Here is a 57,671-nt window from a genome sequence, read left to right on the forward strand (position 1 = left end):
AGACCAAGAAGGTGGCGCCCGAGGAGGCGTACCGCTGCTGCCAGGACAAGCGGCAGTTCGAGCAGTACCTCACCTCCCCGCCGCAGGAGCACTGAACCGAGCCGACCATTGACCACGCTCGCTACAGCGCGTAGGTACGGAGCAGATCTGAGAACATCCGAGACAGGCAGACCGGACACGGGCTTTTTGGGTTAAACCAAAAGGCATTGTCTTGCAGCCTCTCTCGGATTTCCCCGGATTTTCTCCGTGGCCAATGGTTTTTTCGGTATTGCCTTTCCCGCTAGAGCCGGAACTGGCGCACCAACTGCTGCAACTCCTCGGCGTTGCGGTTCAACAGCGCCGCCGCGGTCACCGAGTCCTGCGCCCCCTGCGAGGTTTCCTGCACCACCAGGGTGATCTGCTGCATCCTGTCGGCGATTTCCTCGTTGGTCGCGCTCTGCTCTTCGGCGGCAACGGCGATCTGCTGCACCTGCAGCGCCACCGAGCTCACCTGTTGCAGGATCTCGCGCAGGGCGCCCCCCGATCCCGAAGCCTCCGAGGTCCCCGCCTCCACCTGCCGCACCCCCTGCTCCATGGCGTCAACCGCTTCCCTGGTCTCCCGCTGGATCGCCTTGATCATCTCGCCGGTCTCGTGGGTCGCCTTGGTGGTCCGCTCGGCCAGCGCCCGCACCTCGTCCGCCACGACGGCGAAGCCCCGCCCCTGTTCACCGGCGCGCGCCGCCTCGATGGCGGCGTTGAGCGCCAGGAGGTTGGTCTGGTCCGCGATGTCCTCGATGGTGCCTATGATGGCTTCGATCTGGTCCGAGCGCTGCCCGAGGCTCTCTACGGTGCGGGCGCTCTCCTGCACCTTCGCCGCGATCTGCGCCATCACCGTCACCGTGTTCTCGACCACGGCGGCGCCGGCCTGGGCCGCCTCGGCGGCGTTATGAGCCCCCTGCGCCGCCAGTTGCGAGTTGGAGGCGATCTCGCTCGAGGTGGCCGACATCTCCTCGCCGGCGCTTGCGACCGCCCCCGTCTGCACGGCCACGCGCTCGGCCCCGCCCGCGATGCGCTCCGCGGTGCCGTGCATCTGTGCGGCCGCGGCGGCCACCTGCGCCGCGTGGTCGGCAACCTCTCCGATGATGCGGCGCAGGTTTTGCGCCATGGTCTGCACCGCTGCGGTCAGCTCGCCGGTCTCGTCGCGGGAGGTCACCGCGACCTCGCATCCGAGATCGCCGCGGGCGATGCTTTGGGCCACCAAGACCAGCTTCGCGAGCGGCACGGTGATGGAGCGTGCCGCCAGGTAACCGAGCAACCAGGCAATGAAGGCGGCTGCGCCGGAGAAGAGGAGGATGCTCACCTTCAGGCGATGGCTGGTCGAGACCGCCTGCTGCGTGGTCGCGTCCATCTCCTTTTCCATGTTGTCGGCGAACCGGATGCTCAACGCTTCGGAATCGTGCGTCGCCGTTTTGTACTCCTCAATCGCCTTGTTGGCGTCCTGCGGAGTGATGATCTCCCCGGCCGCGACGCGGCCGGCCACCTTGCGGAATCCTGTCGCGTAGGCGTCTATGTCCCGGCGCATGGCGGCGAGGCACTCCTGGTCGCGTGCGGCGCTTGGGTAGCCGGGCGCGGAGACAAGCTTCTGCGAGGAATCCACCAACCGGTTCAGTTTGCCCAGCGTATCGTTCCATTTCTTCTGGTACCCCGCCATCTTGGCGGGATCGCCCATGTTCAGGAAGAGGTCCTTCTCGTAACGCCTCATCATATTGATGTGGGCCAGGGCGAGCTGCGAGTTGTCCTGCAGGGCGCCGCGGTTGCTGGTCAGGTCGCTCACGTGGGACTGCATCCTGCTCATGCTCCAGTAGCTCGCTGCCCCGATCAGCACGATGAAGAGAAGTACTGTGTTGAATAGGATGAAAAGGCGTGTGCCTATCCTCAGGTTGGCTAGCATCAATTACCTCCGTAGGGGCTTTTCCCCGGTAACACGGTAGGTTACCGGTGTGGAATGGCTTATCGCCAGCTCGACGGGGCAACTTTACCTTTCTGATCGGGTTTTAACATTATTTGCCGTTTACATGTTTACCAGCCTGGGGATAAACCCTTGGCCACCGAGCGGTCTCCCTCAGATTCCCTCGTATTGTCTCCGTGACCAATGGTTTTAAGTTTTGCTTGCCGCAGGCACTGCAACAGTTGTATTAAGGGGCGTGCGGCCAAGCCGCCGTTGCTCGTGAAGGGGGGGAGTATGAAGTTTCCCGTTTCGGAACTGATTGAGAGGGTCCACCCGCCGCCGATCTCGGAGGTGAAGGGGTGGCTCGCGGCCGCCAACCCGAAGCTTGCACTGATCGATCTCTGCCAGGCGATACCCGACTATCCGCCGCCGCCCGAGCTGATCGATCACCTGGCACAGGTGATGCGCGACCCGCTCACCTCGCGCTACAGCATCGACGAGGGGCTCCCCGAGGTGCGCGAGGCGATCTGCCGCGGCTACCGGCGGCTCTACGACGCCTGCATCGATCCCTCCCAGATCTGCCTCACCATCGGGGCAAGTCAGGCGCTCTGGCTCGCCATGGTGACCCTGTGCCGTGCCGGTGACGAGGTCATCGTGCAGCTGCCCGCCTACTTCGACCACCCCATGGCGCTTGCCGTACTTGGGATCCGCTGCGTTTTCGCCCCCTTCGACGAGTCGACCGGCGGCCTCCCCGACACCGCCGCCATCGCAGGCCTCATCACCGACAAGACCCGGGCCATCCTCCTCGTCACCCCCAGTAACCCCACCGGAGCGGTGACCCCGCCGGAAACCATAAGGGAGCTCCATCAACTGGCACGTCGGCGCAACGTGGCGCTGGTGCTGGACGAGACCTACAACAGTTTCATCACCGGCGGCGTCCGTCCCCACGACCTGTTCCGGGATCCCTCCTGGGGGGACCATTTCGTGCAGATCGCCTCCTTCGGCAAGACCTTCGCGCTCACGGGGTATCGGGCCGGAATGCTGGCCGCCTCGGCGCGGTTCATCGAAAACGCCTTGAAGGCCCAGGACACCATGGCGGTCTGCCAGCCCCGGGTCACCCAGCATGCGGTGCGCTACGGTTTCGAGCATCTCTCCGATTGGGTGGCGCAAAACCGGGTCATGATGGAGCGGCGCCACGAGGTGTTTCGGGCCGAGATGGCGCAGCCGGGGAACCCCTTCCGGCTGGTCGCCAGCGGCCCTTTCTTCGGCTGGGTGGGGCACCCCTGCGCGGGAAAGAGCGGGCGGGAGGTGGCGAAGCGGTTGGTCGAGGAATCGGGGATGCTTCTTTTGCCCGGCGAGGTGTTCGGTCCGGGGCTGGAGGGGTATCTGAGGCTCGCGTTCGGGAACATCACCGAGGAGACCATCCCCGAGGCGGTGGAGAGGTTCAGGAAATTCCAAACCTGAAACTCAAGACATACCCGGCTCCGCCCAGCTTGGTGAGAAAGGCGGAGCCGGGGAGGGGGATCAGCTCTTGGAGACGTCCAGCAACGCCGCGATGAAGGCGGGGTCGGCGAAGAGTTTCTGCATTCCCTGGGCGAGGGCCTGCTCCAGGGCGAGCCGCGCATTGTCTCCGCCGGCGATCATGCCGTTGCGCTCCGCTCCCTCGGTCATGTACTGGCGGGAGAAGAGCAGGTTCCCTTTCTTGCCTTTAACGGTGACGCCGAGGCTGCACTCGGCGAGGGCGTCGACGGAGACGAAGCCCATCTTGAAGTCGCTGTAGAACTTGTTCAGCTCGGCGTCCACGGTGACCAGGGCCTCAGGGCCGATGGCGAAGCCGCGGGCCTTCAGCTCCTGCTCCAGAGCCTTCTTGAAGGTAACATTCACGTCCTCGGCAGTTATGATGCGCGCCATTTCCATGCCGAAACCGTTCTTCTTGCAACTGACCTTGTCCTGGATGAGCCGGTTGTCCTTTACCTTCACGTCCACCACCACCGACTGGGCGCCCGGCAGGGCGGTCACCCCGGACTGGGGCTGGTAGTTCACCGCTATGGTGTCTGTCGTAATGGCGCACCCGCTAATGCCCATCACAGCGATAGCCGTCAACCCCAGTGCTACTAACTTCTTCTTCATGCTCCCTCCTCTGTATTGAATGTAGCTGCCTGCTTAGTTGGTCACCGGGAGCATAAGCGCCGGCCGCCACCAACTGGAAATGATCACGGGCACTTACCGCGCTCATAGTAATCTCCTCCGGCCTCAAAGTGAAGAAAAAACAATTACAATTCGAAAACTCTGACGACAGCCACCTCTCTCCCCGGGACATGCCTGGGTGAGAAGCACATCCCCATCTTGAAAATAACTTCACGAAGGGGTGCAAAAAAACATTCACTTGTCGTTGAACGTATACGGGGGGCGCGGATCCACGACTGGAGCGGATTTTCCCACACCGTGCCTCCGGTCGCACTTTCAAGTCGCGACAGCCTTCGCCGTCCCGCACGACTCCTTTCCTGGCCGTAACTATTCGACAAATAACATGAAAATTATTTTTACCGATGTGGCACGGTCCCTGTAAATACATGGGCATTGGTTCAGCCAAAAACGGGACGGACCTGTGATTGAAACGGCGACATGACAATGACTGGGGGTAAAGGAGGAAACGGTTATGAGGCGATTAATGACGATGACAGCGGGATTGATACTGTCCCTTTCCTTGGCGGTAACCGCGAATGCTGCTTCGGCCGGAAAGGGAACGGCTCCCAAGACAGGGCAGGGCGTCCAGAACGCCAAGAAGGTAGCGCAGTCCAAGATGGAACGGAGCAAGAAGATGCAGGAAGTGGAGAAAAAAGGACACGCAAAGAGACAACAGGGGATGAAGAAGTAAACCAGCAAGCAATGAACCACCTTGATATGTAAAAAGGAGGAAGTTATGGACAGGCTGAGAACAACATTGGTGGCGTGCCTGGCGACGCTGGTGATCACGCTTTGGGGACTCGCTCCCCCGCCGGCACAGGCGATCGATGAAACGAAAGTACCCCATTATTTCGGACCGGCTCCCAACTGGGCGCTGAGCCCGCTGCCGACGGTCGACCCGGTTACCGGTGCGGCCTCCGGCGGCATCAAAAAATTCGTAAACCGTCTGCCCGGTCTGGGCGAGAGCAACTCCAACGACCTGGGCCAGTATCTCCCGGTGGCGGTTGCCGACACCACCACCTATCCCGGCTCGGACTACTATGAGATCGGCCTGGTGCAGTACCGCCAGAAGATGCACTCCGACCTGCCGCCGACCCTGCTGCGCGGCTACGTGCAGCTTTCCACCACCGTGGTCCCCGGCAAGCAAATTCCCCTCACCAACGCGATGGTTGATGGCAGCACGGTATCGATCGCCGGCTACACCGGCGTGACTCCCCCCAACTACCTCGGACCCGTCATCGTGGCCCAGAAGGATCGTCCGGTCAGGATCCTGTTCCGCAACCTGCTCCCCAACGGCGCGGGTGGCGACATGTTCCTCCCCGTCGACTCCACCATGATGGGCTCGGGCATGGGACCGATGTCCATGGTGACCCCGATGGACGCCGGCACGGTAACCGACGACGTGCGCAACCCGATGTGCACCGCCAACCCCAAATCCGACATGTGCTTCAAGGACAACAGGGCCACCCTGCACCTCCACGGCGGCGTGACCCCCTGGATCAGCGACGGTACGCCGCACCAGTGGACCACCCCGAAAGACGAGATGACCCCCTGGCCTGCCGGCGTGAGCGTGAAGAACGTTCCCGACATGCCCGATCCGGGCCCCGGCGCCATCACCTTCTTCTACACGAACCAGCAGAGCGCGCGTCTCATGTTCTACCACGACCACGCCTGGGGCATCACCCGCCTGAACGTGTATGCTGGCGAGGCTGCCGGTTACCTGATCGAGGACCAGACCGAGCAGGCGCTGATCAGCAAGGGGCTCATCCCCGGCCCGGACAGCACCATCCCGCTCATCGTCCAGGACCGCACCTTCGTGCCGCAGGGCGACAAGGTCGCCCGCACCGGCCAGCTCTACGACCAGGACCCGACCTGGGACGCCGACCGCTGGGGCGGCTTCGGCAACCTCTGGTACCACCACGTCTACATGCCCGCGCAAAACCCGAGCGACCCGAGCGGCATGAGCGCCTTCGGCCGCTGGATGTACGGCCCCTGGTTCTGGCCCCCGGCAAAACCGATGTACCCGCCGATCAAGAACCCGCGCTACAACATGGACCCGGCGACCGCCTTCACCACGCCGCTGCCGGTTGCCTGCAACCTGGACGACCCGGCCACCTGGCAGTACCAGACCGACCCGTTCTGCGAGCCTGAAATGATCCCGGGCACCCCGAACATCTCGGTGGGCATGGAGCAGTTCAACGACACCCCGGTGGTCAACGGCACCGTCTATCCGTACACCACGGTCGATCCCAAGGCGTACCGCCTGCGCATCCTGAACGCCGCCAACGACCGCTTCTTCAACCTGCACATGTACGTCGCCGACGCCGCCACCGCCAGCACCGCTCCCAACGCGGACGGCAACCCGATCGGCGGCACCGAGGTGGCCTTCAAGGCAGCCGAGCTGGCAGCGGCACAACTCGACCCGAACGTGTTCCCGACTCCGGACACCACCCTCTCCCCGAAAGGGCCGGACTGGATCCAGATCGGCAGCGAAGGCGGTTTCCTCCCGGCACCGGCCGTGATCCCGCCGCAGCCCATCACCTGGATCACCGACCCGACCCGCTTCGACGTGGGCAACGTGGACCAGCACTCCCTGGCACTGGCACCGGCAGAGAGGGCCGACGTGATCGTCGACTTCTCCAAGTACGCCGGCCAGACGCTGATCCTGTACAACGACGCCCCGGCCGCCTACCCGGCCCGCGTGGCGAGCTACGACTACTACACCGGCGCTCCCGACCTCTCCCCGGTCGGCGCCCCCGGCGTAATCCCGGGCTACGGCCCCAACACCAGGACCGTGATGCAGATCAGGGTCAACCCGCTCCCGGACCCGACCGTTACCCCGGCGTCCTTCGACCTCGCCTCGCTGCAGGCAGCGTTCGCGCACCAGGCCGACGGCTCCGGCGTCTTCGAATCCGGTCAGCACCCGATCATCGTCGGCCAGGCCGCCTACAACTCGGCCTACGGCACCAAGTTCCCGGCGGCCAGCTGGTGCAACGCCCCGGGGAGCACCAACCAGTCTTGCGACGGCTTCGCCCGCATCTCTGACCAGGGGGGTGACCTGTTCGGCTTCAACACGCTGCTCGCGCCGACCACGAAGTTCCAGATCCCGCTGGCGCCGAAAGCCCTGCATGACGAGATGAATGCAGTTTCCTTCGACGAGTTCGGCAGGATGACCGCAAACATCGGCGTCGAGGCGGTTCCGGCCGCCCCGGGCGCACAGAATGTAGTTCTCTACCCGTACGTCAACCCGGCAACCGAGCTGATCGACGGCACCAACCTGCCCAAGGGGGACCTGAACATCACCCCGATCTCCACCCAGGACGGCACCCAGATCTGGAAGATCACCCATAACGGCGTGGACACCCACCCGATCCACTTCCACCTCTACGACGTGCAGGTGCTCAACCGGGTGACCTGGGACAACATCATCATCCCGCCGGATGCCAACGAGCTCGGCTGGAAAGACACCGTGCGCATCAGCCCACTCGAGGACACCATAGTCGCCCTGAGGCCGATCGTCCCGACCCTGCCGTTCGAAATTCCGAACAGCATCAGGATGCTCAACCCGATGATGCCGGCCGGCTCCACCGCGATGTTCGAGCCCACCGACGTCTCCGGCAACCCGACCGACCCGATCGTCAACCAGCTGGTCAACTTCGGTTGGGAATACGTATGGCATTGCCACATCCTGAGCCACGAGGAGATGGACATGATGCGTCCGGTCTCCCTGGCCCTGCCGCCGAAACAGGCTGACGGCCTCGCCTTCACCACCGCCGGCTCCGGTAACAAGGCACGGCTCACCCTGGCCTGGAACGACAACTCGATCAGCGAGACCTCGTACGTGGTGAGGAAAACCACCAACGGCACCACCTGGACCACCGTGGGCAGCATCGCCTCCCCGCTGGACCAGGCCAACACCACCGGCGTGAAGACGCTGCAGGACCCGGCCATCTACAACCCGAGCGTGGTGACCGAGTACCAGGTGCTGGCGCTGAACACCGTCGGCTACGGCGGGCAGATGCCGAGCCTGACCGTGCAGTCGGCCTCCGCGCCACTCTTCACCGGTAGCGCACCGGTTGACCCGACCAACATGACCGCGGCCCTGGTTGCCGGTCCGAAGGTGACCATCACCTTCACCGACAACGCGACCACCGAGACCGGCTTCGTACTCGAGCGCTCGGTGAACGGCGGTGCCTTCGTGCAGATCGCGAAACTTCCGGCCCGCAGCAACACCGGCAACGTGAGCTACACCGATAACCTGACCCTCTCGGCAGCCGACACCACCTACGTCTACCGCGTCGCCGCGGTGAACGTGGCCGGGCTCTCCGGTTACGCGGTTTCCCCGACCATCCTGCTCCCGGCACAGCCGGCCGCCCCGGGGAACTTCACCGCTGCCAACGGCGCGAACAACGGCAACAGCAGGAGCGTGGTCCTTAATTGGCAGGATCTCTCCAGCAACGAAACCGGCTTCACCATCCAGAGAGCCACCGATTCGGCCTTCACCAAGAACCTGAACAGCGTCACCGTCAATGCCGGGGTGACCACCCTGACCCAGACCGGGCTTTCCCGCAACACCAAGTACTGGTACCGGATCAGGTCCAACAACGGCACCATCGTTTCCTCCGGATGGGTGAACGCTACGACGTTCCCCATCACCACCAACCCGTAGCATCAGCCGTCCTGCCTGGGGAGGAGGTGCTGGTCCTCCTCCCCGGGGATTTTTTTCCCGACCAGCAGCAATGCAAAAGGCCCCCTGGCAAGAGCAAGGGGGCCTTCGCTGTGTCCGCTCACGGAGGGGTAGGGTCAGACCCTGAACCACCCCACCATCCCCTTCAGATCGCCGGCCAGGCTCGAAAGCCCGTCGGACGATTCCCGGATGCCGCTGCAGGCCGTCCGCAGTTCGCGGGTGAGCCCGGCGATCTCGTCCACGTTGCCGGCGACCTCGCTGCTCGTTGCCGACTGTTCCTCGGTTGCGACCGCGATGCGCCGCACCATCTCGTTTACCTGGTCTACGTAGCTCGCGATACGGTCTATGGCCTGCTCCGTCTCCTGGACGCTGCCCAAGATGGCGCCGACCGCGGCCCGTTCCTCACCCATCTTGGCAACTGAGCGGTTCACGCTTTCCTGCATCACCCGCACCGTCTGGTTGATATCGGCGGTGGCGACGGCGGTGCGCTCTGCCAGTTCCCTCACGCTGTCGGCCACCACTGCAAACCCTCTCCCCTGCTCGCCGGCACGGGCGGCCTCGATGGCGGCATTCAGCGCGAGCAGGTTGGTCTGGTCGGCGATGTCCCTGATGAGTATCCCGATCTCGCTGATCTGGGCGGACTGGCCGCTTAGCTGCTCCACCATGCCGGCTGTCTCGGAGAAGGTATGCGCGAAGCGCTGCAACTCTTGCGCGGTGAGCTGCATGGCGCGCTTTCCCTCCCGGGCGATCTCCTTCATGGTGTCGGCGGCGCCGGCAGTCTGCGCGGTGCTCTGGGCCATGTTCGCGGTGGTGGCGTTCATCTGCGCCATGGCCGTGGCGGAATCGTGGACCCGGTGCTCCTGGCGGGTCGCGCCCTGCTCGAGGATCTCCGCCGTAGCGGCCATCTGATCGGAACTGGCGGCGAGCGTGCTTGTTGCCGCCCCGATCCTTACCATCACCTCCCTGAGGCTCGAGAGCATGCGCGCCATGGCCCCCTGCACCCGGCCCACCTCGTCGCTGCCGGTCGCCGAGAGGGTTACGGCAAGGTTCCCCTCGGCGGCCTGCTCGGCCGTCGCGACCAGTTGTGCAATCGGACGCGAGATGCTGCGGAAGATCCACATGCCGACCAGGTTCCCGATCAGGGCGGTGGTGACGGCTATCACCAGGATCAGCGTCATGCTGAAGCGGATGGTGCGGTTCACCGTGCCGATGGCCTGCTCCTGTCCCTCCTGCGCCGCTGATACGGTCTTTTTCCCCTGTTCCGCCTGCCTGGCAACCACGTCGCGCAGCCTGGCCCCCCCTTGCTCCGCTTTTTCCTGGAGCTGCATCTTCTGGCGCAGTTTGGCGACGATGCCGTCGGAGGCGAATACGGTCTCCCGCACGCCTGCCAGGGAGGCGGAGACGCCGTTCAGGATGCGCATCTCGCGCTCCGCCCCGGCGGTCTGCAGCAGGGAGGCGACCGATTTCTCCACCGTGGCAAGCCGGGCGTACTGCTGGTTGAACTCCGCCGCGACGGCATCGAGTTCCTTCTGCGTGTTGGCGAAGAACAGTCGGCCCGAAAGCCCCTCGAGCGACTTGCCCAGGGAAACGAGCTCGGTGTTGCCGGACAGGACGTTTACCGCCGCGTTGGCGCGGGAGAGGTAGCCGGGAAGCTTTCCGGAGATCCTGCCGACCTGCAACTGGGACTTGTCGACCTCATCCTCGATCTCGTCCTCCACCTCGGAGAGCGCGTCCAGCGCCTCTTTGAGCTGCGCCTCGGTCCGGCGCGGGTCACCCTCCGCCATGATCTTCATGAACTGTTCGGTCTTGGAGCTGAAGAGGGCGAACTGGCCGCCGATCTTCCTGTTGTTGCGGATGTTGCCGTTTTGCTGGATTTTCTTCTGGGTGGCCAGGTACTGGTTCTGGATCTGCTTTTTCTCGGGCGCCCGCTGCATGTCGTAGAGGAGGTAGCGAAGCTCCTTCAGGGAGACCTTGAGCGTCTCTATGCTGGCGATGTTCTTGGAGGTCTTGTCCGCCTCGTCGTTGGCTTTGGCGTAGGCCGATGAGCTTGACTGCTGCAGGCTCCTGACTTTCCCCTCCAGGTCCTGGAGCCGGGCACTCGCCTCCCGGCTTTTCTCCACGATCATGGCGTGTGCCCGGGCGGATTCCTGCTCCGAGGCGAGCCGGGCGGTCATGGTGGCGAAGAGCTCTTCGGCGATGCTGTTGAATTCCGCGGACGCCTCCAGTTTCTCGCCGGAAACCGCCTCGAGTTTTGCCTGGGTGCCTGACACTTCCGCGAGCGACTTCAGCGCCTCCCCCTTGGCGGCGGCGAACTCGGCCTGGCTGCGGGCCGCTCCCACCTTGACCAGGTCGGCAGTCGCTCCCTGTAACGCCCTTTGGAACTCCATGGTGCGGACCTGGTAGGGGGTGCTTTTCTCGGTGAGGTACGAGAGTTTGCCCTTGATCGAGTTCATGCTGAGGAAACTGGCGACGGAAACGGCAGCCACGGCGATGAGCACGATGGTGGCATTCAGGATCAGCTTGGCTTTGATGGTCACGGTAAGGCTCCTGTGCGGCGGGGGATGCAACGGTCGACGCGCGGCAAGATTCCCGCACGACCTGTGAGGCTATTCGACGCAATATCGCTTTTCTAAAGGAGAAAGCGTCGCGAACCTCATGAGGAAAAGTGGAGATGGCACCTTCGCATTATCCCATCAGGGTGAGAGAAACCGCTTCCCGGCTCGATCGAGCCGGGAGAGAGGGGAGATGAGGAAAGTCCGGGAGGAGAGGCGGGTAGCGGGGCTAGCCGGTTGTGCCCAGTCCGGCGGCGATGGCGTTCACGGTCTCCAGGAGCCGGAACAGCAGTTGGGAAGACATCTCCTTGTTCTGGTGGGCGCCTAGGTGGCGCCATTGGCGCAGCAGGGCGATCTGTCGCTCGTGCAGCACCTTGAGGGCGTCCTCGCGCCGGGCAAGCGAGCTGTGCACGGCGGCGCGCCGCTCGGCCAGCGACCCGCCGTAGATCTCCTCGAGCATCCTGACGGTGCGTTGGTACTCGCCGCCGATGGCGGAAAAGATCTGCTCCCGTATCGCCTGGTCGTGGACCAGTGCGGCGTAGCGCCGCATGATCTCGAGATTGGCGCTGGCGACGCTGGTGGCGGCGTTGCTGATGATGTAGTGCAAGACGGTCCAGCTCTGGCAGTTGCGGACCAGCTCGCCGAACAGGGACGGCTCCTGGTTCATGAGCTCCTCGAGCGCGCAGCCGATGCCGTACCAGCCGGAGAGGAAGTAGCGGGCCTGGCTCCAGCTGAAGACCCACGGGATGGCCCGGAGGTCGGCGAGGCTCGCCTGGGCGGTGCGGCGCGCCGGGCGGGAGCCTATGCTGCTCGATTCGATGACGTCGATGGGGGTGGCCTGGCGGAAGAAGGTGACGAACCCGTCGCTCTCCAGCAACTGCCGGTACGCCGACCGGCTCCGCTCGGCAAGGCGGTCCATGACCGGCTCCAGCGGGTGCCCCGGTCCGGGGGCGCCGCGCCGCGGGATGCTGACGCCGGCCGTTCCGGCCAGCAGAAGTTCCAGGTGGTAGGCGGCGTTCAGCGGGTTGGAGTACTTCTGGGAGATGACCTCGCCCTGCTCGGTCAGGCGCAGGTCCCCCGCGGCCGACCCCTCCGGCAGCCCGCGCAGGAAGCGGCTCGTGGGGCCGGCCCCGCGGCTGATGGTGCCCCCCCTGCCGTGGAAGAAGCGCAGCCGCACCCCCTGGCGCCGCCCCGCTGCCAGCATGGCCTCCTGGGCGCGGTACAGCCCCCACAGGCTCGCCATGATCCCGCCATCCTTGTTGCTGTCGCTGTACCCGACCATGACCTGCTGCACCGGCTCCCCGCCGCAGAGAAGGGCCAGGGTGCGGCGGGTCATGGGATGCTCCAGAAACTGTTCCAGGATGACGGCGCTGCCGGCGAGGTCGTTGATGGTCTCGAAGAGGGGGACCACGGGGAGGAGGCAGGCCAGTCCCTGTCCCGTGCGCACCGCGAGGCCCGCCTCGCGCGCCAGGAGGTAGACCACCAGGAGGTCGGTGAGGGAGCGGGTCATGCTGACGATGAGGGCCCCCAGCGACTCGGAGCCGTAGTTTCGGATCTGGGCCGCCAGCACGCGATAGCAGCTGATCACGCTCTCTGCTTCATTGCCGGGGCTTGCGTCCGGGAGGAGGAAGGGACGGGGCGAGGCGAGCTCCCGGTCCAGAAAGGCGAGACGCTCCGGCTCCTGCCACTGCGAAAAGCCTCGTTCAGTCATCCCGGCCGCAGCCATGAGCTGTTCCACCGCCTTGTCGTGGAAGGCGCTGTTCTGCCTGATGTCCAGCGAGGCCAGGTGGAAGCCGAACACCTCCACGCTGCGCAGCACCGGCACCACGTCGGCAAGGGCGAGCCGGGTGGCCCCCGTCGCCACCAGGGTGTCCCTGAGCAGGCGCAGGTCCTCCTCGAGTTCGCCGGAGCGGCAGTAGCGGGCGCCGGAGTCGCCGCAAAGGGTCTCCTCTTTCCCGGTGACGTCGACCGGGAGCCTGGCCTTCATAAGGTTCACCAGCTGGCGCCAGGGCTCCTCCGGGTTGCGCTTGAGCGCCTCGACGCCCAGTGCCCCGGTCGTCGCGGCAAGCATCTCCAGGCGCCCGGAGAGCTCGGGGGGAGGGGGAAGCAGCAGCCGGGAGATGCTGAGCCTGCTCCCGAGGGTGGTGAGCTGCCCGTGGATCAGCAGTAACGCGTTCAGCCTCAGTTCCCTCAGGGTGGCGGCGGTGACCTCGGCGGTCACCAGGGGGTGCCCGTCCCGGTCCCCCCCCACCCAGGTGCTGAAGGAGACTCGGGGGAGGCGGTCGGTGAGCGGAGAGAGGGGCCTGGTCAGCCCCGTCTCGCGCCAGGCGCGGCAGATCCTCTTGTCCAGGATCGAGATCGCCTGGGGAAAGATCTCGCGCAGGTGGTAGATGATGGTCGCCAGTTCGTTCAAGACCTTCGGCTTTTCCAGGTGGATCTCGCCGGTATGCCAGAGCCGCTCCAGCATGGCCACGATCTCTTTGCGGATCTCGTCCCGCTCCAGGGGGGTCCAGACCGTGTTCTCCCGCTTGACCAGCAAGAGGTAGAGTTCGCGCAGGTGTCTCAGTACCGAGGCCCGCTTGGCCTCGGTGGGGTGGGCGGTCAGTACCGGCTCCACCCTGATCTGTCCCAAAAGGTCCGCAACCTGTTCCTGCGGCACCCCGCTGCGGTTGAGCTTTTCCAGCACCCGTCCCCAAAGGCCCGGTTCGGCCACCAGACCCTGGCCGGCCTCCACCGTCCGCCGTGTCTGCACCGCGAAGTTCTCCTCCGCCATGCTGAGCAGCTGAAACGCTATGGACCAGGCCCTGACGAACTTGCAGTCCTCGGAAGGAGCAACCGAGCCGGTCTTCGGCAGGCAGGCCGCGAGCTGCGACTCGCCCAGCCCGTTGAACATCTCGGCCAGGCACTCCATCAGGTAGTCCAGGTCATCCTGCAGTCTTTCCGGTATGGCTGCGCCGGTTTCAGACATAACGGCCCCTCCTTGACGCGCCCCTTGCGAAGGGGCGCGCAGCACGGCTGGTATCGGGCGGAGAACCAGAGATGAATGATACCGTAGAATCCCGCCCTGTGAATGCGGGGGGCGGGGAGGGCAGCTTGTTCATGTGAAGAGCCTTGTGGTAAGGTCTTATTAAGGGAGGCAAAGGCGGCTTATAATGAAAACGATACTGCTTGTGCTCCTGATCATCATAGCGGTCGTCCTGACCATTTGGCTCCTGGTGATTCCCGCCGAAGTGCTGATAGGTTCCTTCAAGGCACTGCGCCGCGGCGAGTGGCGCGGCTGGAGACGAGACAAACCCCGGTAGAGGGGCAGCTTGAGGCGATGCGGGTCTGCGGGTATGGGTGCGGGAAAAAGGCCCTTGGCTGTGCCAAGGGCCTTCGTTTTGGGGAGGGTGGCGTCGAGCGCTACGGGACGCTGTTGAAATCGTCGCGGTGGAAATCCTCGGTCGTTCCGTAGGAGTAGGAGAAATTCACCCGCTTCACGCTTTCCGGCCGGGGGAGGGGGATATCCATGGTGAAAGCTTCACTCCCCGTGAAGCGACCCTCGAAGTTCTTGGTTCCCTTGCCGAGTTCCTTGCCGCTGTCATCGAGCAGCTTGGCGGTCAACTGCAAAGAGGTGTAGGGGAGATCCGGTCGCACGTTCTTGAGGGTACCGTCGATGCGCATCCCCTTGTCGGTGTTTTCCGCTTTCCAGGAGATGTCGAGTTCGTGATTGCTGAAGTGATGGGAACTGTAAGCGGGGTTGGAGTCGAGCTTTGCGCGTGGTACCGCACAGGCGCAGATGAGGGAAAGGATCGCCATTGCCAGCATGAGCTTCTTCACCATAAGTCACCTCCGCAATTTGATGGAAACCTAGTGAGTGTAGCGCCGTTATCCACCCATGCAATGTGACTTTTTCCGTTGCTGGTTTCGAAATTGCCGACCGGTTGTTGCGTCAACTCGGCGGCGACGCGACTGGCGCGCCGGGCGCAAAAACAGCGGGGCGTCCGGGACGCCCCGCTGCAGTGACAGCTTTGCCGTCTGTCGTGGTGCTACTTCTTGTGGCCGGACTCGCGGATCATCGCGGCGGCGTCCGCCTTGATATCCACCAGGTCCTTCTGCAGTTCGGCCAGGCCGTACCAGGTGACGTAGTCGGGGTTCATGTGGAACGCCCCCTGGAAGGCACGCATGCGGTGCTCCAGGAACATCACGTACAGGGTCTGCTCGATCGGGGTCCTGGTGTCGTAGAAGGTGAGCAGGTCCGGATACGCCGGCTGCCCTTTCTGCGGCTTGATGATCCCCTTCTCGTACAGGTCGGCCACGATGGTGATCGCCTCGGCCATCAGCTTGTCCGCCTCTTTGATCATCTGGTCGGCGTTGCCGAGCTGGGTCTTCGCGTAGGTCGCGCTGTGGCACTTGCTGCAGATCCCGATCATCTTGTCGCGGGACGCCTGCCACTCTTCCTTGCTGAGGCGCGCCACCTTGCCCGCCTTGACCAGTTCCAGGCGGCCGGTCGGCTTTCCTGCCGGGTCGAGTACCCCGAGACCTTTCAGTATGGTGACGCGGTATCCCATCCACTCGGCGTCCTCTTCGGGGAGGCGCAGCGCCAGGAAGCCCCAGGAGGTCATCACGTTGTGGTCGCCGTCGCTCATGTGGCAGGTCTGGCAGGTGGGTGCGCGGCCGGTGTCACCTTCCATCTGGTAGATGGAGCCGTGCTTGGAGTTGGACCACATCTCCCACTGCGGGTGATCGAAGCCCATGTGGCAGGTGCGGCAGGCTTCCGGCTTCTTCGCCTCGGCCTTGCTGAACTTGTGGCGGGTGTGGCAGGAGTTGCAGGGGGAGCCGTACTGCCCGTCGGCGCGGGACTTCTCGTCGCGGATACCGACCTTGTGGCAGCCGCCGCAGCCCTTCATCCCCTGGATGTAGGCGTGGGGCTGGATCTTGTTGGTCGGCATGGCGTCCATCGCCACCCAGGCGGCGGCGTGCTTGCCGGAGGCGTACTGGTCGTGCTGCTTGGTGTGGCACTCCTTGCAGGTCTTCTCGGTCGGCATGGTCACCTTGGCGACGTCTTTGGCGCTCTGGTGGGCGGTGCCGTGGCAGCTGGAGCAGTCGACGCTGCCGCTTTTGCCCATCTCGCCGGACAGGAAGTCCTTGACGATGTTCGGCGTCACCTTCTCGTGACAGGTGATACAGTTGCTCTTCCCTGCGAAGGCGGCCCCGGCCAGCATCAGCACCAGCGCCAGCGCCCCTCCCAGCTTCCTCAAACCATGAATCATGTAATTTCCTCCCCATTAATAAGTAAAAAAGCAGGGCACATGTAAACCACATGCCGGGAAGGAATTCCTTGATCTAGATCAAAAAACCGGAAACGACCGGGGTTCCGGCCAGGGGCTCCCAGACGACAAGCTACTGCTCCACGGCCAGTGCCACCATGAACCAATCGTCCTCCGAATCGAAGAGCAGGGTCATTACCTCCGGTTTCTTCGACACGTGAATCGCGTATTGTTTCCCGGAGACGATGGACGGGGTGGAGAGCCGGATGGCCAGGGACTCGGGGGAGAGGTGGCGCTTGAAGTCGCCGGCCAGGACGTTGGCGAGCTCTCCCAGGGCGTCCTCGACCTCTTCCTCGCTCGGCTCCTCGGTGTCGAGGAGCTGTCCCGCCAGGCGCTGGGCCAACTGGGTCGACACGTGCAGCCCGACCAGCCCGTTGTATTCGCCGGCCAACCCAACGAGAGCGCTTATGCAATCCGTGAAGTTGGATGCCGGGTTGACTGCCAGCGGCAGATGCAGCAGGTGGTCCATCCCCATCATGGTTGAGAAGATCTTTCTCACCTCCTGGATCAGCGTCTTTTCCAGGACCGGTCCGCTGGTGCCGATGGTTGCCAGTAAGTTGTCCGAGAACATGTTGGTTCCTCCTCAAGCTCCGATGTGGGCCGCTGTCCCCAGAAGGTGCAGCCGGCCGGCCTGCCATAGCGGAGTAGCAGGGGGTGTACCATCATGCTCTATCGCGAATTTTCAAGGAGTTGCAAAGAAGAGGTGCGGCGCCGGTGTCCGCAAAAAGGACAGAGTGGGTGCCGATGGGACAAAGCGTTGTGCCGGCGAGAGGGGTCGCTATACTGTCAGGCGTCGAATTCCAATCTTGACCGGTGTTGAGAGGGGGAGGGAGGTTCAGCTATGAAGAAGAAGGCGCGTCCCGGTTCCGTTCCGAGTATCACCTTCCAGAAAGAGACCCACTGCGGCAGGATCTACGTCACCGTCACCACGGATCCCAGGGGAAAGCCCTTCGAGATCTTCGTCCGGTTCGGCAAGGCAGGCCACTGTGGGGCTGCCGTCTTCGACGGCCTGACCAGGATACTCTCCTATGGCCTGAGGTCGGGCCTGGACCCCCGGGAGGCGGTGAAGGCCCTGGGGGGGATTGGCTGCTACTACGGGAAGGACACCTGCATGAATGCGGTCTCCGAGGCCCTGCGCGAGGTCGTGGAGTCCCCCGATGCCGCAGCCGCCGGTCACCGGGGCTTGCGGGGACCCGGTGCGAAATAGCGGCCCACCTTGGCATCCATCTCGTCTATCCAACCCGCCTTGGAATCGGGGAAGGCGTCGGCATACGGGACGTACGGTTTGATGTCCAGAATGGGCGTACCGTCCAGCAGGTCCACCCCGCGCAGGTGCAGCGTTTTCCCTTCCACCCTCACCAGTTCCACGGCCGACAGCCCGATGGAGTTGGGGCGGTGCGGCGATCTTGTTGCCAGGACGCCGCGTTTGGGCCCCCCGCGGGGTGGCTTCACGTTGCTTTTCCACCCTTCGCTGCGGTGGAAGGCGAAAATCAGCCAAAGTCTCTGGAAGCCCCCCAGGTCCTGGATCGCCTTTTCCTCCAGCCAGTCCCGGAGTTCCAGGGTGGCAGTGGCGAAGTCGCCGGTTTCGGTGCCGGCTATCACGGTGCCCTGGTGCGGCGCCTCGATGCGGCGGGAATAGGGGGATCGCAAGAGGCCGATGGGGCGGTAGGTAAAGCTTTGCTCTTGAATCATGCAGCCTGACACTTCCTTTGGTTCTAGTGGAGCCGGAGCGAAAACGAAAGCCCTCGGCGTTGGCCTGAGGGCTTTTTCTGTTGCAACGGAATGGAGGTGTTGGGAGGTCCGGCCCGGCAACCTCGGCCCACGGTTGCCTGCGACGGTACCCTAATGAAAATCGTTCCTCTTGTCAAGGACGGTGCCCACCCCGGTCCGGCCTGCCGGAAAGGAAGACGTCAAGGTGTAACCGGGGAGGGTGCGGCTACGGAGTTGATAATCTGTTTCTGTGCGGTATTCAGCCTCTGCACAGTTGGCCCGGAACCGTTGTTCAGGTTCTGATGCGTGCGGGGGGGGCAGAACACCACCGCCGGCGAAGTAATGAAAGAAAAAGAAGAGCCCTCGGCTGTTGCCGAGGGCTCTTCCTGCGTGGCGAACGTGGTGCCGGAAGCCGGTTGCAGCGTTACGGCAGAACCGTGAAGTTGGAACTGGAGGTGCCGGTCCCCCCTGCGGTGGTCACGGAGATCCTGCCGCTCTTGGCTCCGGTCGGCACCGTCAGCAGCACCTTCCCGGCGGAAACCACGGCGAACGGCGCACCGACCCCGCCGATCCTCGCGGACGTCATGCCGCCCAGGTTGGTGCCGGTCACGGTGATGGTGCTGCCAACCTTGCCGGAACTGGGGGAGAAGCTCTTGATCCTGGGAGCGACGCTCTTGCCGGAGACGGAGAAGCTCGAGCTGCTGGTCGCGGTGCCGCCGGTTGCGGTGACGGTGAGCTTGCCGCTGGTGGCCCCGGCGGGGACGCCGGTGACCAGGGTCGTGCCCGAAGTGACGGTGAAGGGGGCGCTCACGCCGTTGAATTTGACGGCGGTCACGCCGGTGAAGTTGGAGCCGGTGACGGTGACGGCAGTCCCGACGCCGCCGTAGCCCGGAGTGAACCCGGTGATGGTCGGGGAGACCAAAACGGTGAAGGAGGTCGAGCTCGTGGCCGTACCGTTGGCCGTGGTGACGCTGACCGGGCCGGTGGTGGCGCCTTGCGGGACGGTGGCGCTGAGCTGGGTCGCGGAGACCTGGGTGAAGCTGGCGCTCGTGCCGTTGAACTTCACCGAGTTGACCCCGACGAAGTTGGTGCCGTTCACGGTGACCGTGCTCCCGGCGCTCCCGGAGGCGGGGGTGAAGCCGGTGATGGCAGGTGCCGGGTAGGTCACGGTGAGGACGGCGGCGCTGCTGGTGGCGGAGCCCGCATAGTTGCTCACCACGGCATAGTAGGAACCGGCGTCGACGGAGCCGGCGGCGGGAATGGAGAGAACCGGTGTCGTTGCTCCGGCGACGGCGCTGCCGTTCTTGAACCACTGGTAACTCAGGGGAGCGCTGCCGGATGCCGCGACGGTGAAGCTGGCTGCACTGCCTGCCGCCACCGTGACGCTGGCGGGATTCTGGGTTATGACGGGGGCGCCGGGGGCGATGGTTACCGTGCCGGTGCCGAGGTTGGAGTTCTTGGCGCCGTCGTAGGCTGCGAAGGTGAACGTGTCGGTCCCGGTGAACCCTTCACCGGGGTAGTAGGTGGCGACGCCGTTGACAAGACCTACGGTGCCGTTGGCGGGTTGGCTCACGATGCGCAGGACGGCGTTCACCCCGGTAACCGGTATGGTCATGACTACCGAAGCTCCGGCCACTCCGGCGCCGGTCACGTTGCCGACGGTGGGGGCGGCTGCACTGTTGAACCCGGAGTTGGACGGCCCCTGGTGGCAGGTGTAGCACCCAATGGTCGCCCCGCGGAAAAAGGACTGGGTGCCGAAGTCGCCCAGACTCATGGTGCGGTCTGCCTGCATCCTGGAGAGGACGGTGCCCCGGTAATCGGTGCCGTGGCAGGCCTTGCACGAGGCAACGCCCACGGAACTGATCAGGTCATGGTGACCGCTGACCCAGCTCTGGCCGACCGGGTGCATCCCGTGGGGGCCGCCGTTGGCGGTGGTGGGCGTGCTGGCATGGCACGCGGTGCATTCGACCGTCACCCCGCCGTGCCCCTGGAGCTGGACGTTCCTGATGTTGTCGTTTCGGTGCGAGGAGGGGAACTCGGCGTGGGTGGAGCCGTGACATGCCGAGCACTGCAGGCCGCCGTGGCCGACCGAGAAGCGGTACAGGGACAGCCCCGGTGCCGGGGTGTCGGGCGTGGTGGCGAAGGTCGGGTCGGCGGGGATACGCGGTCCGCCGGTGCTGTCGAACACGCTGGTATAGCGTATCTGCCCGCTGTTCTTCACCGCGGTGCCGGTGTGACAGTTCTGGCAGTTCGGCTCCATGAACCAGCCGACCCTGGAGCTGGAACCTACCTGGGACATGCTGCCGTGGCAGCTCTGGCACTGCATCGCCATGGAGCCGTCGGTGGCTATGGCGCTGCCCATGGCGCCGCGCAGGCAGCGCGTGGCCGAGCCGGGGTGGCAGCGGTAACAGGCGTTACGGTTTGTGGCATCGTCCAGGGTGACGTTCAGGACCGGGTCTTTCACGGCGGCGTGCTTGGTGTGCATGGAAGAGGTGAGCGGCGGCACCGAACCGTTGCTACTGGTGAAACTGGCAGTGCCGAGTGCCTCGGAGGCATGACAGGCCGCGCAGAGGATCGGTCTTCCAGCGGCTACGGTTGCGTAGAGCCCTCCGGCGTCCAGTCCCTTGGCGGCGAGTGCGTCCCGGTACAGTGCACCGTTTTGGCCGAACTGCTGCTCGTCGTGCAGGCGGATGATGTTCAGGCGGTAATCGCGATCCTTGGTCGGGGCGAAGACCCAGCCGGAAGCGGGTTGCGCCGCCGCCATGGTCCCGGAGCTGTGGCAGACGCTGCAGTCCATCTCGTCGGATACCGGCAGGACGATGTCGCTCTTCGCGATCACCGTGTTGCCCGCGTCCCGGGCCACAAGGCGCATGAGCGGGTACGAGTTCTTGTTCCCCTTGTCGTCGATCGGGGTGATCGGGATCCCTTCGGCGCGGAACCAGTTGACCGGCGTCGAGACGCCGGAAGCCGGGGCGTTGTAGGTCTCGAACCTCATCCGCTGCGGGACGTTGGCCAGGCCCGGCATGCTCCAGCCGGCCAGCCCGTTGTCGGCGCTCGCGGAAGCCGGCAGGCCGTAGAGGGCGTTGGCGAACTGCCCCCAGTTCCCCTTGCCGATGGACGTGGAGTTGATGGATCCGTCGGGATCGGCGACTGCCTCGTAGCTCACCGTGTAGCCCGAACCGCTCTGCATGAGCTTGCCCCCCACGAGGAGCTGCGCCTCGATGGTGTTGTAGGGGGGGAGTATGGAAAAGACGGAGTAGTCGCTGTCCATGCAGTGCATGCCCAGGTTGTTCCAGCCGAGAATGGCGGCGCTTGCCCCGAATGCTTGCGACAGCAGCCCGGAAAGGGTGAGGCAACAGAGTACGACGACGAGTACCAGGCGGGTTTGTTTCATAAAACCTCCTTCTTGCGAAAAGCTTCTGGTTGTCCTTCCCCGGGGGTAAAACCCTCCGGGAGTGCCTTGGGCGAGCGAGTTCGGCTCGCTTACCGTGAACAACTCCGGATGTGCGCACAAAAAAAGCCGGGTTGCTTCGATATCGTGAGATATTTCGGCAACCCGGCTGTCTCTGTGAGACCCTGTAGGCTTTCCGCCCCATCCTCGCGGATGGTTTAGTATTATCGTCTATCGTATTTTACGCTGTCGCGACGCCGGTCGTGCCGGATGACTCGTGCAGGCGTGGCCTTTCAGGCAGATGCAGACTGTGCCGGTTTTGTAAAACGCGGTATTCGCCTGTATGCTGCTGCTCGTTGTGCCATAACGCTGAGTTTTATGCACAGTGTCACGTAGTGCCTGTGACAGCAGCATGCACGATTCTGTCTGGAAAAAAGTGACGAAAAGGTAGCATGTTGCGATGGGGCGAGTAAATAATTTTTTTATGCATATGTTGATATTTGGAATTATAATTATTATAGAATTTTGTTATAAAACCGAAACGTTTGGCGGGAGTCGCTCCAGGCGGTCAGGTTTTTCTCGTGGCGGCAGGCAAGCATTTCGGGAGCTTACAGGGCTCGCAGACGGCACTCTCCCTCATGAGCTAAGAGAGCTGCACGGTATTCCCCTCACCTCGTAGTGCAGGTCGTCAAAACGACGTGACGTTGCCGGCGCGCTTTCAATCCGGGCGCCGACCCGCTGCCGGGGCCAGGCGCGGTTCGGCGGCATCGCCGGCTTATGCCGGTGCCTTGGCAGGGAGGTTGAAAAAGGCGGGGTCCTCAAACTGCCTGATGTTCGCAAGCTGAGTGTCACCGTCCTGATCCGGCGTGCAGATCACCCGCCACTCCAAAAGGGTGGCGAGTTCGTGGGTGATGTCCTTGACGACCAGGGTGGAGGAGCCCTTGTCGTAATCGAAGCAGTGCCACCTGGTCGGCGTATTCGTCCACAGTAGCCGCCCCAGGGGGATTGTCTGGCTGAACTTGTTGCTGTTGAGGTCGTAAAAGGTCCCCTTGCCGGTTGCGAGACTGATGAGGGCCGTATCGGTCTCGGTGCATAAAGCCATGACGCCTGGCGAGGAGACGAACGTTCCCGCGGAGGAGTTCGGATACTGCTTTATGATCCTCAGCTTCGAGTTGAGGACCTTGACGACATTGTCTGAGATGTACACGTTCAGCTTCTCGATGTGGAGGGCGAACAGCCGCATCGGGAAAGTGCGGGCCAGCGGGCTCGAGCCGTGGGGAAGGTCAAGGTTGCTGTTGAGGAGGAAGGTGCCGCTGTCGGTGCATATCAGGAGCGTGTCGGGGTGGTACGAAGCCCTGCTGATACCGCTCACCTCGCCTTTGAGGTGAAAGCTTCTCACCGTGCTGCTATGCACATCGAGGCTCTGTTTCACCACCCTTACCCCGTCACTCTCCTCGATGCACGCGTAGTAATCGTTGTCCTTGCTGCTGGACATGAACATCCCGATGAAGGAAGCACGCCCCTCGTAGGTGTAGTTCCGGTTGACCTCTATTTCGGCGCAGAAACATGCCTCCGCTTCCGACAGCTTTGCCCGCCACACGTTGTTGCAGGTAACGGTGTTGGCGAACAGGAAGATGTCCCTGTCGGGAAGGGAGTCGAGGTAGCCCAGGTTTTTGAAGTGAGGGGACCTGTACCTCGCTGCTCCTGGCCTGGCGAGGTCCACGACGATGATGGTTTCCTCGTCCTCCCTGAAGAGCACATGTCGGGGAGATTCGCCGATCTGGGTCAGTGGCGACCCCGGTTCGCTTGTCAAGTCTAAGGGGGCGTCCGGCGAGACGGTCACGGCAATGGGTTCCACGGAGATGGCGAAATACTCGGCAGTCTCACGGTCGATCGAGGCGACCCGGTCGCGATCGCTGATGGACTCCCGCAGGGAGGCGGCCTTGGCGGCATTGCCGATCAAGAGCAACGTCCGGTAATCATCGAGATTATCTTCCTCGCTGTTTTTAGGGATGTGATACGAAACCGCCAGGTCGATCATGGACCGGAAGCGGGCGACTTCATCGGGTGGCAGCTTCGTTATCGTCCTGCGCAGCCGGGCGGCGAGCACCCTTGCCTCCATCAACGACGAGGCTTCAAAATAGAGCTCCTTCATCAGTTTATCCGCCTCGTTCCTGGCAGCCTCCGACTCGCAAGTTACCAGGCGATCGTACTCCTCGCTGAAATACGGGTAGCTATCAAAGTAGCGCTTGATCTGTTCGAAGCGCTCAAGGCAACCATCCTGGTTCCCGTCCAAAAGCCGCGCCTTGACCGCCACAAGGTCAAGCCATATCTTCTTGGCTTCGGGCGCGGGGAGCTTGAACAGCCTGCGGTTACGGTAGAGCACGGAGAAACTTGGGGCAATGTCGAAGGCGACATCGAACCTCTCAGCGTCGTCCTGGCGAGTCAGCCAATGGAGGATGTCGAAGCATCGCGACCAGTCCTCCCGGGCCGCGAGGGTGGCGAGTTCCTGCAGGCGGTCATCTGCCGTCCTCCGCCTGACCAGAGCCTTCTCTGTAGCAATGAGGCCTTTGATGCGCTCCTCGTTGTTCGTGTCGAGTTCCAGCAGCTTTCCAAGCAAGTCGAGCCTTTGTTCAGGCGCCGCCATCGCCTCGTACTGCGACCACAGGGCTCCGATTTCCCCGGCGGTCTTGATCGCATCCACCTTCCTGAGCAGTTGGCGGGCCTCCTGGTAGCGTGGGGAATGTGCAAGAGCCTGCCGGGCCAGCGATTCCACCTGTTCCAATTCGCCCGCCGCGAACGCGCCCTCAGCCCGCCGCATCAGTTTCTCCGCCTCCGCCCGCATGCACGCCTCGATTTTCTTCCTGAGCTCCGTTTCCGCCGGCAGGATCCCCTCTTTCGCCTCCGAAAGCTGCAAAAGAGCCATCGCGGCGGAGAGGTTGCCGTCCCGGAAAGAGATGTCGGCGTAGGCCAAAAGGGCGCTCTTGCCCAGCTCGTCGGGGCGGAGCGTGTCCAGAAGCGCCCTGGCCTCCGGGATCATGTCCCTGCCGTAGCAGGACAGCGCGAGGAGTTCACGCACCCGTCTCTCGCCCTGGAACTCCGCAGGCTGGGAGAGGATGGTAGCCGCGGCGCTTTCGTAGGCACCCATTTCTTCGACAAGGATGCGCACCCCCTTGATCAGGTATGTCAACTCTTTCCGGTCCCTGATCCGGATCCCCGTGAGGCGCTCCTCCGCGCCGGGGAAGTCGTACTCGGCGAGCAGTTGCTGGGCGGTGTTGAGCGCCTCCCCGGCAGGAGCACCCGGTTCCGCCTGGCTCAGCCGTTTTTTCGCTGCTGGCTTCGCCGTGGCTGCAGGTACCGGAACGGGCGGGGGATCGTCAAGTGCGTCGAGCGCCTTGGCGGACAGCGATCTGATGTGGGTATGGCAGGCGTCGACGGTCGGAATCGACCTGTGTCTGATGAGGAGGATGTTGTCGCTGTAGGGATGCCGGTCGAGCCGGAAGCTCTCGCCGTAGTTCTCCAGGAGCAGGTTCTGCAACTCGCTCTTCAACCGGTAACCCCGTTCCCTATCCGAGTCGGAAAGTGGAAGAGACGTTGGGTTGACCCGCTTGATGAGAGAAATGATCTCCTCGGACCCGGGGATGCGGGAAGCTCGCAGCTTCACTTCTGCCTGCCGGGCATGTGTCTCCCAGTTCATGATCGCCCTCCCTTATGGCATCAAATTAAAACAGGCTAATTTTACCCTCGCCGTCGGCAGGCGCAACAAAGGTGTCAGGGGATTATCGCAGGCGGCGCTGGCGCGGAGCGACCCGAAGCCTTGGGAGAAGGAGAAAATAATTAAATAAAAAAGAGGTATTGGCCGATAGGCAGAAAAAACAGTTGATAGGAGGTTTTATGAGGCCCGGCAAGCGGCTTACCCTGGCTTTTATTGCAGTGCTCGTTTTTCTCTCCGGCTGTAACGGTGGCGGTGCCGACACGGCTCAGTTCCTGCCGAACATGAACCAGTACATAACGCCGCTTGCCCCTCAGGGGGCCCGGTTCGAAACGTTGAACCCGGGGCTGCTCGACAAGCCGGAGTGGCTGGCAGGGCAAGCGGTCACGTCGGTGACGAGCCCGGACAACAAGACCCTGCTGGTGCTGACCAGCGGATACAATCGCGTCTATACCTCCACCCCCACTGCTCCCTATCCCTGGTACACCCCGGACTCCAACGAATACGTGTTCATCTACGACATCTCCTCCGGGACGCCGGTAAAAAAGCAGGTGGTGCAGGTCCCCAACAGCTACAACGGGATTGTCTTCGACCCGTCCGGCAAGGCCTTCTACGTGAGCGGCGGGGTGAGTGACAACGTCCATGTTTTCACCCGGATCGCCGACGGAACCTGGGGCGAGGTCGTGGCACCGCTCGCCCTGGGGCACAACAGCAGCGGCAACGGTCTTCCCTGGAGTGCCAATTTCGGGAATGGCTCCATAAACCTCCAGATCGGCGTGAAGCCGTGCGCGGCCGGTCTGGCCATTTCCAGCGACGGCAAGACGCTCGTGGTGGCTAACTACTACAACGACTCCATTTCCATCTTCAGGGGAGGCCTCAACAACTGGGCGCCTGCAGCGGAATTGGATCTGCGTCCCGGCAAAAGCGGCGGCGCCGCGGGGGTGCCCGGCGGTGAGTACCCGTTCTGGGTGGCCGTTAAGGGTACCGAGGCCGACGGGACCGCGACAGCCTACGTGTCGAGCGTTCGCGACCGAGAGATCGTCGTCGTCAAGCTGAACGGCTCCCCGGCCGTGACGGCAAGGATAAAGGTCGTGGGGCAGCCGAACAAGATGGCGTTGAACAAAGACCAGTCGCTCCTTTACGTGGTCGAAGACCAGTCGGATTCGGTCGACGTCATACGCACCGGCGACAACGCGGTCGTCGGCACCATCCCCGTCATCGCGCCGGCGTCGGTACTCCCTGCTTCGCTCACGGGACTCAGGGGCGCAAACCCAAACAGCGTCACCATCTCGCCCGATGAAAGGCGCCTGCTGGTCACCAACGGGAACCTGAACAGCGTCGCGGTGGTGGAATTGAGCGACACCCGCACAAGCGGTGAGGTCGCCGGGCTCATTCCCACCGGCTGGTATCCCAACTCGGTCAGCGTCAGTGCGGACGGGAGCTGGTTGTACGTGGTCAACGGGAAATCGGCAACCGGTCCGAATGCGGATTTCCGCTACAGTTACGGACCTCCTTCGCGTCCGAACGGCTTTCAGACCAACCACTACAACCCCCAGCTGACCAAGGCCGGGCTCCAGAGCCTCCCGCTTCCCGCTGCAGCACAACTGCAGACACTGACGGGGCAGGTCATCTCCAACAACCGCTTCTCCTATGCCGACGGTGCCAGGGACAGGGAGGTCATGAGCGTTCTCCAGGCCAACGTGAAGCATGTCATCTTCATCATCAAGGAAAACCGGACCTACGATCAGATCCTGGGAGACCTGGCAGTGGGCAACGGGGATCCGGCGCTCGCGGAGTTCGGGGAGCGCTACACCCCGAACCAGCACGCCGCAGCGCGGACATTCGTCACCCTGGACAACTTCTACGACACTGCCGAGGTGAGCAACGACGGCTGGGCCTGGACCACGTCCGGGCGCGCCCCGGATGTGGTGGAGCGCCAGTATGCGGTCGCCTATGCGGGGCGCGGGCTCAGTCTGGACACTGAAGGGACCAACCGCAGCGTGAACGTCGCCTACGGGACCCTCGCCGAACGCAAGGCGGCCAACCCCCTCACCCCGGACGACGACGACCTCCTGCCCGGACAGACCGACGTGGCAGCGCCGGATGGCCCGGGCAACGAGGTGAACAAGGGGTATCTTTGGGACGCGGCCCTGCGCCGGGGTCTTACGGTCAGAAACTACGGCTTTTTCCTGGACACGACCCGCTACAACATCCCCCTGGCTGCAGGCGGCATACCTCTTTTGAAGGATCCGGCCGCCGTTGCCACCCAGGTCGCCTACCCCTCCAGCGCCGCGCTTGCCCCCTGCACCGACATCTATTACCGCGGCTTCGACAACTCGTTTCCCGATTATTACCGGTTCAAGGAATGGGAGCGGGAGTTCGATGCCTACGAGACTTCCGGCACCCTTCCGGCGCTCAGCCTGGTCCGCCTCATGCACGACCACACCGGCAACTTCGCCACCGCGATCGACGGGGTGAACACACCGGAAATACAGCAGGCCGATAACGACTACGCGGTCGGCCTGCTCCTGGAAAAGCTCTCCAAGAGCCCCAAGTACAAGGACAACACGCTGGTCTTCATCATCGAGGACGATTCCCAGGACGGCGGCGACCATGTCGATTCCCACCGCAGCATCGCGTTCGTGGCGGGGGCGTACGTGAAGCAGGGAGCGCTCGTCTCCTCCCACTACAACACGGTGAACTTCCTGCGTACCATCGAGGAAGTCCTGGGGCTTACGCCGATGAACCTGAACGACGCCCTGGCCCGGCCGATGACCGATTGCTTCACCACGACCCCGGCGCCCTGGAGCTTCACCGCCAAGCCGGCAGCGATCCTCTACGGGACGACCTTGCCGCCGTTTGCCGGGCTCGCCCCCCTGGGCAAAAAGGCGCAGGCGCCGAAGCCTACCCACGACGCGCAGTACTGGGCGAAGGCCACCAGGGGAATGGATTTCTCCTCCGAGGACAAGTTCGATTTCGCACGTTACAACCGCATCCTGTGGAAGGGGTTGATGGGCGAAAAGCCCTATCCCGCGGCCCCTAACGGAAAGGACCTGCGCCGAAACCGCAGGGAACTGCTGTCCCGTTACAAACTGGCGATGAATTAGTCGCGAGGAGGGGGGCGAACCGGCGCCGGACGCAGATGTGGCCGGGCCGGTTCGCATAAAACGGAGAGGGGGGATTTCGTGGGCAAAAAAGAGGTGCGGGGCGACAAGCCGGTCTCCGGTATGAGCAGGCGTGACTTCATGAAATGTTCGGCGGGAACCGTCGCGTGCCTCTACCTGGGTGCGTTGAACACGGGGTGCGGGAGCTCAGCGGCCGACGATTTCCCGGTGGTGGTATTCTCCGACGTCCATTTCAACCCCTTGTACGACGGAACGCTTTTCCAGGCGCTGATAGCAGCCGATGCGAGCCAATGGGACGGGGTTTTCAAGACATCGGGCATCACCTCCCCTTCGGCGTGGGGCAAGGATTCCAATTACCCCTTGCTCGAGCTTGCGCTGGAGAGCATAAAGGCGGATCTCGGCGCAAGCCCGTTCGTGATTTTCACCGGGGATATCCTCGGGCATGGTCTGCCACAGATCTTTTACTACCACCTAAACGGCACCACTACCCCCCGGGATGCCGCGGATACCGCGGCCATGCAGGCCTTCACGGACAAGGCGGTTGCCTTTTTCATGGACAAGGTGAGGAAGGCTGTCGGAAAGCTCCCGGTCTTCTTCGCCCTCGGCAACGGCGATTCCTACACCGGATACGGCCCGGACAGTACCTTCCTCTCCAATACGGCGGAACTGTACTACACGGCGCTGCTAAACGGCATGGGCGAGCATCAGGAATTCCTGAAAACCTTCACGAGCGGCGGATATTACTCGGTGGAACCTCCAGGAACGAACCTAGTGGTGATAGGGATGAACACCATAATTTTTTCTCCGCTGGTAGCGCCGGTTCCCGGCGCCAATGACGCCGCCGTAGCCGCGCAACTGGACTGGCTGGACTCAAGGCTTGCCGCCGCAACGGTCGCCGGCAAAAAGGTATGGCTTTTGATGCACGCCCCCCCCGGCGCGGATCTCGGCACCACCGCGCAGCCTGCCCACGTGGATGCCAATGGCCATATTTCCAGCGCCACCATGATGTGGGTGGCAGGGTACCAGACAAGGTTTCTGAAGATACTGGACAATTACCCCGCAGTGGTTTCTCTTACCCTTGCCGGACATACCCATATGGATGAATACCGTATCCTCCCTTCTTCCGGCACGGTCGAAATAACGCCTGCCATAGCTCCATATTTCGGCAACAACCCGGCTTTCAAGGTTTTCACCATTTCCGGCCGTACCCTAAAGCCCGTTGACTACAGCTCATTCAACTACGTCCTTGCCGCTGTTCCTTTAAGCTTCTCCCGTTATTACACCTTCTCGGCGGCCTATTCCCTGACTGGCAACCTGGATGCCTCCCTGGCCCGGCTTACTCCGGCGCTGGTGACCAACACCGCAGACCAGGCGCTCTACCGGGGGTACTACTATTCCGGCCACAATACGCCGGTTTCGGTCAGCGATACCTTCGTCAACACCATTACCGGTACCAACTGGCCCATCTACTGGAGCGGCATCGGGAATATGGATGAAGACGAGCTCGTCGCAAGCGTAAATGCTTATTGAGATAATCTGAACGGGTCAGAAAGAGGCGAAGCAGGGAGCTTCGCGTGGAGTGAAGCAGGGAATGAAAAGGCCCTTGGCATTTGCCAAGGGCCTTTTCGTTTGCCGGCGGAAGGAAAGAGCCCTTTTAGTGCAAAGCAAACGACCTGCGCGGCAGGGCCCAGAGCGGGAATGACAAAAATCGCTGCCAAGCTGGCGACTATGCCTGTTTGACACTCGGAAATGGGCCGGTACATTCTTTTACTGGAAACAATTTCGACAGTTCGCGTTCACTACCCCAACCGCGGTAGAGCCGAGGGAGGAGCACCGGGGATGCCCGGCCTTTTTCACGATGATAACCGGTAATGGAGGTTTCCATGAACGTACCCGAAAGAAACTTGGTTCTCTCACCCCGATGGTTGGTGACCGCCGTGGTCACGTTCCTGTTCGGATTCACGGTGCTGGGCTATCTCGCCTACCGCAACGCCAATGAGGGTCCCCCGGTTCCGCGGGAGGTGAGGGCGACGAACGGCACGCTGCTGTACACCGGCGACGACATCATCGGCGGTCAGTACATCTTCCAGAAGCTGGGGCTCATGCAGTACGGCACCATTTTCGGCCACGGCGCGTATCTCGGCCCGGATTTTACCGCACAGTACCTGCACTTAAGCGGCGAGAAGGAAGCCGGGTACTACTCGGGGCAGGGGCTTTCGGCCGCAGACGCGGCAGCCAAGGTGCGTGCCGAGCTGAGAGAAAACAGTTACGCCGAGGACGGGGGGGTGCTCACCTTTTCCCCTGAGCGGGCGCGTGCACACACGGAGCTCATCGACTACTACCGCGGCTGGTTCGGGCCGCCGCAGTCACAGCAGGGGTTGCAGCGGCCTTACCTGGGCGACCCCGAGGAGATCAGAAAGCTCACCGCCTATTTCTCCTGGGCTGCCTGGGCAAGCACCGCCCGGCGTCCCGGCACCGACCACTCCTACACCAACAACTGGCCGCCCGATGAGCTGGCGGGCAACCGCCCCACCCCCGGGATAGTGATGTGGAGCGTGTTGAGCCTGATAGCCCTGCTGTGCGGTACCGGCGCCATCCTTTTCGTGTTCGGCCGCTACGAGTTCCTCGGCTGGCATGCGGCGGATGAATACTCGGCGAAGATGGAGGCGCCGGAAAAGGTGCGGCTCACCCCCTCGCAACGCACGGTGGCCTGGTACTTCGTGGTCGTGGCGGGCCTCTTCCTCCTGCAGGGGCTGCTGGGAGGGGTGAACGCCCACTACCACGTGGAGCCCGCCGGATTTTACGGCTTCTCTTTGGGGGACGTTCTGCCGTACAACCTCTCCCGCATGTGGCACGTCCAGCTCGCGCTCTTCTTCGTCGCCTCAAGCTTTCTCGCCATGGGGATCTTCCTCACCCCCATGATCGCGGGAAAGGAGCCGCCGCATCAGGAGAAGCTGGCGCTGATCCTTCTGGGAGCGCTGGTGGTAGTGGTGGTGGGGAGCCTCACGGGGGAGGCCATGAGCCTCAAGGGGATGCTTTCCACCGCCGGGCCATGGTTCTATGTCGGGTCGCAGGGGTGGGAATACCTCGATCTGGGGCGGCTGTGGCAGATACTGCTGACGGTGGGGATGCTGATATGGCTGGTCATCCTGGTACGCGGAATGAGGGAAAGGCTCCGGGGGGAGCATCCGGGAAACATGCCGTGGCTCTTCATCTACAGCGCCGTTTCCATCCCCCTCTTCTATGCCGCGGGGATGCTCTACGGCAAGACGGCCCACTTCAATCAGGTGGAGTTCTGGCGCTTCTGGGTGGTACACCTGTGGGTTGAGGACTTCCTGGAGCTCTTCACCACCATCATGGTGGCCTACGTCTTCATGCTCCTTGGGGTGGTGCGCATGCGGGTCGCCACCACCATCATCTACCTGGACATCATCCTCTACTCCATAGGCGGGGTGCTTGGAACCATGCACCATCTCTACTTCAGCGGTCAGCCTGAGGTGCACATGGCGTTCGGTGCGTGCTTCTCCGCCCTGGAAGTGATCCCCCTGCTGCTACTCACCTACGAGGCGTGGAAGTTCATGGGCCTCGGGGCCCCGGCCGGCAGCTCCATGCTCAGCACCGCCGCCGAGGTGTTCCCGCACAAGTGGGCGGTGATGTTCCTGATAGCGGTCGGGTTCTGGAACTTTCTGGGAGCGGGGGTGTTCGGCTTCCTGATCAACCTCCCCATCGTGAGCTACTACGAGATCGGCACCCAGTGGACCGCCAACCACGGTCACGGTGCCATGATGGGAGTGTACGGCATGCTCTCCCTGGGCTTTTTCATGTTCGTGACGCGCTACTTCGTCCCCCTGGACCGTGCCAGCAACCGCGCCATGGCCATCGCTTTCTGGTGCACCAACCTGGGGCTCGCCTGCATGCTTTTTTTAAACCTCTTTCCGGTGGGGCTGCTCCAGTTGAGGAAGATCCTTGCCACCTCTTACTGGCAGGGGCGGCAGCCGGAATTCTTCGCCGACCCTGCGGTGCGCTTCTTCGAGTGGCTGCGTCTGCCGGGTGACATCCTCTTCATCGTAGGGATCCTCCCGGTGGTGTACCTTGCCGTGCGCATGTTCCTGAACCGGAACCATCCGCGTGTTCTCTAGGTCCGACGCTGCCCCCCGCTTTGCCGGCGGATAGAAACCGGGAGAAATCCTGCATCGAAAAAGGCCCTTGGTGCCATCCCAAGGGCCTTTTGTCATGAATCGCGGCAGTGAGCGCTTCGTGCTTCAGCGCCGGAGCCGGCGCTGCGCCCTTGTTAGGCCCCGGCCGATTCGGATTCCGGCTCCGTGCTGTACTGCTCCAGTACTTCCCTCAACGCCTTGAAGTCCACCGGCTTGGTAATCACCTGGGTCACCCCGCCCGCCAGGAAGCGCTCCTGGGCTTCACCCATGACGTGAGCGGTGAGGGCGAAGACCGGGACTTCGCGGTTGGGGTTGTCTTGCGGCAGCTGCCGGATGGCCTGCGTGGCGCTGAGCCCGTCTATGTCGGGCATGGAGATGTCCATCAGGATGACGTCGAACTCTTCCTCGGCCACGCGGGAGAGGGCCTGCCGCCCGTTGGCCACCACCGTGGTACGGTGCCCCGACCGTTTGAGCATCTGCGTCAAAAGCTCCCGGCTCACCGCGTCGTCCTCTGCCAGCAGGATCTTGAGGGCGTTGTCACGGTGAGGGGACGCCGCATCCCTGCCTTTTTGCTCGGCCGCCCCCGAACTTGCGCTCTCGGCGACCTGGCAGACCACGGTGAAGTGGAATACCGCACCCCGCTCCGGCTTGCTGGCCAGCCAGATGGTCCCTCCCATAAGTTCCACCAGCTGCTTGCAGATGGCGAGCCCGAGGCCGGTGCCGCCGAACTTGCGGGTGATGGAGTCGTCCGCCTGGGTGAACGGCTCGAACAGGTGCTGCGCCATCGAGGGATCGAGCCCGATCCCGGTGTCGGCGATGATGAAGTGGAGCCGCAACTGTCCGGGACCTGCGGGGGAGGTCTCCACCTGCAGCGAGATCACCCCCTGATCCGTGAACTTGATGGCGTTGGACAGCAGGTTGGAGAGCACCTGTTTCAGGCGCAGCGGATCGCCTATCAGTCCCAACTGCAGCGCGTCCAGCGGCGTGCAGTCAAGTTTCAGCCCCTTCGCCAGAAGTCGCGGCGTGTGCACGCGCAGCGTCTCGTCCATGACCTCGCCCAGCAGGAACCGTTCCTTTATGATGCCGATTTTGCCCGCCTCGATCTTGGAGAAGTCGAGGATGTCGTCGATGATGGCGAGGAGGTTCCCCGTCGCCTGCTGCATCGTTTTCAGGAAATCCCGCTGTTCGGCCGAAAGCGAGGTCATCTCAAGGAGCTGCACCACACCGAGGATGCCGTTGATCGGCGTGCGGATCTCGTGGCTCATGTTGGCGAGAAAGAGGCTCTTCGCTACGTTCGCCTTGTCTGCCGCCTCCTTGGCCAGCCGCAGCTCCTGGGTGCGCTCGTCCACCTTGCGCTCCAGCTCGCGGTTCGAGAGGTTCGCCTTTTGCTCCGCGCGCTTCAGGTCGGTGATGTCGGTGAAGGTGAGCACCACCCCGTCCACCGACCCGGATTCGGTCCGAAACGGAAAGATCCGGTTCAGGAACCATTGCCCGTCGCCGCTGCAGTCCTCCTTCTCGATGTGCTCCCCGGTTCTCAGCACGGTCTTGGCATCCTCCAGCATCGATTGCCGGTGGGTGAGATGGTACGCGATGTGGTCGATGGGGCGGCCGATGTCCTGGGGGAGCAGCTTGAAGATCCGCTCCAGTGATGAGTTGTACCTGCGGATGCGCAGGTTGTGGTCGAGGAAGACGAGCCCGACTTCGATGCTGGAGAGCAGGTTGTCGTGGTCCCGGTTGAGCTGCAGCAGCTCCTTGTTCTTCAGCTCGAATTCCGAGTTCACCGTGTAGAGTTCCTCGTTTACCGAGTGGAGCTCCTCGTTGGTGCTCTGCAGTTCCTCGTTGCTGGCCAGAAGCTCCTCGTTGGTTGCCTGGAGCTCCTCGTTGGAGGTCTGCAACTCTTCGATGGTGGTGCTGAGGCTCTCCTTCACGGCCTGCAGTTCCCCCTCGAGCTCGATCATGCGCTGTTTGACGTGCTCCGAAGCAAGCTCCGCGGTCGGGGGTGGCTGGTCCCCTTCCTGGGCGGCCCGGGGATGCGCTTTCGAGGGGGTAAAGGATATGAAAAAGTGAGTCAGGTGGGCCTTTCGGTCCTGAATGGGGCGCACCAGCAGGTCGAAGCGTCTCTGCTTCTCGCCGTCCCGCACCACGATCTGTTTCATGCTGATGTCGGTGTTGGCCTTTTCGGCGCGATGGAAGGCGGTGCTCAGGGGTATCTTGAGGGCGTCGTCCACCAGGGTGAGGATGTCGTTTTCGTAGCGCCCCGTCGGGAGTTTCAGGAGCGACGAGGCGTCCCCGAAGTGGTGCAGGATCTGGCGCTTCTCGTTGACCAGCACGCCTGAAGGCATGTACTGGCCGAGCAGGAGATCGTAGTCGTACAACAGCTGGCGGTCCATGCTGACCGAGGGGCGTTCCGTGCGCTGCAGGGCTGGAAGGACGGAGCGCGCCGGTACGTTCTTGATGTCGATGTCGCTGGCGAACTTGAGATCGCGGGTCTTGCGGAACATCTTGGACGGGCTGTCCAGCGTCTCGAAGTCGGCGGCACGCTTGCCGAGTCCCTCGCTGCTGCCGAGGAACAAAAAACCCTTGCTGCGCAGCGCGAAGCTGAACAGTGCCAGCACCTTGTCCTGGGTCGGCTGGTCGAGGTAGATGAGCAGGTTGCGGCAGCAGATCAGGTCCATTCTGGTGAATGGGGGATCGCTGATCAGGTTGTGGGTGGCAAAGACGATCATCTTGCGCAGCGCCGGGCTCATGTGGTAGTGGGTCCCCTCCTGGTGGCAGAAGTGGAGCAGGCGTTCCTTCGACATGTTTCTCAGGCGCTGCGCCTCGTACTTCCCGTGGGAGGCGAACTCGATGGATTTGCGGTGCGCATCCGTGGCAAAGATGGTGATCTTTCCGGTGAAGCCGAGTTCCTGGGCTTTCTGGGTGCAAAGGATGGCCAGCGTGTAGGCCTCCTCTCCGGTGGCGCACCCGGCTGACCAGATCCTCACCTCGTCGTGGTCCTTGCGGTCACGCAGTATTTCCGGGATGACGATGTCTTCCAGCACCTTGAACGCCTTCGGATCGCGGAAAAACTCGGTCACCCCTATCAGCAGGTCGCGGTACAGTGCGTCCAGCTCCTCGGGGTCCCGGGCGAGCAGCGCCGCATAGGCGGTCGATTCCCCGACATGGCAGAACTCCATCCGTCTCTGGATACGGCGCGTTATGGTTGGCGGTTTGTACTTGGAGAAGTCGATGTTGTACTGGCTTCTCAACAGCGCGAAGATCTGCTGGTACTCGCCGTTGTACTGGTCGTCGGCCAGGTAGCCGTACAAGGCCTGCCGGCGCTCCGCGGCAGGTGTGCGGGCGTAGCGCACGATCGCGGCAGGCATCTCGTCCGGGTCGAGCATGAGGTCGCAGAAGCCGGTGGCGATGGCGCTGCGCGGCATGCCGTCGAACTGCGCCGAGTCCACGGTCTGCACCAGGACAAGTCCCCCGGCGTCGTGGATGTCACGCACTCCGCGCGAGCCGTCGGTGCCGGTGCCCGACAGGATCACCGCGATGGCCTGCGGACCGGAGTCCTCAGCCAGCGAGCGCAGGAAGACGTCGATGGGAAGTTCGGAGTGTTGCGCCGGCAAAAGCTCCGTCAGGTAAAGCTTTCCCTTCGCGACGGTCATGTGGGTCTTGGAAGGGATCAGGTAGATGGAGTTGCTGCGCAGGGTGATGCCGTTGGTCACGCGGTGGATGGACATCTTGGTGTGTCGGGCCAGCAGGTCGTCCATCAGGCTTTTGAAGTCGGGAGAGAGGTGCTGTATGACTACGAAGGCCATGCCCGAGTTAGGCGGCATGGCGTCGAAAAATTTTTCCAGGGCAGCGAGTCCGCCGGCCGATGCCCCGAGGCCAACGACGAAAGACGGTTTAGATTTGGACGCAACGGCGGTGCCATTGGTGGATTTTTTCATGGCCAAACCCTCCTCTACTATAAATCACGCAAAGCCCCGGGGGGCTAAAGAAGAGATACCCTCCTATATTGATCAAGTAGGTGAAAGTGACTGATTGGGCCGTGTGCCTTGAGAGTGTCTCCTTCTTTGGTTCTGGACAAAAAGTCAATACTTCCCTGTACTTCACATTAAATCCTTCGCTCAATGAAATGTCAATGACAACTATCGGACAGATTCGGTCTTGTTCAATATCCATTACTGGCACTGGCACAGTCGACTTCACACACAGACGGGTAGAAGCCACAGCAAAGAGAGCCTCGCGCGGCCCGGAGGGGGTGAACTTACGCGCTGGTCAGTTCCTCGATCCACCCCGACACCATCGATGCCAGGCCTGACTCCACAGCTACGTGAACGTGTTGGCAGTCATCGTTGAGGTTAACGATAGTTGCTTAAGTTCTTGTGCAGGGACCCGATAGTTAAATCATCTTGAGTCTCCTTGGTCGCTACGTAGATCGGTGGCATGTAGGGGGCATATACTACCGAGCGTGGAGGTGAGCATGAATTGGTTCTTGAATCTGGGGATCGGAAAAAAGCTGATGGGAAGCTTCGTGGCGCTTGCTTTGATTGCTGGCGGGGTCGGATGGATCGGAACAGCTAAGATCCATACGATCAAGGCAGCCGACACGCTCATGTACGAAAAAGTCACGATTCCCTTGGAGGAGATAAGTGCCATCGCAGTTGCTTTCCAGCGAGTCAGGATCAATCTGCGCGACCTGGTAGAGACCAACGACCATGCAGAGAAGGAGAAGATTCTAGGGACCATCAAGGGGCTGCGCACCGGTATCGGGGAGAAGGTCGCCGCCGTCGAGAAGACCATCCTGACCGAAGAGGGGCGCAAGCTCTTGGAAGACTACAAGCAGGTCCGGGTGGAATACGGGCAGTACATAGAAAAGGTCATGGAACTTGCCAAGATTGACCGTGATGCCGAGGCGCGGAGCATCCTCCAGGGGGGCGGGAAGAAGTCCGCCATACACTACCAGGAGGTGCTGGATCGGTTGGTGGACTCTAAGGTAAGCCAAGCCAAGCTGACCGCCGAAAAGAATGAGAAGGTAGCCAGCGAAGCGACCTCTTTCATGATCGGAGCCGCGGCGGGGGGAATGGTCCTCGCACTCCTTCTAGGATTCTTCATTTCCCGGATGATCACCGCCCCGTTGCGCAAAGGAGTGGATTTTGCTCACGCCGTCTCCAAGGGAGATCTGACCAAGACCCTCGAAGTAGGCTGCAAGGACGAGGTCGGGCAATTGGCCCAAGCGCTGAACGAAATGGTTGGCGGCCTGAAGGAGGTCGTAGCATCAGTGCAGAGCGCCTCAAGCAATGTCGCCGCGGGAAGTGTGGAACTCTCTTCGAGTGCGACTGAGATGAGTCAGGGGGCGAGCGAGCAGGCTGCTGCAGCCGAAGAGGTCTCCAGCAGCATGGAGCAGATGAGCTCAAACATCAGTCACAATGCCGACAATGCGTCCCAGACCGAGAAGATTGCGGCGCGTAGTGCCGAGAACGCGAAGGAGAGCGGGAAGGCAGTGGAGCAGACCGTCCGGGCCATGCGGGATATCACCGGCAAGATCAACGTTATTGAAGAGATAGCTCGACAGACCAACCTGCTGGCACTGAACGCAGCCATCGAGGCGGCTCGTGCCGGCGAGCACGGTAAGGGATTCTCAGTGGTCGCAGCGGAGGTCCGCAAGCTTGCCGAACGGAGCCACAAGGCTGCGGTGGAGATCTCGGAACTCTCAGCTAATAGCGTCGATGTTGCGGAGAAGGCTGGAGCGATGCTCGTACAGATGGTGCCGGACATCCTGAAGACAGCCGAACTGGTCCAGGAGATCAGTGCTGCCAGTCGGGAGCAGGGGGTCGGAGCAGAGCAGATAAACAAGGCGATACAGCAACTCGACCAGGTCATCCAGCAGAACGCTTCTGCCAGCGAGGAAATGGCTTCAACCGCGGAGGAACTAAGCTCGCAGGCCGAGGTGTTGCAGTCGAGTATCAGCTTCTTCAAGATCGATGGAGGCCGCACTGCCCCTCGCCCCACCGCCCTGGGACAGGCGAAGCCATCCAAGGGGATTCCCATTGCCCATGTTGTGCGTAAGCCTACTGTATCGTCGCGCACCAGCGAACATGGGGTGAACCTAGACATCAAAGAAGATCAGTTCGATCATAGCTTCGAGGCCTACTGACGTAAGGCCTGATGACCACTGCTGCGCTGTAGCCCCCAACCATAGTGCACACGGGCGGCAGGAAAAACTCTCCAACAATCGCAAGGAGAATCCTTCGCGGACCGGAGGGGGCGGAGCGTCAACGTAAAAAGGCCCTTGGCGGATGCCAAGGGCCTTTTTCAATTAATGGTCGGAATGAGAGGATTCGAACCTCCGACCCCCTGCTCCCGAAGCAGGTGCGCTACCAGGCTGCGCTACATTCCGGTTCTGAAACTCTGACGGGTCAATCAGGAGGAGAGATATATCAGCATTTATCGCCGATTGTCAAGCAATAAGAATCTTTCTTCTTCAAAAAATCCGTTTTCCGTTGTCTCCTCCCCCGTCAATCGGTTGAAATCACAAAAAAACTATTTCACCCTCACCTTGTAATCGAGCCTGAAATTCCCGCCGGCCCTGATAGTGCCGGACATGGGGATGCGCCAGGTGGTGATGTTGCCGTCGTAACCTGCGGGCGCTCCGCCGGCACCGGGCGCGGGCGCATAGCCCCAGGTGGCCCCCTTGTCACTGGAGTATTGGGGAACCCCCAAGGAGACGCCGGAAGCGGGCGCGCCGTCCGTGAAGGTGAAGGGTGTGCCGCCGCCCAGGTAGAAGGAGACGTAGGGACTCAGGTCGTCGGTGAGGACGACGTTGCTTCCGGCGCCTCCGCCGGTGTTGGCAACTTCGATGGTGTAAAGCACGTCCTGCCCCGGGTCGGCGCTGGAACGGTTGGCCGATTTGAGGATGGAGATGAGGGGCATGGCCGCGACGTTGAGGTCGGCGCTGGCGCTGCTGCCGGCAAGGCTGACCGGACCGGCGGCCAGCGGAGCGGTTGTGGTGTTGGTCAGGGTGCCGTAGCCGGAACTGGCCACGTTCAGGGTGACCTGGCAGCTTGCGCCGGGAGCGATGGAGGAAGAGGAGAAGCGCACGCCGTTGTCCCCGGCAGCGGATGCCGCTCCCGAGCTGTTGGTCACGCTGCCGCAACCGGCCGGAGTAAAGCTGAAACCGGTGTTGCGCAGCACCATTCCCGCGGGGAAGGTGTCGGTTACGCTCACTCCGGTCAATGGCGCCGCGTTGGCGGCGGGGTTGGTGAGGATGAGCGACAGGCTCACCGGTGCTCCCATGGCTACGGTGGCGGCTCCGAAGGATTTCGCAACCGTTGGGGGCGTGAAGACGTTGAGGGTAGCGCTTGCGCTGCTGGTATCGAGCCCCCCCCCCTCGCCGCTGAACCTGGAGGCGTTGTTCAGGTACGAGGCGGCGGCATCGCCGCGCACCGTCGCGCTGAAATTGCAGTTGGCGGTGCCCGCTGTCATAGCCCCGGCAGACAACGACACCGCCGACGTGGTGAAGGAGGGGGTGCCGCTGCAACCGGTGCCGGTGAGGGGGGCCACGCCGGTGACGGTGAGCCCGGCGGGGAAGGTGTCGGTGAAGGCGAGGTTTCTCTGCGCAGGCTTGGTGGTCGGCTCGTTCACGATGTTGAAGTTCAGGGTACTGCTTCCGCCCAGCGCGATGCTGCCGCTTGTGTAGCTCTTGGAGAGGGCCGGGCGCGGGGTGTTGGTGAAGGTGCAGGTCAGTTCGTCTCCGGCTACCGGCGTCAACGAGTAGCTGGAGGTGAAGAGCTGGTTCGGGAGGGCAGCCGCCGGGGTGGCGCCGCTGCCGGTGTAGGCGTTGCTGCAGGTGAGGCTGCCCGCGTATCTGGTGGCGGCAGTGCTCCCTGCCGCTTTCGTGTCGTTGAGAGTAAGAGCGATCCCGGGTGAACTGTTGAAGACGGTGCTGGCGGAAGTTTGCGTTCCCGAGGTGCTGACCGTGGTGGTTCCGGTCAGGGTGCCGCCACCGCTCGCGCTGACGGTGAATTGATCGCCGGCGTTAATCCTGGCGGCCACGTTCTTCACCAGGGTCACCCGGGGGCGCTTCGTGTTGGTGATGGTGCAGGCCCCGGCCGAGTTGGTCGTGTTCAGCGCGGCGCTCAGGCTGCGGGCGGCCGGGGTGGTCGTGAACGTGGGGGAGCCGGTTACCGGGGCGCAGGCGATGGCAGCGGTGTTGTCCCAGTCGCCTCCCGCCGCGCCCTCGGTGATGGTAAGTGTCTGGTCCGTGGCGAGCGCGTTGATGAAGACGCGGGCGGTCTCGTTGTCCTTTAAGGTGAAGCTGACGCTGTTGCCGGCCGCCGCGATGGTCGACGGCGAGTAGGTGCCGCCGGAGGCCGAGGTCGCGGTAAGGGTGGCGCCGGTCAGGACGACCACCTTCGACCCCGCCGGCCCGGTCGCGGTGAAGCTGAAGGGCTGGGTGCTCCCGTCCGGGAGGGTCTGCTTGGTGACGTCGACGAAGGCACCGGTGAAGACGCTGACGTTCCCGGCGACGGTGGCGACGCCGGCGTTGCACTTGGAGGGGGAGCCGTTACTGACGTCGCCGGGGCCGGTGCAGGCGTTGCCGGGGTTCTGCCAGTAGGTGACGACGTAGGGAATTTTGAGGGCGCCGGAGTTGTCGCCGGTGCAGAGGACCTTGATCTCGTCGACGGTGGTGGTGAAGTTCGCCCCGCCTTTGAAGTCGCCGCAGCCGTCTCCGTCCAGGTTGAGCCACGGGCTAGGGCTGGTCGGGAAGGCCGCGACGGAGCAGATGTTGCCGGGGGTCGTGTCGCGCGGGTCGTTCCCCTGCTGTCCGACGAAGAAGCCGACGTCGTAGCGGTCCGTATTGGTGCCTGAGAGCCCGAGTTCTACCTTGAAGCTGAAGGCGCCCCCCGCGATGCAGAAGGGGGGGGTATCGGCCTGGGCCGTGAACACCGGCGCTATGGTGAACTCCCCGGCCGTGCAGTTGAGGCCGCCGGTGCGGTAGCCGACGCAGGTCTGGTCTTTCCAGGCGCTGGTGGTGAGCGCAAGGGAGGCAGAGGAAGTCCCCAGAAGCGCAAGGAGCGCTCCCGCTACGATACCCGGAAAGTGCCAGTGCCGGCGCCTTCCGTTACCCTTTGTGACTGTCTTTGGGTTGTCGACTTTATGCATCACGTCTCCTGAGGCCGTTGCTGCAATTCCTACGGCCTTCGGTCCACTGTCTCTTTATGCTGCTAATCACCCCGGTTCAGCGCGGCCAGACCTTCCTTCACGGAATTCTGGTCGAACTTGAAGCGAAACTGTACGAACGGGCCCTGGGCGGTGTAGTTGGCGGCCGAGAAGTCGCGGTCGCGGAAGCCGAGCAGGTTGTAGCCCAGGCTCAACCAGGCGTTCTGCATGACGTTGCAGCCGATCGAGGCCCCCAGGCTGTAGTTCACCTGGCCCGCCTGCCAGCTGTGCAGGGCCGAGCCGCGCAGCCCGATGTCCCACGTGTCGCTGAGATCATGCCGTCCTTCGGCACCGACAAGATCGGTCACTCCGCTGAAATCCTGGTCGTCCAGCTGCTCCAGCACGTACTTGACCCCGTACTGTAGCGAGAGCTGGTTCCGCTTGTCCGGACGGAAGTTGGCGTTCAGGTTGTTGACGATCCTTCTCCCCTGGGTGGATGTGCCGGGGCTTTTCTCGTCCTTGAGGAGCAGGTCGAGCCGGTCCAGGAGGATCCAGCGGGTCACCGGCGGCCGGTAGGCGAGCCCCAGCCTGAGGTCCGCATCGGCGGTGCGGGCTCCGTCAGTCGAGCGGGTGTGCAAGACCTGCAGTTTCCCGGTCCAGCCCCAGAACAGCCCCTGCTCGTTGGTAAGGCCGGTGATCACACCCCACTTGTCTTCGGTTTCGCCGTTGCGGTACTCGACCCGGTTCGACCACAGAAGTTTCTTCTCCTGGTAGGTAGCTCCCAGGGATATCGCATTGTAATCCTCGCCGCCGGAGGCGCTGGGGACCTTGGCATCGAACTGGTAGCCGGCGCTTCTCCTGATGGTCTGGCTGCGGTCGAAGCCGCCGTCGACGGACCAGAAGCTGTTGACCTGCCATTTCTGGGCGAGACCCACGTTGGCGAAGGTCCGCTCGTCGTTCTCCTTCCGGTCGTTGGCCACCGAGCTCGAGAAGGTGCCGCCGCTCCAGGGGGTGGCCTTCATGCCGACCCTGGTGGTGTTGGTGTCCGCGTCGTCGGCGTGGGTGAACTCCTGTTGGGCGAAGAGGAGCAGCGACGGGATGACCTGGAAATCGGCTCCCAGCACGGTCCGTGTCGGGTAGTCGGCGTTTTGGTTCTTGCTGAAGAGCGCCTGTTCGTGATCGGCCCGGAGGGTCAGGCGCTTGTTCAGCGTTTTCCAGCTCGCCCCGACCGTGCCCAGCACCGAGGTGGCATCGCTGCCGTCGGCGAGCGTGTCGTTGGCGTAGCGCAGTCCGGCCTTGCCGGTGAATTCCTTGTCGGTGTAGCCGATCTGGCCTTCGGCGAAGTCCCTGACGGTACCGCCGGTCAGGTTGTACTGGCGGTAAAGCTGGGAGCCAAGGGTCAGCTCGTTGCCCAGGCGGTAGGTCCCTTCAGCTCCGAACTTGCGGGTCCCCGCCTCGCTCCCCTTCTGCTGTCCCAGGCCGAAGTCCTCCTGCTGCTCCCGGAAATACGCCTTCCCTTCCAGTTTCTGGTCCAGGTGGGTGACCTCGGCTAAGTACGCGTTTCCGGACGCCTTGTCCGTCGGCATGTTGCGCTGGGTGGTGGCGATCTCCGCACGCGCCTTGGTGCTGGGACCGAGGGTCACGGTGGCGTCGGCGCCATAGAGGTTGCTGTCGCCGCTCACATGCCCTTCATGGATGTAGCTGCCGCCGATCCTAAGGTTCCCATCCATGAGCTTCACCCCGGCACGGCCGCCGTAGGTGAGCGCGTCGCCGCCGGCGTCGGTGACCTCGTAGTCGACCACGATGTAGACCGGGTTCAGCTGATCGTCCTTGCTGAAGACGGGGCTCTTGAAGAAGATGGTGCCCGCCTCGTAGTCGATGCTGTAGTCGATGAAGCGGGTGAGCGTCTTGCTTTCGACCACCAGCTCGCTGTGGAAGCGGTCGCGCGACTCGATGGTGACCTGCTCGGAGTTCGCCACCACCCCCTTCCGGCTCAGGCGGTACAGGCCGGAGGTCCCGTCGCCGCGCAGCTCGTCTTTGACGAAGGACTGTCCGGTCTCGCTGCCAAAAGCGGTCACCTCGAAATCCTTGGAGCGGTATTCGGTCTTGACGCCGTTGAGCCTGCGGCTGTAGCGGGAGAGCTCGGTGACCGACAGGCCGGTGTCGAAGTCCCCCAGCATGGCGTTGAACTGGTCGCGCTCCACCTTCAGGAACACCTTCCTGCGGCTGGAGGCGTCGTAGGCCTGGGCCGTGGCGTCGCCGTAAAGCGTGTAAAAGGCGTTGGGGTCGATGTTCTGGAACAGCGAGTTGCCCGAAACCCCGGTGTTCTTCTTGGCGCTGTCGTAGGACATGGTGAGCAGCCACTCTCCCTTGACGCTCCCCTTGGCGTAGAAGGCAAGCCGCTCGTCGTCGTAGAGGTGCTCCTCCCCCCCCGCGTCCTTCAGGTTCTGCATGTGACCGGTCGCCGTGTTGTACCCCACCGTCCCCTCGGCGAGGCCGACCAGGATCCAGTTGCGCATCTTGGGCTTCACGTAAGTTTCCAGGTCCAGGGTCGCCCTGTTGTAGGCGAGCTGTGCCCGGTACAGGCCGCTCGCGGTCACCGGCTGGAATTTCATCCATCCCTGTGCGTCGACCGGGATCAGTCCGCTCCCCGCACTGGCCGCAAGCGTTCCCGGCTCCAGGTAGGGGCGCAGTTCGCCCCCCTTGAGCGCCAGCTCGGCGTTGGCCGGGACCGGTTTGCCGTCCTGGTCCAGCAGCTCAATGCGCACGCGCACCGGGGTCCTGCCGTCGGCGACGTTGCCCTCGGCGGAAACCAGCCGGATCGCGGCGATCTCGCCGGTGCGGGCCAGTTTGGCGTTCTGCTCGAAGCGCGCGACCCCGAAGCCGTCCATTCCCTTCAACTGCAGGACGTGGTCGCCCTTGCTGCCGAAGTCGATGCCGATGTAGGTGTACAGGCTCTTTTCGCTCTCGAGGTCCTTCATCTTGAAGCCGATTTTCTCGGGCGGGATCGTTTGCCCGTCCAGGGTGAGTACCGGCGTGAGCGCCGAGTTGAGCACGATCTGGACCGCATTGATCTGCGAGGCGAGTACGGTGCCGTCGGCAGGGGAGAGTATCCCCTCCTTCTCTTTGACGTGCAGGTCGGCGTTCGGATCGGCGGCCTGGGCCTTGCCTTTGCTGACCTTTTCCTCGAAATCGCTGCTGTCGACCGGGTCCTTCTCTGTCTTGGCCTGGACCTGGACCGAGCCCGGCAGCGGGATGAGGTCGGGACGGGTGATCTCCTCCATGCTGTCCGTGAGCTCAGTAGAGGCGTTCAGCGTCTTGAGAGGCCTCCCCTTGGCATCGCAGATCTGGACGGTCACGCTGCTGTTCGAATTCTCTTCCTTCACGTCCGGGTCCAGCAGCGCTTGCAGGCGCAGGTCGAGCTTTCCATTCTGCGGCAACTTGTCGAAGCGGTAGACCAACGCCGTGTCGGTTACCTGCGGGTCCGGGGTTTCGCTGCCGCAAAGACGGGAGGTGCCGTTCATGTAAAGGAGGCTCTTGGGAAGCGTCAGGTTGACCGCGACGTTCTGCAGGGCCTTGTCCACTCCCGCCAGCTTGATGCGGTGGTGCACGACCCCCTCCTCAAGCGCGGCATAGAGCTCGACGCGCTCCGCCTGCTGGCCAGGTGCGGTGGCCGGCGCTGTCGGAGCCGCTGGACCGGCTGCAGCCGAGAGAGCCGCCGGGCGTGCCTGTGCGGGTGCCTGTGCGGGTGCGGCCGCGGGTGCAGTTGCGGAGGGCGCAACGGACACCGGGCTGCCCAGGCCCCCGGCCACCTGCTGTTTCTTCACTCCGCTTCTCTCTTTCACCATGACAACCCGCGTAGTCTGTACGCTCTGCGACAGCGAAACCTTCACCTCGACACGGCGGTTCTGGGCACGCCCGGACTCGGTCCTGTTGCTGGCCACCGGTTCCTTCTCGCCGCGGCCATTCAGGTAGAGTGTCTCGGGGGGAAGATGCAGGGCCGCCGTCAGGTAGCGCCCCACGTTCTTGGCCCGGGCGAAGGAGAGGGCGGTGTTGTCGGCGTAGATGCTGCGGCTGCGCGGGGCGATACGCACCATGTCGGTGTGCCCGGTCACCTCGATGCGGTCGATATTGAAATGCCCCAGAAGCTCAGCCAGGGTTGCGAGCTGCTTGCGATCATCGTCGCTGAGCTCGGCTCCGAAGGTCGGGAAGTGCGGGTGCAGAACCACGGGCGACAGCGACACGCGGCTTTCCTCCTTCAGCAGCGAGAGGATGTTGTCCACCTCGGGCGCCGCGACACCCTTGGCCCCGGGAGTGTCGAAGCTGAGGCTCGCCTTGGTTTGCAGGCTCCCACTCTGACCCGCGCGGTCTATGCCGGCCTTGAAGCGGAGTTCCCTGCCCCAAGCGGCGTCGGCGGCTCCCAAGACGTAACTGAGCCGGTTGCCGTTCACGACAGGGTCGGCATAGGAAGCCCCTTCCAGGGTGCTGCTCCCCTTGCGGTAGCTGGCGCCGGTAGGTAGATCCACCGTGAGACGCAGGTTTTCCAGGGGAACCCCGGCGGCCTGCATCGGAATGCGGTACTCGATCACCTCGCCGTTTTGGCTGCTGATCATCTCCAGGCTCACTTCGCCCTGGTACCTCGGGTCTGCCGCCGGCGCTACAGCCGGTACAGCCGTGGGGGACGGCATGGACGACATGGACGACATGGACGACATGGACGACATGGACGACATGGACGACATGGACGACATGGACGACATGGACGGCGCGACTGGGCTTGCCGAGCCTGCAGAGCTGGTAGAGCTGGTCGAGCTGGTCGAGCCGGTCGAGCCGGTCGAGCCGGTCGAGCTGGTCGAGCTGGTCGAGCTGGTCGAGCTGGAGGTCGCGGGCGCCGCGGGCATCGGCGCCGAGGTGGCTGCGGTTGTGCCGGTGGATACAGCGGGTCCCGCAGATGCCGCCTTCTCTCCCAGGCGGGCCAGGTAGAAGTCGGTGCGCCACATGGTTCCGCCCTGGAGTTCGGCGAACTGCGAATAGGCACGCCCGGCGAACCGGCTGTTCTGTTCGCATTGCTGCACCCGATACCCTTCCGGGATGGAATCGATGTCGAGCTGGACCACGTGCGTCCCCGAGGCTACCCCCTCGAAGTGGAACATGCCACGCTTGTCGCTGACCACGAAGGTGCCATCCTCGAGGTAGATACCGACCCCCTCCATCCCCTTCTTGTTGTCTTCGGGGTTCTCGCTGCAGGCACCCACGAAGACGCGTCCCATGATGATGTTACGGCTCTGCAGGAACGCCTCCTGCACTGTGACCGATGCGGTTGCGGGCGTCGCGCTGACGGGCGGGTTGCTGCTGGCCGAGGCGACGTTTACCGCGGTGCCGGGTTTTGCGCCCACCCCAACCAGGACCACGTAACGGAGCAGCTTCGAGGCCCCGGGCCCGATGTCACCGGCGTTGAAGGTGAGGGTGCTGCCATCGCTGGATATGGCCGGATCGGCTGTCACCGACCCGTTCAGCCGCGCGGAGCCTTTCTGATAGCGGAAACCGGCCGGGAGCCTGTCGGTAACGACGGTGTTGAAGACCGTCCCCACCGTGTCGGAGTTCTGCAGCGTCACCTCGTAGCTCAGGTACTCTCCAGCGGACACGACGCTCTTCCCGGCACTCTTTCTAAGCCACAGGGTGCCTATCTTCGGGTCGATCGGGATGTCTACCCGGATGGCCGGCCCGGCCTCGACGGTGAACGCCTCGCCGCGCGAGCCCGGCTCCAGGATGTTGAAGGGGGCGTGGGGGAGGGTTTGTAGCCTCGCCGTGGCGACGGTTGACGGAGCGGTATAGGTCTGCGGCGGCGTCACCTTCAGCAGGTACTTGCCCGGGGCGACGAAGGGGAAACGGTACCCACCCGGGGTGAAAGCATAGGTTCTTCCCTCACTGTCGTGGGCTATTGATCCGGAGACCACCGTGCTCGGGTAGATGTTGCCGGCGAGGCCGTTGTCGCCCAAAACGGTGGCGCCGAGACCGGTCGTTGCGTCGATCAATTCCACCGTGACACCGTCGACCGGCTTCCCGGTGACGGAATCGAAGACGATACCGAAGGGGTCGACGATGGCGGCCGCTGCGGAACTGTCGCTGCCGTCGACCTTGTCGACGTACTTCGCCTCGATGTCAGAGGATTCGGTCACGCTGAGCACGCCGTTTCTGGCGGCGCTGTTCTCTGAAGTGGTCTGGATGTACCCCAGGAAGGTGCCGGTATCCGGCCCGGTTTCGGTTAGCTGGAGAAGTTCGGTGTCGCCGGTGGTTGGGTCGGTGATGGTGACCTCTACCGTCTCCGCAACCGTGCTGTCCAGGTTCTGGTCCGGGTCAGTTACCCTCACGAAGAGGGGTTCGCCGGCGTGGAACGTGCTGGAGGTGGTCAGTGTGACCGGTGCGGAGAGGTCGATGGTGCCCTGGTTGCCGACGGTAACAGGCGCCGGGAGGGTGGCCAGACCACCGGTGCTGTCGTAGTAAGAGGTGGCTGGAACGGTCATGCTGCTTGCGCCGGTCGTTCCGGGTGCGTACTTGAGGAACTGTGCCGTCGACGCCGTACGCACCATCACGGTGACCGTGACCTGGCTGGTGACGGTGGGGAGTTGCCCGCAACTGAAGCTGGCCCGGTTCACGATCTGGTCGCCGTTGACGGCTGCCCGCCCCTCGTGCCCGGAAAGGAGAAGGGTGAGGCCGAGAAGGAGCGGGACGAACAGGGCGGTAAACCGGCAGCGCTCCGGACGCAACTCCGCGGCAGCCCGCGGCACAGACGTGCCGCGGCCCCGCCGGTCGCCGCGGGCGCCGGCAAGCTCCCCGGCCCGGAGGCCGGAGAGGCTGCTTAGGATGTTGTCGATCGGGTTCATCATCACGCTGCCGTGTGTCTCCCTACTTGATCTTCACCTGGTAGGCGATGGTCACGCCTTTGCCGATCGGGATGGTCCCGGGGGTGGTGGCGTTGGCGTTGACACCGACGTTCACCACGAGGTTCGGGGAGTTCCCCGCCACGTAGCTCGCCTGGTAGACGCCGGCCGCCCCGGCCGTGATGGTCGAGGTGACGCCGTTGGTGTCTATGTAGAAGATCTGCCTGGAGCCGGTGTAGGCGGCCTGCGGATCGGTGACGTAGGTGGTCGGCACGTAGTCCGAGACGGCGCACGAGGTGAGGTCGAAGGTGCTGGCGCCGCTGTTGGAGGCTTCGATCACGTACTCGATGGTGTCCCCGGGCTTGCCGGTGACCCCTCCGGTGTAGTAGGGAAGCGAACCCGCCCCGGTATTACCCTCGACGGAGGTGTTGTAGTGCGCGGTGCCGGTCCCTGCCACCGGCGCGGTCACGTTGCGGGAGTACTTCTGGAACGTGATGGTCGGCGGCGTGGAGGTCCACCTGTTGGCCGGAGCGGTGGTTGCGGAGTTGGTCGGGAAGCTGGGCGCGGTCACCTCGGCCTTGACGGTCGTGGTGATGTCCAGGCCGAGGGTGCTGATGGTTCCCGGTTTGGCGGTGAGGTTCACCTGCTGGCGCTCACCCACCTGGACGCCGGCCCCGAGGATGTCGGCAGCGGGAATCGCCTCGGTGTTGGCCCAGTTGATGGTGAAGGTGTTGCCGCTTGCGTTGTACTGGGTCGAGGTGACCTTCGGGGTGTAGGTGTGGCTGTTCACGGTGAAGACGATGATGTCGTTCACGGCGATGCCGTTCACCTCGGAATCGGCGCTGATGGCGCCGCCGATCGGCGCCGGGACCACGATCGAGGTGGTGCTGCCGCTGCCCGCGGTGATGGTGGCACCGAGGATCACGCTGGTGCCGCCGGTTACACTGGCGCCGGTGGTGTTGCTCGAACCGGTCACCGAAGGGGTCACCGTGTAGGTGGCCGGGCCGTTGGCGGACGAGGTCACGGTGACGGTGTTGGAAATGCCCGGGGTGTCGGGACCCTGGTAGGCGGCCACGCCGGTGGTGATGGTGACGTTGGGCAGTGCGGGCACCAGGTCGACCTTGACGGTCACCGAGCTCTCGGCGGTCAGACCGCCGTTGTAGGAAAGAACCGCCCTGTTCACGATGGCGGTGTTGGCGGCCGTGCTGGCAAAGGAAGCCTGCGCGCACAGCACCGCCGGAGCGGCCAGCGCGAGCGCCAGCAGCAATTTCATTGCAGCTCTCATGTTGTTCTACCTCCTGGGCGAGCCCTCCGGCACCGTCACCGGTGCCGGAGGGGCGGGCCGGGCTAGTCCACCTTCACGCGGTACTTGATGGTGTAGGTGCGGTTCCAGGTAAAGGGGGCAATGCAGAGGGCCTGGGTGTTCTTGGTGCTGTCGCTGCACGAAGGCACGGTGCCCCCTGCCGAGGCGCTGGAGCCTTGACCGAGGTAGAAGTTGAGTGCTGCACCCGCAGTGACGGCGGCAGCCTTGCCGAAGCCGACGCTCGGAGCGGGGGATAAGGGCTGGGCGGCGACTTCGCCGCTGGCATCAACGGTGAGGTTCACCGTGTTCACGCCGTCGAAGATCTGCGCGAAGTAGCCGGTACCGTCGGTGGATACCGTTCCGCCGTAGGTATCCTGGAAGGTGACCAGTTTGGTGTAGGTGGGGATGTTGTCGATGACCGCGGCAGAGTTGGCCTGACCGCCGTTGTTGGTCACGGTGACGAGGTACTCGAGCACCTTGCCCGGGTCACTGGTGGCGGTGGCGCCGAAGCTGCCGTTGTCGGTGAAGTTCCTCACCTGCTTCAGGATCTCCAGCTTCGTGGCCAGGAAGTTGCCGGCGGGGCAGGTGTTGGCCGGGCTGTTGGTGGCGCTGCCGACGTACTGGGTGTTGTTGGCGGAGCTGTCGGTGACGGTGAGCTTGTAGTCGACGCTGGCGTCGAGGTCCTTGGCGCTGGAAACTGCAGTGACGTCGATTTTAACGATGGCCATCTCGCCAACCACGGTGCCGACTGCGGGAGCTGTGGTGTTGAAGGCCGGGGCGGTGCCGCCGTTACCGATGCCGTTCACGTTGACAAAGGCTTCGACCTGGACCTGGTCGCGCTCCTCGTCGGTCTTTTTGCCGGTGGCGGTGCTGGCGATGGCGCCGTTCACGGTGTAACCTGCGGCGTGGCCGAGGGTCACGTTCTTGACCAGGTACGCGGTCTTGGTGGCACCGTAATCGACGACCACGATGTCGCCGGCGGCGAAGCCCCCGTCGGCCGCGCTCTTGAGCGAGCCGCCCGGGAAGAGCAGGGTGTCCGTGCCGGAGGTGCCGACCACGATGGCGCTGTTCAGCACGAGGTCGCTGGCGGCCGAGGTGGCGGCAGCCTGGACGTTGCCGTCCGCTTTCAGGATGGTGTAGGTCGCGCTGCTGGTGCTGGCATTGTGCGAGGCCTGCTCGATGTTGAGCTTGTAGGTGTCCTGGCCGTTGGCCGTTGCGGTCATGGCGTAGACGGCGCTGAAGGTCCCGCCGGAGGCGTAGCTGTCGAGGGCCGCACAGCTGAACGCGGGGGTGTAGTTGGCGGTGCTGGGGGCGGTGGTGATGTTCAGGCCGGCCTTGACCAGGTTGACGCTGACCGAGGTGGAGAACGCGGCGCTGAAGGAGTTGGTGTTGGTCGCGTCCTTGTAATCCACGGTTACGACGTTGAGAATGGTGGTTCCGGCGGTGGTGCTTGCCATGGCGGTGGCGGGAACGCCGACTGCTGCCACGGCGCTGAGTGCCAGGGCAGCAAAAAGATTGCGTTTCATATGGTCTCCTTTTTGTGATGCTTCATTTCAAATAAAATTAAAAGACCTGCTGATACTGCTGATACTGCTGATACTGCTGATACTGCTGATACTGCTGATACTGCTGATACTGCTAGTTACGCTTCAGATTTGGATCATAGGCACTCCTTTTCAGATAGTTTTCAATTTTGTCATCGAACTGCTTATTCCGCGTTCAGCCCTGAAATTACTTCACCTTTACCTTGAAGCTGACCGACCCCGTGCCGCCGGCCGGCACCTGCGGGATAGTCCAGCGCACGTCGGTGTACTCATCCGGAGATGCCACCTTTTTCTCCATCTTCCCGGTGTTTCCCTTCAGCTCGTAAGTCAGCAGGGTCGGTTTCTTGAACGTTTTCCCTTTGTCGATGGAGAAGGCGAGGTCGCCGGTTTCGCTGGCACTGCCCGGGATGTAGGCGGTGCCGGCGGGGATCGGGTCGCTGATGACGACATCCTTGGCGGCTTCGTTCCCGGAATTCTGGTAGCTGAGGGTGTAGATGATTTCTTCCCCCGGCTGCACGCCCTTGGCCGCCACCCGCTTCTTCACCTGTTTTCCCTTGGCCGTGACGCTCACCTCTTTCTCCGCCTTCATGGTGATGGTGACTTTGGGTTGTGCCCAGGCGACGAGCGGCATTGCTGCCAGGATGAGGGCGACGGCTGCGGTAGCTAACTTCTTGTTTTTTTGCATTTTACTTCTCCTTTTTGTGCGTTTGCTGCTCTGGTTGACGGCTGATCGTTTTTATTTTGTTTACGTCACAAATCCTGCTTATACGGCTATTTGCGGCATCTTGTGCGTTTGATGCAAAAATGCCCGTCTTCATGTACACGGAGACGGGCATCTCTGCCGTAGGGAGGACGTTATTGTCCTCCCCCGGGCCTGACTCCAGATGCTCTTCGGTAGCCCAGCTGTCCCCTTTTCGTAAAGTGGACCCGTGGCTTTGCGTCGCCGGATTGCTCCGGGTTTGCCATTGTCGGAGTGAGGTATGGGAATGGTTAGGCTCAGATCATGGGGGCTCCAGAAGAGTTCTGTTTTACTTCAGTGATTTAAAGTGTTTGCATCGCCTTTTTCTGGGAAGACTACGCTGCCGCCAGCTTAATGCCTACAAAACGGCGCAACAGTAGCAAATTACATGAAAAATATAAAGTTTTTTTTCCAATGAGAATGTGGTCGTGTGATTTTGCCTAGACTGTCGTTGCCTTTTTCGGCGTGAACGGTGTGGAGTGGCTTCTTGTTGCTGCGGCTACGCTCGCGCAGCGGAAACATCGAGTAGATAGGGGGATTGGGCGTCGTCGGGAGGCTGATACAACCGGGGAGCCGGCGCGGTGCCGGCTCCCCGCAGGAGCGAATCAGTTGGTGTTGAGCAGCACCTTGAGAGCGGCGATCTGGTCTGCGGTGAGGGTGACTCCCTGGTGTCCGGCCTGTCCCGCTGCGTATCTGGCCGGGACCTCTCCCCCCTTAAGCGCAAGATCGGGAGCACCGGAGGCGCTGGTGTCGTAGCCCCCCAAGGCGTGGCAGGAGGCGCAGTAGGACTGGTAGGCGGGCTGTGCCGCCAGTGCCAGCGAGCCGGGTGCCGGGAGCACCGCGCCGTAGCTGCCGATCACGAAATCGAAGCTGGCGGCGATGGTGTAGGTCGGCTTTGCCGGGTCGTTGTCGTCTTCCACCACCGCGTTGTAAGAGCCGCTGACCCGGTCGCCGGAGTTGCCGCCGTAGCGGCTGAAGCTGATGGTGCCGCCCACGGTGCGCAGGAGGGTCGACGGGTGTCCGTTCAGGAAGTAAAGGTTGCCCGGGAATGACGGCGCGCCGCCGGCACTCCCCAGTGCGTAGGTCGTCTGCGCCGTGATGGTGGCGCCGGGGACGATGTCGATGCGTGAGACAGTCTCGTAGGCCGGGTCGTTGAGACTGGAGGCTATGGCGGCGCGGAACACGATGCCGAGGGTCGAGACGCTGGAGGAGAGGTAGGTGGCCTTTTCCAGTCCGTAGCCGTCGCTGGTGACGGTGTAGGAGTTGCTCGCAACGGGATCGGGGGTCGTGTTGATGCCGGTCGGGGTGGTCCCTCCGCCGCCTCCGCCGCAGCCGGCCAGAAGCGCGATCGAAAGTGCCAGGGCGAGTGTTCTGATCCTGGAAGCGAAGCCCGTTTTGCCCAGATAGCATTTTGTTGTTGTGTCAGTGTTCATGGAAGCCCCCTGTTTCGTGGTTGTTACCTCTGTTACACACAAGGTGCCAGAAACATTTAATGTGAGAATCCCGTCCTATGTGCTTCACTTATCGGCATTAATTCTTTTGAACTGCAGAGATTTTGCAGCCGGTTTTCAAAAAGTTGCTGTTCAGTGTTTGCGCAGTTTGGCTGTCTGCTGTACCGAAGCTGGACTGCCGGATAGTCGAGGAAAAGAGCCAGCCTCTTTCATGAACGCCGTGCCGCCGGGACCGTTTTTTAAGTCGGGAAGCCTGAGCGCTCTGCGGGAGGGACAGGGGGAAGAAAAACGTTGTCATCGACGGGTGGAAGTGTTAAAAACTTGCACTTCAGGTTATTTGCGGAGTGTGCATGGCCATCAGGGACTTACGCGGTTTTCTCGCCGTGCTCGATGCCGCAGGTGAGCTGCATCGGGTGGATGCGGAGGTCGACGCCGAATTGGAGATCGCCTGCATCACCGACCGGCAGAGCAAGCTTCCCGGTGGCGGCAAGGCGCTTCTCTTCAGCAAGGTCAAGGGGAGTCCCTACCAGGTTGCAACGAACATCTTCGGCTCCCCCTCCCGCATGGCGCTTGCGCTTCAGGTCGAACACCTCTCCCAGTTGACGGGCAAGATGGAACAGTTGCTTCAATCTCCGGAGAGTGCGCCGGCGCCATTACTGGTGCGCGAGCCACCCTGCCGCGAGGTGGTCGAGCAGATCCCGGATCCGGGACGTTTCCCTTTTCTGAAGAGCTGGCCTGCCGACGGCGGGCGCTTCATCACGCTCCCCCTGGTGTTCACCCGGGATCCCGAGACCGGCGCGGACAACTGCGGCATGTACCGGGTCCGGCTCTTCGACGACGGCTTTGTGGGGATCCGCTGGAAGCCCGGCAGCGGCGCGTTCAGCCACCACCAGAAGTACCTTGCGGCCGGGTTGCCGATGCCGGTGGCGATCGCCGTCGGTGCCGCTCCCGCGCTCGCGCTGGCAGCCATGCTCCCTCTGCCGGAACCGCTGGACGAGATCTCCTTCGCCGGCTACCTGGACGGGGCACCCATAGGCATGGTGCCTTGCCTGGGGTCGGAACTGACGGTTCCCGCCGATGCCGAACTGGTCATCGAGGGTGTCATCGAGCCGGGGGCGACCCGCCTGGAGGGCGCTTTCGGCAACCACACCGGGTGCTACGATCCGGGTGAAGTCGTGCCGCTGGTGCGTGTCACCGGCATCACCCGCAGGCGCGATCCCATCTGCCCGGCGACCGTGGTCGGCCCGCCACCGATGGAAGACTGCTACCTGGCCCAGGCCGCCGGGCGGCTGCTGCTCCCGCTGCTGCGCAGGCAATGTCCCGAGATCGCCGACCTGGTCATGCCCCTCGAGGGGATCTTCCACGGCTGTGCCATCGTCTCCATCGAGAAGAAGGCGCCGGGGGAGGGGCGACGGGTGCTGGAGCAACTGCGCAGCGGCGGATGGTTGAAGCGTGGGAAGCTCCTGGTGGTCGTAAATCGGACCGAAGGAGAGCTCACGCTGGCGCAGGGATTTTGGCAGGCGTTGAACGCGGTCCGTTTCCCTGCCGACCTGGTGGTGACGCAGGATGGTTGCCTCGGGGTCGACGCGACGCGCAAGCTCCCGGAAGAGGGTGGAGAGCGGTCGGAATTGTTGCAACAGGATGCATCGGTCAGCGCCCTGGTTGAGCGGAGATGGCGGGAATACGGCTTTCTCTGAGCAAGGGGCGGGAAAGGAACTCATGAGCTGTCAGGCAGGAGTCGAGATGACGATTTACGCCAGGATCAAGGTATTCCTGGAGATGATAAAGTTCAGCCACACCATTTTCGCGCTTCCCTTCGCCTTTACCGGCGCGCTGCTGGCCGCTAAGGGGCTTCCCACGCTGGCGCAGGCGGGGTGGATCGTGCTGGCCATGGTGGGCGCGCGTACCGCGGCCATGGGGCTCAACCGGGTGATCGACGCCGAAATCGACGGCCGCAATCCGCGCACCGCCGGGCGCGCCATCCCGGCAGGCCTGCTCGGGCGCGGGTCCGTGATCTTTTTCATCGTCCTTTCCGTGCTGCTCATGCTTTTCGCGGCGAGGATGCTGAACCCGCTCTGCCTCTACCTCGCCCCGGTGGCGCTCGGCTTCATCCTCCTTTACTCCTACTGCAAGCGTTTCACCTCCTTGGCGCACGTGGTGCTGGGGATCTGCCTGGCGGGGGCTCCACTCGGGGCCTGGATCGCCATCCGCGGCAGCGTCGATCTGCCGGCCTTTCTCCTGGCCTTCGCCGTTCTCTTCTGGGTGGCCGGTTTTGACATCCTCTACGCGCTGCAGGACATGGAGTTCGACCGGCAGAGCGGGCTGCACTCGATCCCGGCGAAGCTCGGCGTCACCGGTTCGCTCTGGACCTCGCGCATCTTCCATCTCCTTTCCTGCCTCTTCCTGCTGGGACTCTACGTCAACCTCGGGCTCGGCACCTTCTTCCTGGCCGGTCTGGTTGCCACCTGCGGGATGCTTCTGTACGAGCACCACCTGCTGCGCGGCGGCAACCTGGACTGCCTCGACGCCGCTTTCTTCAACATGAACGGTTACATCAGCGTGACCCTGTTCTTTGCCACGCTGCTGGATACCCTGACAGCGGGGGCGGCGTGAAGCAGCGGCATTTCGTAGTCGCCATAACCGGGGCCTCCGGCAGCATCTACGCTCTCAGGACGATCGAGGAGCTGCTGCGCTCAGGCGCGCGCGTCAGCGTGCTGATCAGCGACGCCGGCTTCGCCGTGCTGCGCGAGGAGTGCGGCCTCGAATGGGGCGGGGCGGCGCAGGTGGTGCAGGAGCAGTTGCGCCAGAGGGTCGGTGGTGCAGACGGTTCCCTTCGTTATTTCGCCTGCGATGATCTCTTCGCCCCAATTGCCAGCGGGTCGTCGGCCCCGGACGCCATGCTGGTGGTCCCCTGTTCCATGGGGACCCTGTCCCGCATCAGCTGCGGAAACGCCGGCAACCTGCTGGAGCGCGCCGCCGACGTGATGCTCAAGGAGGCGCGCCCCCTGGTGCTGGTGCCGCGCGAGACCCCGCTGAACGCCATCCACTTGGAGCACATGCTGAAGCTCTCCCGGTTGGGGGTGAGGATAGTCCCCGCGATGCCCGGCTTTTACCACCAGCCGCAGAGCATGGAGGACTTGGTGGACTTCGTGGTCGGCAAGGTGCTGGACAGCGTGCAGGTGGAGCACACCCTGTTCCGCCGCTGGGGCGGTGAGTAAACCGAACCCGGCCGTCCGACTGTCCGACGTCAGACCCGTCCGACCGGTCTGACTAGTCCGACTGGTCCGACAAGAAAGGAAAGAACCTTACAATGACATTTGCAGCCTTAGCAGACAAAGTCCTGGCTGGAGCGCGCATCGACGAGGCCGAGGCGCTCCTTTTGTTCCGGCATCCGAATCTCCTGGAGCTGGGGGAGCTGGCCCAGGCGGTGAACGAGCGGCGCAACGGCCGCAAGGTCTTCTTCAACGTCAACCGCCACATCAACCACACCAACATCTGCGTGAACCGCTGCCGCTTCTGCGCCTTCTTCCGCAGGCCCGGCGAAGCCGGCGCCTACCTGATGTCGCTGGACGAGGTGCGCGCCCGCGCCGAGGAGGCACTCCAGCAGGGCGCCACCGAGATCCACGTGGTCGGCGGCCTGCACCCGGATCTCCCCTTCGAGTTCTACCTGGAACTCCTGGCCACCATCAAGGCGGTCTCGCCGGAGCTGCACGTGAAGGCCTTCACCGCGGTTGAGATCGCCTACCTGGCGGAGCTCGCCGGGCTTACCATCCCGCAGACCCTCGAAAAGCTGAAGGAAGCCGGGCTCGGCTCGCTTCCGGGAGGGGGCGCCGAGATCTTCGCCCC

31 protein-coding genes, 1 tRNA gene and 2 riboswitches (2 of these 34 only partly in view) are annotated in these 57,671 nt (G+C 63.1%); of the genes, 14 read left to right on the forward strand and 18 right to left on the reverse strand.

Going from position 1 to position 57,671, the window contains the following annotated elements:
* Positions 1 to 95: the 3' end of a type IV pilus twitching motility protein PilT gene (locus tag KP003_RS20865; protein WP_216496980.1), read on the forward strand. It extends 979 nt beyond the left edge of the window; only the last 95 of its 1,074 coding nucleotides appear in the window; the start codon falls outside the window, past its left edge; its stop codon occupies positions 93 to 95.
* Between the two features lie 185 nt (positions 96 to 280).
* Here KP003_RS20865 and KP003_RS20870 read toward each other — a convergent pair whose 3' ends face one another.
* Complete coding sequence (locus KP003_RS20870; protein ID WP_216496979.1) at positions 281 to 1,930, reverse strand: methyl-accepting chemotaxis protein; 1,650 nt, start codon at positions 1,928 to 1,930, stop codon at positions 281 to 283.
* A 291-nt stretch (positions 1,931 to 2,221) separates the two neighbouring features.
* On the opposite strand from KP003_RS20870, the gene KP003_RS20875 reads away from it, so the two are divergent.
* Positions 2,222 to 3,391, forward strand: coding sequence for an aminotransferase (locus KP003_RS20875; protein WP_216496978.1), 1,170 nt, complete (start codon positions 2,222 to 2,224; stop codon positions 3,389 to 3,391).
* A gap of 60 nt (positions 3,392 to 3,451) precedes the next feature.
* Here the strand turns inward: KP003_RS20875 and KP003_RS20880 are convergent, their stop codons facing one another.
* A complete protein-coding gene (locus tag KP003_RS20880) occupies positions 3,452 to 4,057 on the reverse strand; it encodes a YajG family lipoprotein (RefSeq protein WP_216496977.1) in 606 nt (201 codons plus the stop codon).
* 541 nt (positions 4,058 to 4,598) lie between these two features.
* On the opposite strand from KP003_RS20880, the gene KP003_RS20885 reads away from it, so the two are divergent.
* Both KP003_RS20885 and KP003_RS20890 read left to right on the forward strand, forming a co-directional pair.
* On the forward strand, positions 4,599 to 4,805 hold the full coding sequence (locus KP003_RS20885) for a hypothetical protein (protein WP_216496976.1): 207 nt from the start codon (positions 4,599 to 4,601) through the stop codon (positions 4,803 to 4,805).
* Positions 4,806 to 4,850: 45 nt separating this feature from the next.
* Entirely contained in the window at positions 4,851 to 8,783 is a 3,933-nt protein-coding gene (locus KP003_RS20890; protein ID WP_216496975.1) for a multicopper oxidase domain-containing protein, read from the forward strand.
* Between the two features lie 134 nt (positions 8,784 to 8,917).
* Here the strand turns inward: KP003_RS20890 and KP003_RS20895 are convergent, their stop codons facing one another.
* Together KP003_RS20895 and KP003_RS20900 are read right to left on the reverse strand one after the other, a co-directional pair.
* Positions 8,918 to 11,338: a methyl-accepting chemotaxis protein gene (locus KP003_RS20895; protein WP_216496974.1), complete on the reverse strand. Its 2,421-nt coding sequence runs from the start codon at positions 11,336 to 11,338 to the stop codon at positions 8,918 to 8,920.
* Between the two features lie 244 nt (positions 11,339 to 11,582).
* Positions 11,583 to 14,321, reverse strand: coding sequence for a phosphoenolpyruvate carboxylase (locus KP003_RS20900; RefSeq protein ID WP_217300199.1), 2,739 nt, complete (start codon positions 14,319 to 14,321; stop codon positions 11,583 to 11,585).
* A gap of 184 nt (positions 14,322 to 14,505) precedes the next feature.
* On the opposite strand from KP003_RS20900, the gene KP003_RS20905 reads away from it, so the two are divergent.
* Positions 14,506 to 14,655 (forward strand): hypothetical protein, encoded by a 150-nt coding sequence (locus tag KP003_RS20905; RefSeq protein WP_216496972.1) that lies wholly within the window; start codon positions 14,506 to 14,508, stop codon positions 14,653 to 14,655.
* A gap of 100 nt (positions 14,656 to 14,755) precedes the next feature.
* On the opposite strand, the gene KP003_RS20910 is transcribed toward KP003_RS20905, so the two are convergent.
* The 3 genes from KP003_RS20910 to KP003_RS20920 form a co-directional block, all read right to left on the reverse strand.
* On the reverse strand, positions 14,756 to 15,175 hold the full coding sequence (locus KP003_RS20910; RefSeq protein ID WP_216496971.1) for a hypothetical protein: 420 nt from the start codon (positions 15,173 to 15,175) through the stop codon (positions 14,756 to 14,758).
* A 206-nt stretch (positions 15,176 to 15,381) separates the two neighbouring features.
* On the reverse strand, positions 15,382 to 16,605 hold the full coding sequence (locus tag KP003_RS20915; RefSeq protein ID WP_216496970.1) for a multiheme c-type cytochrome: 1,224 nt from the start codon (positions 16,603 to 16,605) through the stop codon (positions 15,382 to 15,384).
* A gap of 130 nt (positions 16,606 to 16,735) precedes the next feature.
* The gene (locus tag KP003_RS20920; RefSeq protein WP_216496969.1) at positions 16,736 to 17,233 is read right to left on the reverse strand and encodes a chemotaxis protein CheX; all 498 of its coding nucleotides are present in this window, start codon (positions 17,231 to 17,233) and stop codon (positions 16,736 to 16,738) included.
* A gap of 270 nt (positions 17,234 to 17,503) precedes the next feature.
* Between KP003_RS20920 and KP003_RS20925 the strand changes: the two genes are divergently transcribed.
* Positions 17,504 to 17,869, forward strand: coding sequence for a TSCPD domain-containing protein (locus KP003_RS20925; protein ID WP_216496968.1), 366 nt, complete (start codon positions 17,504 to 17,506; stop codon positions 17,867 to 17,869).
* On the opposite strand, the gene tsaA is transcribed toward KP003_RS20925, so the two are convergent.
* The 3 genes from tsaA to KP003_RS20940 all read right to left on the reverse strand — a co-directional run bounded on the left by tsaA (position 17,836) and on the right by KP003_RS20940 (position 25,460).
* Positions 17,836 to 18,354 (reverse strand): tRNA (N6-threonylcarbamoyladenosine(37)-N6)-methyltransferase TrmO, encoded by a 519-nt coding sequence (tsaA, locus tag KP003_RS20930; RefSeq protein WP_216496967.1) that lies wholly within the window; start codon positions 18,352 to 18,354, stop codon positions 17,836 to 17,838. The genes KP003_RS20925 and tsaA overlap by 34 nt on opposite strands.
* Positions 18,355 to 18,796: 442 nt before the next feature.
* Positions 18,797 to 21,766, reverse strand: a complete 2,970-nt coding sequence (locus KP003_RS21555) for an IPT/TIG domain-containing protein (RefSeq protein WP_216496966.1) — start codon at positions 21,764 to 21,766, stop codon at positions 18,797 to 18,799.
* A 153-nt stretch (positions 21,767 to 21,919) separates the two neighbouring features.
* Positions 21,920 to 21,996: riboswitch (cyclic di-GMP riboswitch) on the reverse strand.
* Between the two features lie 542 nt (positions 21,997 to 22,538).
* Positions 22,539 to 25,460 carry a DUF4175 domain-containing protein gene (locus KP003_RS20940; protein WP_216496965.1) on the reverse strand — a complete coding sequence of 974 codons (2,922 nt, stop codon included), beginning with the start codon at positions 25,458 to 25,460 and terminating at the stop codon, positions 22,539 to 22,541.
* A gap of 197 nt (positions 25,461 to 25,657) precedes the next feature.
* On the opposite strand from KP003_RS20940, the gene KP003_RS20945 reads away from it, so the two are divergent.
* The 3 genes from KP003_RS20945 to KP003_RS20955 all read left to right on the forward strand — a co-directional run bounded on the left by KP003_RS20945 (position 25,658) and on the right by KP003_RS20955 (position 32,739).
* Positions 25,658 to 28,582, forward strand: coding sequence for a beta-propeller fold lactonase family protein (locus KP003_RS20945; RefSeq protein WP_216496964.1), 2,925 nt, complete (start codon positions 25,658 to 25,660; stop codon positions 28,580 to 28,582).
* Between the two features lie 78 nt (positions 28,583 to 28,660).
* Positions 28,661 to 30,130 (forward strand): metallophosphoesterase, encoded by a 1,470-nt coding sequence (locus KP003_RS20950; protein WP_216496963.1) that lies wholly within the window; start codon positions 28,661 to 28,663, stop codon positions 30,128 to 30,130.
* A 353-nt stretch (positions 30,131 to 30,483) separates the two neighbouring features.
* Positions 30,484 to 32,739 carry a nitric-oxide reductase large subunit gene (locus tag KP003_RS20955; protein ID WP_216496962.1) on the forward strand — a complete coding sequence of 752 codons (2,256 nt, stop codon included), beginning with the start codon at positions 30,484 to 30,486 and terminating at the stop codon, positions 32,737 to 32,739.
* Positions 32,740 to 32,891: 152 nt separating this feature from the next.
* Here the strand turns inward: KP003_RS20955 and KP003_RS20960 are convergent, their stop codons facing one another.
* Entirely contained in the window at positions 32,892 to 36,692 is a 3,801-nt protein-coding gene (locus KP003_RS20960; protein ID WP_216496961.1) for a chemotaxis protein CheB, read from the reverse strand.
* Between the two features lie 536 nt (positions 36,693 to 37,228).
* On the opposite strand from KP003_RS20960, the gene KP003_RS20965 reads away from it, so the two are divergent.
* Positions 37,229 to 38,902 carry a methyl-accepting chemotaxis protein gene (locus KP003_RS20965; RefSeq protein ID WP_216496960.1) on the forward strand — a complete coding sequence of 558 codons (1,674 nt, stop codon included), beginning with the start codon at positions 37,229 to 37,231 and terminating at the stop codon, positions 38,900 to 38,902.
* A 166-nt stretch (positions 38,903 to 39,068) separates the two neighbouring features.
* Here the strand turns inward: KP003_RS20965 and KP003_RS20970 are convergent.
* The 7 genes from KP003_RS20970 to KP003_RS21000 all read right to left on the reverse strand — a co-directional run bounded on the left by KP003_RS20970 (position 39,069) and on the right by KP003_RS21000 (position 53,807).
* Positions 39,069 to 39,145 (reverse strand) — tRNA-Pro (locus tag KP003_RS20970).
* Between the two features lie 143 nt (positions 39,146 to 39,288).
* Entirely contained in the window at positions 39,289 to 41,910 is a 2,622-nt protein-coding gene (locus tag KP003_RS20975; RefSeq protein ID WP_216496959.1) for a DUF7933 domain-containing protein, read from the reverse strand.
* 62 nt (positions 41,911 to 41,972) lie between these two features.
* Positions 41,973 to 48,794 (reverse strand): OmpA family protein, encoded by a 6,822-nt coding sequence (locus KP003_RS20980; protein WP_239027677.1) that lies wholly within the window; start codon positions 48,792 to 48,794, stop codon positions 41,973 to 41,975.
* Between the two features lie 19 nt (positions 48,795 to 48,813).
* Complete coding sequence (locus KP003_RS20985; RefSeq protein ID WP_216496957.1) at positions 48,814 to 50,073, reverse strand: hypothetical protein; 1,260 nt, start codon at positions 50,071 to 50,073, stop codon at positions 48,814 to 48,816.
* Between the two features lie 62 nt (positions 50,074 to 50,135).
* On the reverse strand, positions 50,136 to 51,617 hold the full coding sequence (locus tag KP003_RS20990) for a hypothetical protein (RefSeq protein WP_216496956.1): 1,482 nt from the start codon (positions 51,615 to 51,617) through the stop codon (positions 50,136 to 50,138).
* A gap of 205 nt (positions 51,618 to 51,822) precedes the next feature.
* A complete protein-coding gene (locus tag KP003_RS20995) occupies positions 51,823 to 52,320 on the reverse strand; it encodes a DUF11 domain-containing protein (protein ID WP_216496955.1) in 498 nt (165 codons plus the stop codon).
* Positions 52,321 to 52,525: 205 nt separating this feature from the next.
* Positions 52,526 to 52,609: riboswitch (cyclic di-GMP riboswitch) on the reverse strand.
* Positions 52,610 to 52,979: 370 nt separating this feature from the next.
* Positions 52,980 to 53,807 carry a c-type cytochrome gene (locus KP003_RS21000; protein WP_216496954.1) on the reverse strand — a complete coding sequence of 276 codons (828 nt, stop codon included), beginning with the start codon at positions 53,805 to 53,807 and terminating at the stop codon, positions 52,980 to 52,982.
* Positions 53,808 to 54,175: 368 nt separating this feature from the next.
* Here KP003_RS21000 and KP003_RS21005 point away from each other — a divergent pair, with 368 nt between their 5' ends.
* The 4 genes from KP003_RS21005 to mqnE form a co-directional block, all read left to right on the forward strand.
* Positions 54,176 to 55,522, forward strand: a complete 1,347-nt coding sequence (locus KP003_RS21005) for a UbiD family decarboxylase (protein ID WP_216496953.1) — start codon at positions 54,176 to 54,178, stop codon at positions 55,520 to 55,522.
* A 46-nt stretch (positions 55,523 to 55,568) separates the two neighbouring features.
* On the forward strand, positions 55,569 to 56,438 hold the full coding sequence (locus tag KP003_RS21010; protein ID WP_216496952.1) for a 4-hydroxybenzoate octaprenyltransferase: 870 nt from the start codon (positions 55,569 to 55,571) through the stop codon (positions 56,436 to 56,438).
* The gene (locus KP003_RS21015) at positions 56,435 to 57,043 is read left to right on the forward strand and encodes a UbiX family flavin prenyltransferase (protein ID WP_216496951.1); all 609 of its coding nucleotides are present in this window, start codon (positions 56,435 to 56,437) and stop codon (positions 57,041 to 57,043) included. The genes KP003_RS21010 and KP003_RS21015 overlap by 4 nt, the downstream gene beginning before the upstream one ends.
* A 92-nt stretch (positions 57,044 to 57,135) precedes the next feature.
* On the forward strand, positions 57,136 to 57,671 hold the start of the coding sequence (gene mqnE, locus KP003_RS21020; protein ID WP_216496950.1) for an aminofutalosine synthase MqnE. Its footprint extends 541 nt past the window's final position; the window shows 536 of its 1,077 coding nt (coding positions 1–536); its start codon is at positions 57,136 to 57,138; its stop codon lies beyond the right edge, outside the window.

The sequence above is a fragment of the Geomonas diazotrophica genome, assembly GCF_019063885.1.
Lineage (GTDB): Bacteria > Desulfobacterota > Desulfuromonadia > Geobacterales > Geobacteraceae > Geomonas > Geomonas diazotrophica.

Excerpts from the sequence above, each read along its gene's own strand:
- KP003_RS20870 (WP_216496979.1), bottom strand. The coding sequence starts at position 1,930 with ATGCTAGCCAACCTGAGGATAGGCACACGCCTTTTCATCCTATTCAAC.
- KP003_RS20875 (WP_216496978.1), top strand. The coding sequence starts at position 2,222 with ATGAAGTTTCCCGTTTCGGAACTGATTGAGAGGGTCCACCCGCCGCCG.
- KP003_RS20880 (WP_216496977.1), bottom strand. The coding sequence starts at position 4,057 with ATGAAGAAGAAGTTAGTAGCACTGGGGTTGACGGCTATCGCTGTGATG.
- KP003_RS20885 (WP_216496976.1), top strand. The coding sequence starts at position 4,599 with ATGACGATGACAGCGGGATTGATACTGTCCCTTTCCTTGGCGGTAACC.
- KP003_RS20890 (WP_216496975.1), top strand. The coding sequence starts at position 4,851 with ATGGACAGGCTGAGAACAACATTGGTGGCGTGCCTGGCGACGCTGGTG.
- KP003_RS20900 (WP_217300199.1), bottom strand. The coding sequence starts at position 14,321 with ATGTCTGAAACCGGCGCAGCCATACCGGAAAGACTGCAGGATGACCTG.
- KP003_RS20905 (WP_216496972.1), top strand. The coding sequence starts at position 14,506 with ATGAAAACGATACTGCTTGTGCTCCTGATCATCATAGCGGTCGTCCTG.
- KP003_RS20910 (WP_216496971.1), bottom strand. The coding sequence starts at position 15,175 with ATGGTGAAGAAGCTCATGCTGGCAATGGCGATCCTTTCCCTCATCTGC.
- KP003_RS20915 (WP_216496970.1), bottom strand. The coding sequence starts at position 16,605 with ATGATTCATGGTTTGAGGAAGCTGGGAGGGGCGCTGGCGCTGGTGCTG.
- KP003_RS20920 (WP_216496969.1), bottom strand. The coding sequence starts at position 17,233 with ATGTTCTCGGACAACTTACTGGCAACCATCGGCACCAGCGGACCGGTC.
- KP003_RS20925 (WP_216496968.1), top strand. The coding sequence starts at position 17,504 with ATGAAGAAGAAGGCGCGTCCCGGTTCCGTTCCGAGTATCACCTTCCAG.
- tsaA (WP_216496967.1), bottom strand. The coding sequence starts at position 18,354 with ATGATTCAAGAGCAAAGCTTTACCTACCGCCCCATCGGCCTCTTGCGA.
- KP003_RS21555 (WP_216496966.1), bottom strand. The coding sequence starts at position 21,766 with ATGAAACAAACCCGCCTGGTACTCGTCGTCGTACTCTGTTGCCTCACC.
- KP003_RS20940 (WP_216496965.1), bottom strand. The coding sequence starts at position 25,460 with ATGAACTGGGAGACACATGCCCGGCAGGCAGAAGTGAAGCTGCGAGCT.
- KP003_RS20945 (WP_216496964.1), top strand. The coding sequence starts at position 25,658 with ATGAGGCCCGGCAAGCGGCTTACCCTGGCTTTTATTGCAGTGCTCGTT.
- KP003_RS20955 (WP_216496962.1), top strand. The coding sequence starts at position 30,484 with ATGAACGTACCCGAAAGAAACTTGGTTCTCTCACCCCGATGGTTGGTG.
- KP003_RS20960 (WP_216496961.1), bottom strand. The coding sequence starts at position 36,692 with ATGAAAAAATCCACCAATGGCACCGCCGTTGCGTCCAAATCTAAACCG.
- KP003_RS20965 (WP_216496960.1), top strand. The coding sequence starts at position 37,229 with ATGAATTGGTTCTTGAATCTGGGGATCGGAAAAAAGCTGATGGGAAGC.
- KP003_RS20975 (WP_216496959.1), bottom strand. The coding sequence starts at position 41,910 with ATGCATAAAGTCGACAACCCAAAGACAGTCACAAAGGGTAACGGAAGG.
- KP003_RS20980 (WP_239027677.1), bottom strand. The coding sequence starts at position 48,794 with ATGATGAACCCGATCGACAACATCCTAAGCAGCCTCTCCGGCCTCCGG.
- KP003_RS20985 (WP_216496957.1), bottom strand. The coding sequence starts at position 50,073 with ATGAGAGCTGCAATGAAATTGCTGCTGGCGCTCGCGCTGGCCGCTCCG.
- KP003_RS20990 (WP_216496956.1), bottom strand. The coding sequence starts at position 51,617 with ATGAAACGCAATCTTTTTGCTGCCCTGGCACTCAGCGCCGTGGCAGCA.
- KP003_RS20995 (WP_216496955.1), bottom strand. The coding sequence starts at position 52,320 with ATGCAAAAAAACAAGAAGTTAGCTACCGCAGCCGTCGCCCTCATCCTG.
- KP003_RS21000 (WP_216496954.1), bottom strand. The coding sequence starts at position 53,807 with ATGAACACTGACACAACAACAAAATGCTATCTGGGCAAAACGGGCTTC.
- KP003_RS21005 (WP_216496953.1), top strand. The coding sequence starts at position 54,176 with ATGGCCATCAGGGACTTACGCGGTTTTCTCGCCGTGCTCGATGCCGCA.
- KP003_RS21010 (WP_216496952.1), top strand. The coding sequence starts at position 55,569 with ATGACGATTTACGCCAGGATCAAGGTATTCCTGGAGATGATAAAGTTC.